General features: G+C 60.2%; 42 protein-coding genes and 1 pseudogene (1 of these 43 running past the window's edge). 38 read left to right on the plus strand and 5 right to left on the minus strand.

What is annotated here, in order from left to right:
* The coding region (gene spoIIP, locus PV407_RS15240; protein WP_332090785.1) for a stage II sporulation protein P at positions 1–881 on the plus strand (881 nt) is incomplete at its 5' end.
* A gap of 39 nt (positions 882–920) precedes the next feature.
* Complete coding sequence (locus tag PV407_RS15245; protein WP_332090786.1) at positions 921–1,328, plus strand: hypothetical protein; 408 nt, start codon at positions 921–923, stop codon at positions 1,326–1,328.
* 9 nt (positions 1,329–1,337) lie between these two features.
* Here the strand turns inward: PV407_RS15245 and PV407_RS15250 are convergent, their stop codons facing one another.
* Complete coding sequence (locus PV407_RS15250) at positions 1,338–2,186, minus strand: (2Fe-2S)-binding protein (RefSeq protein WP_332090787.1); 849 nt, start codon at positions 2,184–2,186, stop codon at positions 1,338–1,340.
* 269 nt (positions 2,187–2,455) lie between these two features.
* On the opposite strand from PV407_RS15250, the gene PV407_RS15255 reads away from it, so the two are divergent.
* Positions 2,456–2,980 (plus strand): ADP-heptose synthase, encoded by a 525-nt coding sequence (locus PV407_RS15255; RefSeq protein ID WP_332090788.1) that lies wholly within the window; start codon positions 2,456–2,458, stop codon positions 2,978–2,980.
* Between the two features lie 640 nt (positions 2,981–3,620).
* Here the strand turns inward: PV407_RS15255 and PV407_RS15260 are convergent.
* Complete coding sequence (locus PV407_RS15260) at positions 3,621–4,817, minus strand: ROK family transcriptional regulator (RefSeq protein ID WP_332090933.1); 1,197 nt, start codon at positions 4,815–4,817, stop codon at positions 3,621–3,623.
* 311 nt (positions 4,818–5,128) lie between these two features.
* On the opposite strand from PV407_RS15260, the gene hepB reads away from it, so the two are divergent.
* The 10 genes from hepB to PV407_RS15310 all read left to right on the plus strand — a co-directional run bounded on the left by hepB (position 5,129) and on the right by PV407_RS15310 (position 22,458).
* Positions 5,129–7,429 carry a heparin/heparin-sulfate lyase HepB gene (hepB, locus tag PV407_RS15265; RefSeq protein ID WP_332090789.1) on the plus strand — a complete coding sequence of 767 codons (2,301 nt, stop codon included), beginning with the start codon at positions 5,129–5,131 and terminating at the stop codon, positions 7,427–7,429.
* Positions 7,426–8,883, plus strand: a complete 1,458-nt coding sequence (locus PV407_RS15270) for a sulfatase family protein (protein WP_332090790.1) — start codon at positions 7,426–7,428, stop codon at positions 8,881–8,883. Before hepB ends, PV407_RS15270 begins: the two co-directional genes overlap by 4 nt.
* A 22-nt stretch (positions 8,884–8,905) precedes the next feature.
* Positions 8,906–10,918 carry a heparinase II/III domain-containing protein gene (locus PV407_RS15275; RefSeq protein WP_332090791.1) on the plus strand — a complete coding sequence of 671 codons (2,013 nt, stop codon included), beginning with the start codon at positions 8,906–8,908 and terminating at the stop codon, positions 10,916–10,918.
* Positions 10,919–10,942: 24 nt separating this feature from the next.
* The gene (locus PV407_RS15280; protein ID WP_332090792.1) at positions 10,943–12,838 is read left to right on the plus strand and encodes a heparinase II/III domain-containing protein; all 1,896 of its coding nucleotides are present in this window, start codon (positions 10,943–10,945) and stop codon (positions 12,836–12,838) included.
* Positions 12,839–12,885: 47 nt separating this feature from the next.
* On the plus strand, positions 12,886–14,394 hold the full coding sequence (locus PV407_RS15285) for a DUF3604 domain-containing protein (RefSeq protein ID WP_332090793.1): 1,509 nt from the start codon (positions 12,886–12,888) through the stop codon (positions 14,392–14,394).
* A gap of 67 nt (positions 14,395–14,461) precedes the next feature.
* Positions 14,462–15,790 carry an extracellular solute-binding protein gene (locus PV407_RS15290; protein ID WP_332090794.1) on the plus strand — a complete coding sequence of 443 codons (1,329 nt, stop codon included), beginning with the start codon at positions 14,462–14,464 and terminating at the stop codon, positions 15,788–15,790.
* A 42-nt stretch (positions 15,791–15,832) separates the two neighbouring features.
* Entirely contained in the window at positions 15,833–19,009 is a 3,177-nt protein-coding gene (locus PV407_RS15295) for a chondroitinase family polysaccharide lyase (RefSeq protein WP_332090795.1), read from the plus strand.
* The gene (locus tag PV407_RS15300; RefSeq protein ID WP_332090796.1) at positions 19,006–20,316 is read left to right on the plus strand and encodes an ABC transporter substrate-binding protein; all 1,311 of its coding nucleotides are present in this window, start codon (positions 19,006–19,008) and stop codon (positions 20,314–20,316) included. Before PV407_RS15295 ends, PV407_RS15300 begins: the two co-directional genes overlap by 4 nt.
* A 238-nt stretch (positions 20,317–20,554) precedes the next feature.
* A complete protein-coding gene (locus PV407_RS15305) occupies positions 20,555–20,881 on the plus strand; it encodes a hypothetical protein (protein WP_332090797.1) in 327 nt (108 codons plus the stop codon).
* Between the two features lie 299 nt (positions 20,882–21,180).
* Entirely contained in the window at positions 21,181–22,458 is a 1,278-nt protein-coding gene (locus PV407_RS15310) for an ABC transporter substrate-binding protein (protein WP_332090798.1), read from the plus strand.
* Between the two features lie 144 nt (positions 22,459–22,602).
* Here PV407_RS15310 and PV407_RS29575 read toward each other — a convergent pair.
* Positions 22,603–22,893 (minus strand): annotated as a pseudogene (locus PV407_RS29575) (M14 family zinc carboxypeptidase); the annotation flags it as partial.
* Between PV407_RS29575 and PV407_RS15315 the strand changes: the two are divergent.
* The 18 genes from PV407_RS15315 (at position 22,832) to PV407_RS15400 (ending at position 43,906) form a co-directional block, all read left to right on the plus strand.
* On the plus strand, positions 22,832–23,242 hold the full coding sequence (locus PV407_RS15315; RefSeq protein ID WP_332090799.1) for a hypothetical protein: 411 nt from the start codon (positions 22,832–22,834) through the stop codon (positions 23,240–23,242). The pseudogene PV407_RS29575 and the gene PV407_RS15315 overlap by 62 nt on opposite strands.
* A 193-nt stretch (positions 23,243–23,435) precedes the next feature.
* The gene (gene lepA, locus PV407_RS15320) at positions 23,436–25,250 is read left to right on the plus strand and encodes a translation elongation factor 4 (protein WP_332090800.1); all 1,815 of its coding nucleotides are present in this window, start codon (positions 23,436–23,438) and stop codon (positions 25,248–25,250) included.
* A gap of 318 nt (positions 25,251–25,568) precedes the next feature.
* Positions 25,569–26,765 carry a radical SAM family heme chaperone HemW gene (gene hemW / locus PV407_RS15325; RefSeq protein ID WP_332090801.1) on the plus strand — a complete coding sequence of 399 codons (1,197 nt, stop codon included), beginning with the start codon at positions 25,569–25,571 and terminating at the stop codon, positions 26,763–26,765.
* A 141-nt stretch (positions 26,766–26,906) separates the two neighbouring features.
* Entirely contained in the window at positions 26,907–27,368 is a 462-nt protein-coding gene (locus tag PV407_RS15330; protein WP_332090802.1) for an N-acetyltransferase, read from the plus strand.
* Between the two features lie 109 nt (positions 27,369–27,477).
* Complete coding sequence (gene hrcA, locus PV407_RS15335; RefSeq protein ID WP_332090803.1) at positions 27,478–28,503, plus strand: heat-inducible transcriptional repressor HrcA; 1,026 nt, start codon at positions 27,478–27,480, stop codon at positions 28,501–28,503.
* A gap of 40 nt (positions 28,504–28,543) precedes the next feature.
* Positions 28,544–30,070: a TCP-1/cpn60 chaperonin family protein gene (locus PV407_RS15340; RefSeq protein ID WP_332090804.1), complete on the plus strand. Its 1,527-nt coding sequence runs from the start codon at positions 28,544–28,546 to the stop codon at positions 30,068–30,070.
* A 43-nt stretch (positions 30,071–30,113) separates the two neighbouring features.
* Positions 30,114–30,713, plus strand: coding sequence for a nucleotide exchange factor GrpE (gene grpE / locus PV407_RS15345; protein ID WP_332090805.1), 600 nt, complete (start codon positions 30,114–30,116; stop codon positions 30,711–30,713).
* Positions 30,714–30,763: 50 nt separating this feature from the next.
* Positions 30,764–32,611: a molecular chaperone DnaK gene (gene dnaK, locus PV407_RS15350; protein ID WP_332090806.1), complete on the plus strand. Its 1,848-nt coding sequence runs from the start codon at positions 30,764–30,766 to the stop codon at positions 32,609–32,611.
* Between the two features lie 557 nt (positions 32,612–33,168).
* Positions 33,169–34,287 (plus strand): molecular chaperone DnaJ, encoded by a 1,119-nt coding sequence (dnaJ, locus tag PV407_RS15355; RefSeq protein ID WP_332090807.1) that lies wholly within the window; start codon positions 33,169–33,171, stop codon positions 34,285–34,287.
* Positions 34,288–34,513: 226 nt separating this feature from the next.
* The gene (locus PV407_RS15360) at positions 34,514–34,672 is read left to right on the plus strand and encodes a YfhD family protein (RefSeq protein WP_442951667.1); all 159 of its coding nucleotides are present in this window, start codon (positions 34,514–34,516) and stop codon (positions 34,670–34,672) included.
* Between the two features lie 38 nt (positions 34,673–34,710).
* Positions 34,711–35,082: a hypothetical protein gene (locus PV407_RS15365; RefSeq protein WP_332090808.1), complete on the plus strand. Its 372-nt coding sequence runs from the start codon at positions 34,711–34,713 to the stop codon at positions 35,080–35,082.
* Between the two features lie 255 nt (positions 35,083–35,337).
* On the plus strand, positions 35,338–35,970 hold the full coding sequence (locus tag PV407_RS15370) for an SGNH/GDSL hydrolase family protein (protein WP_332090809.1): 633 nt from the start codon (positions 35,338–35,340) through the stop codon (positions 35,968–35,970).
* Between the two features lie 778 nt (positions 35,971–36,748).
* Positions 36,749–37,519 carry a DeoR/GlpR family DNA-binding transcription regulator gene (locus tag PV407_RS15375; RefSeq protein ID WP_332090810.1) on the plus strand — a complete coding sequence of 257 codons (771 nt, stop codon included), beginning with the start codon at positions 36,749–36,751 and terminating at the stop codon, positions 37,517–37,519.
* 305 nt (positions 37,520–37,824) lie between these two features.
* Complete coding sequence (locus PV407_RS15380) at positions 37,825–38,787, plus strand: metallophosphoesterase family protein (protein WP_332090811.1); 963 nt, start codon at positions 37,825–37,827, stop codon at positions 38,785–38,787.
* Positions 38,788–39,002: 215 nt separating this feature from the next.
* The gene (locus tag PV407_RS15385) at positions 39,003–40,490 is read left to right on the plus strand and encodes a tagaturonate epimerase family protein (protein WP_332090812.1); all 1,488 of its coding nucleotides are present in this window, start codon (positions 39,003–39,005) and stop codon (positions 40,488–40,490) included.
* An 85-nt stretch (positions 40,491–40,575) separates the two neighbouring features.
* Entirely contained in the window at positions 40,576–41,856 is a 1,281-nt protein-coding gene (locus PV407_RS15390) for a glucuronate isomerase (RefSeq protein ID WP_332090813.1), read from the plus strand.
* A 113-nt stretch (positions 41,857–41,969) separates the two neighbouring features.
* On the plus strand, positions 41,970–42,893 hold the full coding sequence (locus PV407_RS15395) for a dipeptidase (RefSeq protein ID WP_332090814.1): 924 nt from the start codon (positions 41,970–41,972) through the stop codon (positions 42,891–42,893).
* A 95-nt stretch (positions 42,894–42,988) separates the two neighbouring features.
* Positions 42,989–43,906, plus strand: a complete 918-nt coding sequence (locus PV407_RS15400) for a VanW family protein (RefSeq protein ID WP_332090815.1) — start codon at positions 42,989–42,991, stop codon at positions 43,904–43,906.
* On the opposite strand, the gene PV407_RS15405 is transcribed toward PV407_RS15400, so the two are convergent.
* The gene (locus PV407_RS15405; protein WP_332090935.1) at positions 43,903–44,775 is read right to left on the minus strand and encodes a cation diffusion facilitator family transporter; all 873 of its coding nucleotides are present in this window, start codon (positions 44,773–44,775) and stop codon (positions 43,903–43,905) included. The two genes, PV407_RS15400 and PV407_RS15405, sit on opposite strands and share 4 nt — an antisense overlap.
* A gap of 322 nt (positions 44,776–45,097) precedes the next feature.
* On the opposite strand from PV407_RS15405, the gene PV407_RS15410 reads away from it, so the two are divergent.
* Positions 45,098–46,735 (plus strand): RNA polymerase sigma factor, encoded by a 1,638-nt coding sequence (locus PV407_RS15410; protein WP_332090816.1) that lies wholly within the window; start codon positions 45,098–45,100, stop codon positions 46,733–46,735.
* Positions 46,736–46,850: 115 nt separating this feature from the next.
* Here PV407_RS15410 and PV407_RS15415 read toward each other — a convergent pair whose 3' ends face one another.
* A complete protein-coding gene (locus tag PV407_RS15415) occupies positions 46,851–48,191 on the minus strand; it encodes an LLM class flavin-dependent oxidoreductase (protein WP_332090817.1) in 1,341 nt (446 codons plus the stop codon).
* 525 nt (positions 48,192–48,716) lie between these two features.
* On the opposite strand from PV407_RS15415, the gene PV407_RS15420 reads away from it, so the two are divergent.
* From PV407_RS15420 to PV407_RS15445, 6 genes are all read left to right on the plus strand, one after another.
* Positions 48,717–49,721: an aldo/keto reductase gene (locus PV407_RS15420; protein ID WP_332090818.1), complete on the plus strand. Its 1,005-nt coding sequence runs from the start codon at positions 48,717–48,719 to the stop codon at positions 49,719–49,721.
* Positions 49,722–49,843: 122 nt separating this feature from the next.
* Positions 49,844–50,953, plus strand: coding sequence for an ABC transporter ATP-binding protein (locus tag PV407_RS15425; protein WP_332090819.1), 1,110 nt, complete (start codon positions 49,844–49,846; stop codon positions 50,951–50,953).
* A gap of 34 nt (positions 50,954–50,987) precedes the next feature.
* Positions 50,988–53,948, plus strand: coding sequence for an extracellular solute-binding protein (locus tag PV407_RS15430; protein WP_332090820.1), 2,961 nt, complete (start codon positions 50,988–50,990; stop codon positions 53,946–53,948).
* Positions 53,938–54,834, plus strand: a complete 897-nt coding sequence (locus PV407_RS15435; protein WP_332090821.1) for a carbohydrate ABC transporter permease — start codon at positions 53,938–53,940, stop codon at positions 54,832–54,834. Before PV407_RS15430 ends, PV407_RS15435 begins: the two co-directional genes overlap by 11 nt.
* Positions 54,835–54,836: 2 nt before the next feature.
* On the plus strand, positions 54,837–55,685 hold the full coding sequence (locus PV407_RS15440; RefSeq protein WP_332090822.1) for a carbohydrate ABC transporter permease: 849 nt from the start codon (positions 54,837–54,839) through the stop codon (positions 55,683–55,685).
* A 13-nt stretch (positions 55,686–55,698) separates the two neighbouring features.
* Positions 55,699–57,671, plus strand: partial view of an SMP-30/gluconolactonase/LRE family protein gene (locus PV407_RS15445; protein WP_332090823.1) — the 5' portion only. The gene runs 196 nt beyond the window's last position; the window shows 1,973 of its 2,169 coding nt (coding positions 1–1,973); it begins with the start codon at positions 55,699–55,701; its stop codon lies off the right edge, out of view.

Raw genomic sequence — 57,671 nt, forward strand, 5'->3', positions numbered from 1 at the left:
CCGGGGGGCCGGCCGGACAGGAGGCCGGCGCTGCAGCCGGCGCGAACGGGCCGCCGGCGGAGCAGGGCGGCGTCGTCCCGACCCCGACGGGCGGAGCTCCGGCCGCCGACCCGCAGACGAAGCCGGTTGCAACCGCGGGCGCGGGCACCGGCGGGGACGTTCAGCCGGACGCGGTCGCCGCGAAGCCGACGACCGGGGGGAGGAAAGTCGTTTTCGTCTACCATTCCCATCCGCGGGAATCGTGGGTGCCGGAGCTGAACGTCAAAAACGCGAACGAAGCGGAAGACTCGCAAAAAAACGTGACGCTCGTCGGCAAGAGGCTGGCGGACAAGCTCGAGGAACGCGGCATCGGCGCCCTTCATTCGGCGACCGATTATCCGACGAAGGTGCAGGGCTACAACTGGAACTATTCCTATAAATATTCGCAGCAAACGGTCAAGGAGGCCGTCGCGCAAAACAAAGACATTACGTTTTTGTTCGACATTCACCGCGATTCGGCGGCGCGCGAAGTGACGACGGCTAAAATCGGCGGGACGGACTATGCCAAAGTGTACTTTATCGTCGGCAAGAAGAACGAGCGCTGGGAGCAAAACGAAGCGTTCGCCGAACGCATCCACGAAAAGCTGGAGGCGGCGTATCCGGGACTGTCGAGGGGCATCTGGGATAAAGGAAGCGGGGGGCACGCGGAATACAACCAGTCGCTGTCGCCGAACAGCATCCTGATCGAAGTCGGCGGACCTTACAATTCGCTGGAAGAAACGTACCGGACGGCGGACGTGCTGGCCGGAGCGATCGCGGATCTGTATTGGGAGGCGGAACGAGCGAACGCCTCCGCGAAGACGGACGGCAAAGCCGCCGGGCTGCTGGCGGCAAACCGATAATCGTACCGGCCGGACGCCGGTCAGAAGGAGTGAAGCGGGATGGCACGCCATTCGGTAACGTTGATCGCGGTCATATTGATGCTGTGCTTCGGCATATTTTTCGGGATCGAGCTCGCCACCAAAGGAATGGAGCGCATTCAAGGTTCTGCCGCGGGCTATGCGCCGCAGGGGCAGCCGGCGGCGGGCGGCGTGCCGTACGCGAACGCGGCGGCCGGACAGCAAAGCAGGGGGGCGGCGACGGGCGAGCTCCCCGCGAACGCGGACAAGTCGTCTCCGTCCCCGCAGGCGGGCGCGCAGGCACCGGCCGCGGCGAAGCCGCAGCCGCAGCCGATTGTGGCCGACTCCGGCATGAACCGGGTCGGCAACCAAATCGGCGACATGCTGCAGACGGTCGCCCACGGCACGATCCGGACGATCGTCTCGCTGCTGGACAGCATCGTCAATTGACCGGCGCGGTCACTTTGCCCGCTCCCGGGACTTTTCCCGAAGCTTGAGCTTCATCTCTTCGCGCTTCGCGTCGTTCAATATCGGACACGTGTAGCATTTGACCCCGTTTTCCCGCCGGTACCACATGCAGCACGAGGAGCGGACGATGACCTTTTTGTCCGGGTCGTACGGGCTTTCCACATAGACGGGTTCGTGGACGTACGGATTTTTGCGGCGGTTGAACACTTCCGGGCCGAGGCCGTCGACGAGCAGCTCGAGGTGCTTCCGATAGTTCTGCCGCGCTTCCTCGTCCGGAGCGAACTGGATGACGAAATCGGAGACCGTCACCATGCGGGCGCCGAACTGGTTCCAGATCAAATCCGGCTTGAAGCCTCCGCGCGCCGCGGCGAATTCGACGACCGGATTGACCGTGCGGCGGAACAGCCGCGTCAGCTCCTGCACGACGGCATCGTCCCGCCCTTGCTCGGGAAGCGGGGACCAGCGGACCTCGTTTATGTTCAGGATGAGGTGCGGATGGTCGCCGTGCCGCTCGAGCTGCACCGTCAAATTGTCGATCGACAAGTCGAGCACGCGGCCGTACAGCCACATATACGTATGAACGGCGGCGGGAATGCCGAAAAAGGCGAGACCGACGAACGAAACGGCGATGTCGAGTCCGAGGCCGTTCAGCATGTCGCGGCCGCGGCGCAGCAGGTCGTCCATCGTTTCCGGGCGGAGCAGATCGGCGGCGGGCGTCGAATAAACCGGATCGTCCGAGCCCGACGGCGATATATGGAAATATTTCTCGGCCAGCGAAAGGTCGAGCGCGGGCTGAGCCTGCGCGGAATGGCCGGAACTCGATGATGGTGCGGATGACATGGGCCGTATCCTCCTGTTCGGCACGCGTCGCGCCTAAGTAAATGAGAACGATTATCATTATTATACAACAAACTTTGGAAATCGAAAAGCGGCAAATTCGCCGGAATCGTACCGTCCCGCAGGCGGGCGACGCCTTTCGACGAATCGGTCAAACACCCGCTGGTTTGTCCGCGCAGCAAATGGTATGATATAGGGGTGAATTGTCGAACGCTTACGAGGTCAGCTTTGCGCATGCAAAGCTAGTAGTAAGCTCTTAAGGAGGAATTAAGATGAGCCGGCGCTTTGTCATCGAAGCCGTGCTGGTTGCCGTATACGGTCAACTGCTGGTGCCGGGCCGTCCCGTGGAATATTTGGTACCGTATTCCACCATCCAGGAGCTGTACGAAATGAGAGACAGCGACGAACCCGTCATGCCTGATCAAGACGACGACACCCATGTAAAGCAAAAAATCGGCGAACTGATCGCGTTTTTCGAGGAATCGTTCAATCGCAAAAAGATTGAGCGGGCGCTGCAAATGCCTTGGAAAAAAAGTCCGCCGCTGCTCGTAAACGACGAAGTGACGTTTACGATCGTCTATGCGATCGACAACGCCCATTACGGCGAAACGTTCGATCCCGTAGAGACGGAGCTGATTTTGACGGCGCTGCACGAAAAAGCTCCGATCGTAACGGATCAGCTTGAATTTCTTGACAAAGTGATCGACGGGGAAGTGCCCGTTCAAACATACGACGTCGAGGATTTCGAATTCGCTTTGGAGGAACAGCTTACGGAAGAAGATTGGAAGACGCTTTAAGGAACCGTCGCGCCGGCAAACGCCGCATACCGCCCGCATAACGTCTCGAAAAGGCGCACCGCCGGGCGGACCGTCCCGGCGGCCGAACGCGTTCGGACGGAAAAGACGCCCATCCACCGCATGCCGCGGTTCCAGGGCGTCTTTTTAATTGTTAAAGGATTTACATCTTTTCGGGTTCCTTTTTGATAATCTCGTGGTATGCACAATGAGACCGATAGCGTCGCCTCACATTTTTTGAAAACGAAAAGAACGCTGAGCATGAAGCGAGTGGCCTTTCGTTTCCACGTACGGCGTATCCTTAGGCTGCCGGGCCACTGGAATAAACGAACTGGAAAACCTTCCAGTTAATCCGCTCTCCTATAGGCATCGTTTCGGATGACCGGGAAAAGCTCCAGTTAAAATGTCACCGTATCGACGAAAAGCACGGTATGGACGAATTTATCGGGACGATTTCCCGTTGTTTTGCCCTGAAACGGGAAACTACCGCAAATAGCGGGAACATGTCCATCCCGTTTCCCGTGCCGCCGCCGTTTCGGCGTAATCCCCGTTCCCTCCCCATGATTAAGCGTATCGGTTTGCACGCCAAAGAACCGTCCGGACGTTTTCCCGGACGGGTTTTCTTATTTGCGCGGACTTCGGCTTACGGGGCGAAATACGAGAACGACATATGGCGGTCGAGCGCCATATTGGCCGCCCCCAATGCGCCGCCGATTTCGTCGAATTGCCCAACGTGGACGACGGTCGAGGCGGACAGCTGGCTCATCGCCCGCTGACGCATCACTTTGACGGCGGTTTCCACGTATAAGGGGGAGGCTTGCGGAATCGCGCCGCCGAGTATGAACGCCTCCGGATTGAGCAAATTGACCAGGTTCGCCATCGTAATGCCCAAATAAGTCGCGGCACTGCGGACGACTTCGCCGGCCAGCTCGTCTCCCTGCTCCGCCGCCCGGCAAACGTCTTCGGCCTTAAGCGTCTGCAGGTCGAAATCGCGATGCTGGAGGAGCGACGAATGTCCGCCCAGGCGAAGCAGCCTTCGCGCCTCGAGCTCCATCGCGGGGGCCGCGGACACCATCTGCAGGCAGCCGTTGTTGCCGCACGGGCAAAGCGGCCCGCCCGCATCGACGGTCGTATGGCCGATTTCGCCCGCTCCGCCTATTGCGCCGTGGATCAGCTCGCGGTTGACATAAATACCGGCCCCGATGCCGGAATCGATGCCGATATAGACCATATGCCTGTACGCTTTTCCCGCGCCGTACCGGCATTCGGACAACCCGCGGGCGCGGCTGCGGTTGAGCACGACCGTCGGCCAGCCGACGGCTTTCTCGAGCATCGGGCCGATTTCGACGTGCTTCCATCCCATGGCGGCGGAGCTGCGAAGGAAGCCGCTGTGCGTATCGACGAGTCCCGGGATGCCGATTCCGATCAGCGGAAGCGGGCTTTTGTCAATTTTTTTATAAAAGTTCGGAAGTTCGTCCGCCAGCGCCCGAACGGCGTTCTCCGGCGAGAGCGGGTTGAACGTTACGCGGCTTTTCTCCACCACGTTGCCGAGCAGGTCGAACGCGCCGATCGTCCACGTCTGATGGCTCAAATCGGCGCCGATAATGACACGGGAATGCGGGACGAGCTCCAGGCTGGTCGCCGGCCGGCCTCCCGTCGATTGGCGGACGACGGTTTCATGAACGAGCCCGAGTTCTATCAATTCGCCGATCGCGACCGATATCGTCGCCCGGCTTAAATCGGTCAATCGAGTCAGCTCGATTCGGGACAACGGGCCGTGTACCCGGAGCATTTGCAAAATGGCCGTCTTGCTGCCTTTCTGATCCCATACTTTGCGCATTTGTTCCAAAACGATACCCTCGCAATTTTTACAAGTCGCTTCGTAGCGTTCCTTTTACGATATCAAAAACGGGATTCGTTCGCAACGGGGAACGGACGACTAATATAAATTTTTATACATAAATTCGAACGAATTTAACGAATTCAAAGTAATATCGCCGAATTTTTTCGTGACTAAGTTTAGATATTGACATAAGTGGAGAGCTGCCGTATGATCAAGAAAAGCGCTCGCAAGGCGCGACGCGCTCGGGCAGAGAGCGCTTCCATTTCGGGGGCGCATCTGCGGCACTATGATCGAATGGAGGACCGCGAATGTTTCCGAAACCGCCGATCACTCCCCCGCCGGAGCATCCCCGGCTGTTTTTCCGCAAACGGCATTTGCCGGAGCTGAAGGCGAAGACGACGCACCCCGAACTGAAGCAGGCATGGGAACGGCTGATCGGGTACAGCCGGTTCGGCGTCGAAGAAGCGAATGCCGAACATTGTCCGGGCGACGTGTACGTCATCGAAGCGAATGCGCTTCTGTACGCGCTGCTGGACGACAGGGGCGCCGGCCTGAAGGCGAAGCGGCTCGCCTTGTCCGCGATTACGAAGCCGTTCAATCCGAATTATCAGGACATTTCGCGGGAGATCGGCCGGCTTATGCTGGCGGGCGCCGTCGTTTACGATTGGTGCCACGATCTCGTTACCGCCGAGGAGAAGACGTTTTTGATCCGGCATTTCAAAAGGCTTGCGGGCTTGCTCGAATGCGGATACCCTCCGGTCAAGGAAGGCGCCTTCGTGGGCCACAGCTGCGAGTGGATGATTCAGCGAGACATGCTCGGGACCGGCATCGCGATTTACGACGAAGACCCGGAAATGTACGATTTGGCGGCGGGCCGTTTTTTCGACCAGATGGTTCCCGCGCGCAATTTTTTTTATCCGTCCGGCTGGCACCATCAGGGGGACGCTTACGGCGGCGTGCGCTTCCAGGGAGAATTGTTTCCGACGTGGATGTTCGACCGGATGGGCTTCGGCAACGTCTACGATCCGTCGCAGCGCGAGGTCGGCTACCAATGGATTTATACGCGGCGTCCGGACGGCAAGCTGCTGCGGGACGGCGATACGCCGCCGCCGATGCCGAACCAGACGAAGTACACGAGACTTCATTTCCTTTATTTGATGCTCGGCAGCTATTACAAAGATCCGTATTTCGTATGCCAGCGGCGCAAGGACGAAGGGCGGCTGCACGATAAAGACGTGCTGTTCGCGTTCCTGTTTGCCGATCCGGACGCGGCGGCGAAGCCGCTGGACGAACTGCCGCTGACCCGCTATTTCGGCGCTCCGACCGGCGCGATGGTGGCGCGGACGGGCTGGGACGAAGGAATCGACGCCAAAACGGTCGTCGCGGAAATGAAGGTGGGCATGTATCAGTACAACAACCATCAGCATTTGGACGCCGGCGCGTTCCAGCTGTATTACAAAGGCAACCTGGCGATCGATTCGGGATCGTACAAAGGATCGTCGGGGAAATACCATTCCCCGCACAACAAATATTATTTCAAGCGGTCGATCGCGCACAATACGATACTCGTGTACGATCCCGACGAGCTGACCAAGCACCCGTACGTCAAGGACGGTGGACTCGTTTGGCCGAACGTGAACGACGGCGGGCAGCGATGGCCGAACGAGGGAAGGCCGCCGCTTACGCTTCACGATTTATTGAACAAAGATTTCAGGCGGGGCGACGTGCTGGCCTACGACTTCGGGCCCGACAAATTTAAACCCGACTACTCCTATATGAAAGGTGATATTACAGCCGCCTATTCGGATAAAATGAAGCAGTTTCAGCGCTCGTTTCTGTTTCTGAACTTCAAAAACGACGATCATCCCGCGGCGCTGATCGTTTTCGACCGCGTCGTGTCGGCGAATCCGGATTTCCGCAAATATTGGCTGCTGCACAGCATCGAAGAGCCTCGCATCGAAGACGGACGAACGATCGTGTCGCGCGGGGAGGACGGCTACAACGGGCAATTGGTGAACGACACGCTTTTGCCGGAGCGGAGCAACCGGCATATCGAGAAGGTCGGCGGCCCGGACAAACCGTATTGGGTGTTCGGCACGAATTTCGTCAACGATTATCCCGGAACGAAGGAGCAGGGAGAATGGCGCATCGAGCTTAGTCCGCGCGAGCCTTCGGCGCTCGATTTGTTTCTGAACGTCATGCAGGTGAAAGATATCGACGGTCCGGCGGCGCTGGATACATACAAAGTGGAGGGGCGAACGTTCGTCGGCGCGGCGATCGGCGATTGGGTCGTTTTGTTCGCCAAAAGCGGCGAGCGTCTGGCGGAGGATACGGAACTTCCGAACGTTCCGAACGCGGCGTACCGCGCAGGACGCACGCTGAACGTTATTGTGACCGATCTCGCGGCCGGCGTATGGACGGCGGAGGAGCGATCGGGCGGTGCGGATCAAGCGGGAGCGTCACGGCAGCCGCGGCATGCGGGCGATTTCGAGGCGAGCGCCGAAGGCGGTCTGATCTGCCTGCGCGGAGCGGACCCGGCCGCAACGATCGTGCTGCGCTATAAAGGCGCCGCGGACGAGAGACGAGCGGAACGGGAGGGCGCGAGATGAAAGGCAAACCGAACGTCGTGATCGTAATGGCGGATCAGCTTCGCCGGGACGCGCTCGGCAAGCATACGCCGAATATAAACCGGCTGCGGGCGGAAAGCTTCGCGTTCGAGCGGGCTTACTGCGCCTCTCCGCTCTGCGTTCCGGCCCGAGGCGCATTTTTCACGGGCAAATACCCGAACGTGACCGGCTCGCTCATCAATCCGTGGACGGAGCAGGAGAAGGCGCACGGGACGGTGCGGGCGGGGCATGCGAATTTGTACGGGCTGCTGGAAGCCGAATGGGACAGCTGGCATACCGGGAAGCAGCATCTGTTCGCCGAGCCGAAACCGGAGTTTGACGCGGGCAGCAAGACACATTGGCTGCAGCTGGAAGGGCGGTACGAATCGTTCATGAAGGCGAGCGGCAAACAAAAGCCGGGCGGACCGGCTTACAAAGGCATCGTTCCCGAGCTCGCCTTCGGCAAAGTTACGCGGAAGCGCACCTATTCGATTCCGGCGACGGGCCGGTTCGAGGAAAGCCTCGACTACTTTTACGACGGCTTCATATTGAACGATTCGCTGGAGGCGATTCGCCGCAGAGACCCGGGCAAGCCGTTCGCGCTGAACGCGATGTTCGTCGCGCCGCACCCTCCGCTGCAGCTTCCGGAGCCGTGGTATTCGATGGTGGACGACGTCGAGCTGCCGGACAACGTCGGGGTATGGGCCGACAACCAGTCCCCGCTCCAGCTGTACAATTTGCCCGGCATGCTGGGAAGCTCGTACACGCGGGACGAATGGCGCGTCGTATGGAAAGCGTACCTCGGCCTTGTCGCCCTGCTCGACCATTGCGTCGGGCGGCTATTGGACGAACTGAAGCGGCACCGTCTATACGACGATACGTTGATCGTCTTCGCCAGCGATCACGGGGAAATGCTCGGTTCCCATCGGTTATGGCAAAAAATGTGCATGTACGAAGAAGCGGTCCGTACGCCGCTGTTCATGAAGTTTCCCGCCGGCTTCGGGATCGGGGCCGGCCGCTCGGAGGAGCCGGTCAGCGGCGTGGACGTCCTTCCGACGCTGTGCGAGGCGCTGGGCGTCGAACCGCCCGAAGGAATGTCCGGCGTGTCGCTCATGCCGCTGGCGCGCGGAGAGCGGAAGCGGCTTGCGCGCGAGGCGATTTTCATCCAGTTCGACGGCAACGGCGCCCGCGGCAACTTCCAGAGGTGCGTCGTCGAAGGACATCATAAGCTGATCGTCGACCTGTTCAAGGATGAGCTGTTCATCGAACTGTACGATCTCGCGTCCGATCCGCAGGAAATGAACAATTTGGCGTTTCGGGCGGAAACGTACGGCGGCCGCGTCGAAAGCATGCTCGGCAGGCTGCGGGAGCATATGCGCGCGACGAACGATTTGCTCGAAGTTCCGGACGGGGCGTACGAGCGGTTTCTGGCCGATTATTCGCCGTTCGAAAGCTGACCGGGACGGAGGCGAAGGAATCATGGCGGCAAAGCGACATTGGAATCGATTGCCGGCGCTCTGCCTGGCGCTCTGCCTGGCGGCATTGCCGGCTTGCTCCGAAGGGACGGACGACGCCGTGCCGGTGAAAACGGACAAAGCCGAGGCGCGAACGAAAGCCGAGGCGGAATTCGCTCCCTATACCGGCGCGCCGCCCGATGCCGCGCGGATTATCGCCGATCTGGAGGAGCGCAATCCGGAGCGGCGGCATCCGCGTCTGTACGCATCCGCGGATACGTTCGAAAGGCTGAAGGAGCAGGCGAAAAGCGACCCGCTGCTGCGCAAATGGTACGGCGACCTTCGGAAAGCGGCCGACAAAACGTTGTCGAAGCCGGTCGGCGTCTACGAGACGCCCGACGGCCGCCGTATGCTGTCCGCCCGCGACGCGCGCCCCGTCATCGAGCAAAACGCGATGATGTACCGGCTGAGCGGGGAAGCGAAGTACGCGGAACGGGCGGTGCGGGAAATGACCGCGCTGGCGGCTTTTCCCGACTGGAATCATGCGAAGGAGTTTCTCAATACCGCGGAAATCGCGGCAGGGATGGGCATCGGCTACGACTGGCTGTACGACTATTTGACTCCGGAGCAGCGGGACGCCGTTCGCGGCGCGATCGTGGAGAAAGGGCTGCGGAAAGCGCTCGACGCCCATAACGGCAAAGCGTGGTGGACCGTCAGAACCGAACCGGCGAGCAACTGGAGCGCCGTCTGCAACGGCGGCATCATTGTCGGCGCGCTCGCGATCGGCGACGAAGAGAAAGGGCTGGCGGGGGAAATCATCGCCAGGTCGCTGCGATCGGCGGACAGCATCATCTTGAAGCGTTGGGAGCCGGACGGAGGCTGGAGCGAAGGGCCCGGCTACTGGAGGTATATGATGGAGTACGCCGTCAGCTACATGGCGGCCATGCAGACGGCGCTCGGCACGACGTACGGCCATGCGCAGACGCCGGGCCTGCATAAGACGGCATACTTTCCGGTCTATGCGACCGGTCCGCAGGGCACGTTCAACTTCGGCGACAACGACAGCGGCAAGATGAAAATACCGGAGCTGTTTTGGCTGGCCAAAGCGACGAACGATCCGCAGCTGTCCGCTTTCCGCATCGCCATGATGGAAGACGCGAAACAGGCCGGCGGCGTATACGATATGCTCTGGTACGATCCGAAATGGCGCGAAGCGGCCGTTTCGCTACCGACCGACCGATATTTCCGCAGCGCCGAGCTCGTCACGATGCGCGGCCGATGGAACGACGCCTCGACCGCATTCGTCGGCTTCAAGGCGGGTACCGCCGTCGCCAGCCATTCGCATTCCGATATCGGGCAGTTCGTGTTTCATGCCGGCGGCGAGCAGTGGGCGATCGATCCGGGCAAAGAAAACTATAACTTGCCGGGCTATTTCAACTATGACAAGGAACGGTACACGTATTACCGGCTGAGGCCGGAAGGCCACAATACGCTCGTCATCGGCCCCGACAAGCAGTTTCAGCAAAATCCGGCCTCCATGAGCAAAATCGCGAGCTTCGTTTCGAAGCCGAACGAAGCGTTCGCGATCGCCGACATGCTGCCCGCCTATTCCCGCACTGCCGACGCCGCGTGGCGAGGCGTGAAGTTCGCGGATCGCAAACGGCTTATCGTCGAAGACGAAATCCGGGCGAAGGCGCCGTCCGACGTCTGGTGGTTTATGCACACGAAGGCGAGCATCGAATTGTCCGCGGACGGCAAATCGGCGCTGCTGACGCAGAACGGCAAGCGGCTGTGGGTCGGCATGGCGTTTCCGAAGCAAGCGTCATTGCCGGCCGCCTTTCAAGTGACGGAAGCGAAGCCGCTGCCGGAATCCCCGAACCCGAAAGGGCAGACGGACAACACCGGCATACGGAAGCTGTCCGTCAAGCTCGAAGGCGTTGCGGACGCGCGCATCGCCGTCGAGCTCGTGCCGCTCGCAAACGGCGAACCGGCGCCCGCGGCCGCGAGCGAATACGTGCCGTTATCGGAATGGAAATGAGCGAAGAAAGGAGCCGATGTCGAGATGAACGCGTTATCCGATCTGCTGTCTCCCGATGAGATTGCGGCCAGCCTGCCGTCCAAAGCGGACTTCCGCCCGTTCCCGACGATCGAGCGAAGAGACGCATGGGAACAACTTCCCGCGGACCTTCGGACGTCGATCATAGCCGAGGGCGAAGCTTATTTGGGCTTCGAGTGGCCGCGGCTGACGGCGGCGATGTACATGGAATTTTTGCGAAACGGCAACCGGACGCGATACGACGGACCGTACCATAAGCGTAGAAGAGCCGTAACGAGCCTCGCGCTGGCCGAATGCATCGAGAACGAAGGCCGTTTTCTGGACGATCTCGTCGACGGCGTTTGGCTTATCGCCGAAGAAACGAGCTGGGTCATTTCGGCCCATAACCGGATGTTCCAGCGCCGCCGCCCGGACTTGCCGGACGTCTCCGCCGTTCCCGGCATCGACCTGTTCGCCCTCGAGACCGGCGGTCTGTTCGCCTGGCTCCATTACTTGCTGCGCCCCGCGCTGAACCGGATTCATCCGCTGATCGACGAACGAATCGTGCATGAGGTGCGACGCCGCATTTTGGAGCCGTATTTGCTCCGGGACGATTGCTGGTGGATGGGCATCGCCGGGCGGGAGAAGCGGCTGAACAACTGGACGCCGTGGTGCACCTCCAACTGTCTGGCCGCGTTTCTGCTCGTGGAAGAAGACGCCGGGCGGCGGCTGCAAGCCGTCCGCAAGTCGCTCGCGAGTCTCGACCGCTTCCTCGCGGAGCATCCGGCCGACGGCGGGTGCGACGAAGGGCCGGGCTACTGGAACAAGTCCGGCGGTTCGCTGTTCGATTGCCTGGAGCTGCTTTACGGGGCGACGGGCGGACGGTTCGATCCGTTCGCGGAGCCGCTCGTGCGAAACATCGGAGCGTATATTCACAAAGCCCATATCCACGGCGATTTCTTTCTCAATTTCGCCGACGGTCCGCCGCGAATCGCGGTCGAGGGCGACCTCGCATACCGATACGGCAAGCGAATCGGCGACGGGAATTTGACGGCGCTCGGATCGGCGTTCCACCGTGCGCTCGGCCCCGAGGGCTGGAAGAAGATGAAGTTTCTTTCCTTCCTTCGGGTGCTGCCCGCTTTGTTCAACTATGCGGCGATCGACGGAGATCCGGCTGCGCCGGCGTTTTCCCGCGACGTCTGGATGGACGGCATCCAGGTGATGGCGGCGCGCGAGTCCGAAGCGCCCGACCGCGGCCTGTACGTCGCCATGAAGGGCGGTCACAACGAAGAAAGCCACAACCATAACGACGTCGGTCATTTCGTCCTTTATGCGGACGGCTTGCCGGTGCTCGTCGACGTCGGCGTGGAGGAATATACGGCCAGGACGTTCGGCGCGGAGCGGTACGACATATGGACGATGCAGTCCGCCTATCACAGCGTCCCGACGATCAACGGCGTCATGCAGCGGAACGGAAGCCGGTTTCGGGCGGCGCATGCGAGCTACGAAGCCGCCCCGGACGCATCCCGTCTGACGCTCGAGCTCGCTTCCGCTTATCCTCCCGAAGCGGGAATCGCTTCGTGGAGCCGAACTTGCCGTCTGGTCCGCTGTCCGCAGGCGGCCGTCGAGCTGGCGGAGAGGTTCGCGTTCGCCGATCCGTCCGCTTGCCGGTTCACGCTGAACTACGTCGCTTGCTGCCGGCCCGACGCCGATCCGGCCGGGGCGATCGTGTTCCGCCGCGACGGCCGGCCGGCGCTGCGGATGGAGTACGATGCCGGACAATTCGCGGCGAACGTCGAGACGATCGAGCTGGAGGACCGAAAGCTGAAACACTCGTGGGGCGAACGTTTGTACCGGATCGTCTTGACGCCCCGCAATGCCGTGCCGCAGGGCGGTTTTACGATTCGCTTCCTAAAAGCGTGACCGGTTCGACCCGGCTTCGACCATACCAATTGGAGAGGAACTTAGATATGCCGATATATTGGGGAGATTTGCACAACCATTGCGGAATCAGCTACGGATTCGGAGGATTGGAAAACGCGCTGCTGGCGGCCAAAGGCCAGCTCGACTTTTGCGCGATCATCGGCCACGCCTCGTGGTACGACATTCCGGCGCGCACGGAAGGTCTCGAATATTTGGTCGATTTTCACAAGGAAGGCTTCGCCAAGCTGCGCGGCCACTGGGACCGGGTGCGCGAAACGGTCCGGCGCTTCAACGTTCCCGGCGAGTTCGTCACGTTCCAGGGTTACGAAGCGCATTCGAGCCGTTACGGCGATCACCATTTTTTGTCGCCGGACGACGATCTGCCGATTGTCGAAGGCGAATCGCCCGCCGAAATCGTCCGGAAGCTGGCTCCCCGCCGCGTCATCGCGGTGCCTCATCATGTCGGTTATACGCCGGGATACCGCGGCGGCAATTGGGACAGCTTCAACGCCGGGATCAGCCCGATCGTCGAAGTGTACTCGAAGCACGGCTGCGGCATGTCCGATCAGAGCCCGTATCCGTACTATCACGACATGGGGCCGCGGGACTCCCGCAGCAGCGTTTACGGAGCGCTGGCGCGCAAGCACCGGTTCGGCTTCGTCGGCTCGACCGACCATCACGCCGGCTATCCCGGTTCGTACGGAGACGGCCGTTTGGCCGTATGGGCGGACGAGAAGACGCGCGAATCGATTTGGGAAGCGATATTGGCCCGCCGGACGTATGCGGTGACCGGAGACAAAATCGTCTGCCGGTTTACGATGAACGGGCTGCCGATGGGCAGCGAAACGAGGGCTCCGCAGCGGCATTTCGAGTTGGATGTTACGGCTTGCGACCGGATCGACAAAGTGATCGTGTACAAAAATTCGCGTCCGTGGAAAGTCGTTAACGGCGAATCGCTCGCCGCCGGACATGAAGCGGCGTCCGCCGCGGCAAAAGGCGTCTATAAAGTGAGAGCGGAAATGGGATGGGGGAACAACAAAAACGGCTATTTCTGGAACGGAGCCGCGGATGTGCGCGGCGGAAGGCTCGTTTCGGTCGAATCGTGCTTCCGCGGCCGCAGCGTGCTTGCGCCTACGCCCGAGATGAAGGACGATCCCGCGATGAACGCGCTTGGCAACAGGATCGCCCGCCAAACGGATTCGTCCGTGGAATGGAGCTGCACGACGTTCAAAAATCCGACGACGCTTCATCCGCATACGGCCGCCGTCATTTTGGAGATCGAAGGGGACGCGAACACCGAAATTCGTTTCCGGGCGAACGGCGCCGAACTGACGGCGACCGTCGGACAGCTGCTGGACGGCAATGCGACGCGGCATTTGCGCGCCTACAACTCCGAAGCGATCGTTCTGCACCGCGCGGCTCCTCGGCACGCATACACCGTTAAGGAAGCGTGGACGGATACGTCCGCGGAATCCGAATGCGACGTGTACCATGCGGAGGTCCGGCAAGCAAACGGACAGTGCGCCTGGATTTCGCCCATTTACGCGTTGGCGTAACGTATGCGGAACGACGCACGCGTTTCAAATCGGCGAAACATCGACTATAAAAAGAGGGGGGACGCCAATGAAAGTTCGGGTACGTCAAACGGGAAAAATCGCCGCGGCGTCGCTGCTGGCGGCCGTCGCATCGGCAGGCTGCGGCGACGGGGCGCAGGAAGGAGCGGGAGCCGCCGAGGGCGGCGGCAAAAAGCCGGTCGAGCTCGTTTTCTACCAAACCGGCAACGCCGACTGGACGGAAGCGGACTTCATGAACCATTACGGAACCTACATCCAGCGAAAATTGCCGCACATTACGCCGAAATTCGTTCCGGTGCCGCCCGCGAAATCGATGGACGGACTGATCGCCGCCGGACAGCAGTTCGACGTGCTGCTGTTGTCCGTCGGCCATACGCACCTGAACTTGATACGCAACGGGTTCCAGTACGACATATCCGAGCTGGTCAAGCAGAAAAACGTCGATTTGACCCGGTTCGAGCCGTTCGCGATCGACCAGCAAAGGGAAATCGCCGGGGGAGGCCTGTACGGGCTGCCGCTGTCGAACACTTCGCCGGTCATCATGTACTACAAAGACCTGTTCGACAAGTTCGGAGCGCCGTATCCGAAGGACGGGATGACATGGGATCAAACGTACGAGCTGGCCAAGCAGTTGACGCGCAGCGATGGCGGCATCTCCTATTACGGCTTGCTCGCGTCGCCCGAGCATGTGCTGAAGACGAACCCGTTTTCGGCGCCGTTCGTCGATCCGAAAAGCTCGAAGCCGATGTTCGACGATCCGAAGATGATGACGTTCATCGAAAACTTGAAGCGGTTTTACATGCTGATTCCGCCGCCGGGAGGAAAGCCGCTGGAAGGAAGCTTTTTCTCCTCGACGGGGCAGTCCAAAATGTTCGCCAAAGAGAGAAATTTGGCGATGTGGGTTCATTTCTCCAACGCGGCCGTCAACTTTCCGGGCGATCTGAACTGGGACTACGCGTCGTTTCCCTATTTCAAGGAGCTCGGCCCGGTCGGACCGCAGGCGTACCCCGGCTATATTTACGTCAGCAGCACGAGCAAGCACAAGGAAGACGCGATGGATGCGCTGCTGGCGCTGACGTCCGACGAATTCCAAACGATTCGCTCCAAAGCGGGGATCGAAACCGCGCTGAAACATCCGGACGTCAAAAAAACGTTCGCGCAAGATTTGCCGACATACGCCGGCAAAAACATCGGAGCGATTTTTCCGCAAACGTACGCGCCCCCGGCTCCGCTTACCGAATACAACGATTTGGCGTGGAAGCGGATGAACGAAGCGTTCGGCGACATCGGCCGGGGCAAAAAAGACAGCGCGACGGCAATCCGGGAAGCTTCGGAGCTGCTCGCCAGAGATATAGCGGCGGAACGATCGAAGAAGTGACGGCGATGAAATCGAATCCGCAATCCGGGGAGGAATGCAGCCGTGTGGAATGAAAGGGAAGGGCGGACCGGGGAACCGGGCCGTTTCGGGGGTGTCGATGCGTTGTCGGCGCCGCCGCCGGACGACGGCACGTTCGGGAATGCCGAATCGTTCGAGGGCGACGGCGTACCGGGCGAATGGACCTTTGAAGGGGAGGGCTGCCTGCGGCTGTCGGGGAAGCACTACAAGCACGGCCGCCGGTCGCTCGAGTGGCAGTGGGGCCGGGGCGGGAAGCTCGTCGTGCGAAGCCCGGACCATTTGCGGGAAGCCGGAGAAAGCCGCGGCGGCGGCATCCGGATATGGATATACAACGAAAAGGCGATCGACGGCGCATTGACGTTCCGCTTCGGCTCCGAAGCGGAGCTTGCGCTCGGGCGGCCGCGCTACGTCTTCGATGTGCGGATTCGGTTTACCGGCTGGCGCGGCGTCAACGTGCATTTTCGCGAAGACGCCGCCGCCTCGGGCGATCGGACGCAAGCCGACGAAACGCCGCTTGCGGCGATGGAAATCGTGCCGCCCGCAAACGCGGAAAGCGGCGCCGTCTTTTTCGACGTCGTGGAATTCGTGGAGCATATTCCGGCGTCGCGCTCGTCCGACGATCAAATACCGTTTCTCCGGCAAAAAACGAACGGAGGAAAGGGCGGCTCCTGGGACCGTTCCTTTTATTACAGCCGCAGGCAGCCGCGGCTTCCGCTCCCCGATTCGATAACGCCGGAGCAGATTCGGGCTTTCGCTACGATCGCAAGGCGAATGGAGGAATGGGTGTACGGCCGGGACCCGGATTTGTCGAGAGAGCCTCTGCGGATTCGCCATGAAGCTTTGCAACAGTTTATTCGCCGGGGCGTCGGGAAGTTCGACGAGCTTCGGCTGCGGCGGGATGACAACGGTTACATGACCGGCGTTCCCCTGTTTTCGAGCCGCTCCGCGCACGGTCCGGAGTTCGGGACGGCCGTTTCCCGCAAAATCTTTTTGCCGCTCGTTCTGGACTGCAAAATGAACGGAAACGCGGAAAGCGGGAAGAAGGCGCTCGATTTGTTCGACCATTTTCACGATCAGGGGTGGGCGGCCGGAAGCGGGCTGGAAACGCTCGATCATGAGACGAACCGGAATTGCGGCTATTTTCACGCCTTTTTCCTGATGCGCGAGGAGCTGCGCGCGAGCGGACGTCTGGAACGGGAGATGGCGGCCGTCCACTGGTTTTTGAACGTCGGCAAAACGTACGGCGTACCGGGCGTCGACTATACGGAAACGACCGCGGACGAAGTGCGAACCCGGTTCGTGTACAAGCTGCAATACGTGCTGGCGATGGACGATACGCCTGAAAAAGTAAGGCATATGGAAGGGCTGCTCGCCTGGATGAACCATGCTCTGGCCGTCGCCCCGGGCTATGCGGGAACGATCAAGCGCGACTATATGGGCTTTCACCATCGCGGAGTCTATATGAGCGCTTATGCGCCGAACGCTTATCATACCGCCGCCTTGATCGCCTATTTGCTGCACGGCACGCCGTTCGCTTTGGCCTCCGAGTCGGTCGGGAACGTGAAACAGGCGCTGCTCACGCTGAGGACGGTCACGAACAAATACGACGTTCCTGTCGGCATTAGCGGCCGCTTCCCGACCCAGGGAGGCATTACGAACGAAATCCTTCCCGCCTACGCGTACATGGCTATCGCCGGCGACCCGGTCGATACGGAAATGGCGGGGGCGTTCATGCGGCTGTGGGAGCCCGAATCCGTTTATTTGAAAGAGAAGCTGTTTCCCGAAGCAAGCTCGGACGGCGTGCAGTACATCGATACGATCGGAGGGCTGCAGCTGATGCTCGAGCTGGCGGACCGGGGATTCGCAGCCGAGAAGAGCCCGGAAGGATTTTGGGTGAAGCCGTCGTCCGCCCTCGCCGTCCTTCGCCGCGGCGATTGGATGGTATCGACGAAAGGCTGGAGCCAATACGTATTCGATTTCGAAGCGCACGGGCCGAGACAAGCCGGTTCGGTTCACAAATTCACCGAAGGGGAAAACGTATACGGCCGCTATATCAGCTACGGCGCCATGCAAATATTCGCGTCGGGCTCGCCGGTAAACGCGCCGGATAGCGGATATGCGCCGGACGAAGGGTGGGACTGGCGCCGCTGGCCGGGAACGACCGCGAAGCGGGTGCCTCTGGAGGAGATGAAGGTTGGCCGCGGCGGATCGGCGAGCGGCATGTTCAACGAGCATACGCGCTCGTTCAGCGACGAAACGTTCGCGGGCGGCGTTTCGTGCGAGGACCGGGACGGCCTGTTCGCGATGAAGCTGCACGATACCGTCTTCGATCGGAGCTTCCGCGCGATCAAATCGTACTTTTACTTCGGCGACGAAATCGTGGCGCTCGGCTCGAACATTCGCTGCGCGGACGCGGAACGCCGCGTCGAAACGACGCTGTTCCAATGCCGCTTGCCGGACCCGCATACGCCTGTCGTCGTGCAATCCGAGCGGATCGCGCAGCTTCCTTATATATGGCCGAACGCTTCGGGCGGACCGGTCCGGTTTACGGACCCTTGCGGAAACGGCTACGTCGTGGCGGACGCGAGCAAGCTGCATATCGAGCGGGACGTCCAGCATTCGATCGATCACCGCGGGGTCGAAGCGACATCGGGCGAGTACGCCGTTGCATGGATCGATCACGGTCCGGTGCCCGAGGACGGCGAATACGAATACGCGGTGCTCGTCCAAACGACGCCGGAGCGGCTGGCCGCCTATGCAAACGATGTCCCGTACCGCGTCGTTCGCAAGGACGAAGCGGCGCACATCGTCGAGCATACGGTCATGCAGGCGTTCGGCTACGCCGTATTCGACGAAACCGTCCGGCTGCCGGACGGACCGCTGCGGATGGCGAGCGCGCCGATCGCGGCATTCGTGAAAAGGAGCGGCGGCGGGCTGATCGTGAGCGTGGCCGATCCCGATTTGCGGCTGCCGAAATTGGCGAATCAGCGGATGGACGATCGCACGGCTTGGACGGAAAGCGAGCCCGCCAAAGTCGCCGTCGAGCTGCGGGGCCGGTGGAGCATCGTACGGCAAACGAAAGGAGAGCACCCGGCCGAAATCGCGGAACGCGGCGGCGACTTCACCCGCATCGAACTCGTATGCGTCGGCGGCGGCGCGGTGGAACTGATCTTGAACGAAATCGGGGGGAATGCGGTATGAGAGCGCGATGGAGGCAGGCTGCGATGTCCGTATCGGCTATGGCGCTGCTGGCAAGCTGCTCGGGGGAAAAGGGCGGCGGCGCCGGTTCGGAGGAAACGGCTCGGGAGCCCGTGAAGCTGGTTTTGTACACGTACAGCGCGAGCTTGACCGACGACGAGTTCCGGCAAACGATCGTCGAACCGGTGCAGCGAAAGTACCCGAACGTTTCGTTCGAGCTGATTAACCGCAGCGGCGACGCGAATACGCCGGAAAAGCTGATGGCATCGGGGACGTATCCGGACATTTTGCTCGTCAGCAACATTTATATCGGCATGTTCAACCAGCTCGGCATGAACATGGATCTGAGCGAGCTCGTTCGGAAAAGCGGGATGAACGCGAACCGGTTCGATGCCGGAGCGATGGAAGCGATCCGGCAGTTCGGAACGAACAATCAATTGTTCGCGATTCCGTTTTCGATGAATTACGGAATGACCGTTTACAACAAAGACATTTTCGATCAATTCGGGGTATCGTATCCGAAGGACAAGATGACGTGGAACGACATGCTCGAATTGGGCAAAAAATTGACCCGCACGGAGCGCGGAATATCGTATGTCGGCATCGATCCGGGCCCCGTCGATCAAATGAAGGAACAGTATTCGCTGCCGTACGTCGACGAGAAGCGGGAGAAGCCGGTTTTGAATTCGGACGGGTACCAGAAGCTGTTCTCCCTGCTCAAGCGATTTTATGAAATCCCCGGGTTTATCGGCGAGAAAGGCAAGTACGACTATGGGAGAAACGCCTTTTTGAAGGATAAAACGTTAGCCATGATGCCGACGTGGGGCAACGGAGTCGTCGGCCAGCTCGAGGACGCCGCCCGGCAGGGACAGCAGCTGAATTGGGATCTCGTGACGCAGCCCGTCTTCGCGGATCGGCCGGACTTGGGCAGACCGGCGAATATGCCCGTCTTCATGATTTTTCCGAAAAGTCCGCATAAAGAAACCGCGTTTCGCGCAATCGAGACGCTCGTTTCGGACGAGGTGCAGTCGGCTCTGAACAAGAAGGGGCGCCTGACCGTGCTGAACGACGACGCGATCAAGAAGCAGTTCGCTTCCGAGCTGAAAAGCTTTCAGGGCAAAAACGTTCAGGCGGTTTTTATGCTGAAGCAGGCGCCCGGCACCGTTTTGACCGATTACGACGTCGAACTCAAAAAAATAATCGGCGAGGCGGCCAAGGAGATGGCCCAAACCGGCAAAGACGTCAATACGGCGCTGCGCGACGCGCAAAACAAAGCCGAGAAAAAAATGGCGGAATTGAAAGCGAAGTAGGAGAAGTTTCCGAATAGAAGAAGCGAGCAAAATAATCTGGGGATGCCGTTAAGCCGGTTTCCCCGATTTGCTTTTTAAACAGCTGGAAAGGGCGCTTTGTGAAAGCACATTCCCGCTCCGCCGCCTTTTCGGCATGCAAAACGGTTCGGTTTGCACTGCGAAGACCGTCAGGTGTCAGTTCCGGCGATCTTTTCTTAGGGATCGTCCGGCAACCGGGCTCCGTGTCGGTTGATGCGGGATGGAACGAATCGTAGTATGCTTATCGGCGGAAAAAGCGATCGTTTTTCAGGCTAACGAATCCGGATATCGCTATAAGCCAAAAATGGAAGAAAACGATCCACCGTCGACGGCGCTTCGTCATCCGGCGGCCTGCGGCTGCCCGAACAGATGGCCGAGCACGATCGTGACGGTGCCGATGGCGGTCGCCCGGCTGCCGAGCCGGGGAATGGCGATTAAGGCGAATCATCGACCGGCCGCCTTAGAAGTCGTCGTTGCGGTCCTAAGACTGAATCAAGACAACGCGAATTCACCGGCGGCTGAGTCGATCCCCGTCCCCTACTCATGAACAAGCGTATCGGTTTGCACGTCAAAAAAACGTCCGGGCATTTTCCCCGGACTGGTTTTCTTTTCACCGCGAAAACTTCGGTTAGAAGGCTGCATAGTTTTGTCGACGAAAATATTGTTGACAATATTACATTCCTGTTTTAATCTGTTTAAAAGAAAATGAAAGCGCTACATTCGAATTTGATTCGTCTAATTGTCATTCTCGGTATGAGGCGGGTTACAACCGCTTTATATAAAATGAATGTTGGGGTGAGCGTAATGGGGGGTAATTGGAGGAGCGGAATAACAGCTGCTGCCGCCATGGCCGCGCTGCTGGTCATGACGGCGTGCGGAGGGAAACCGCAAGGCTCGGACAAAGAAGCGAATACGCCGGCGGAAAGCCCGAAACCGGTGAAGCTGCAAGTGCTGACGCCCGGAGGCGGCAACGAGCAATGGTTTATGGAGCGGTACGGCAAAAGCATTCAAGAGAAATATCCGCACTTCTCCTTCGAGATCATGGAGAACACCGGTACGACGATTCAAAACATTGTAACGGAGAAGCGAAAAATCGATCTGATCATTACTTCTTTCGCCGGATACCGCGGCCAAATCAAGCCGGTCGAGCTCAGCTCCGACATGACGGATTTGATTAAAAAGCACGGCTTCGATACGAATCGGGTCGAGGACGCTTATATGGACATGATCCGCAATATCGACGGCGGCAAAGTGTCGGGGCTTCCGTTGTACGATCTCAACCTGCTGCTTTATTACAACAAGGACATCTTCGACAAGTTCGGTGTGCCTTATCCGACCGATAAAATGAAATGGGAAGACCTGTATGGCATCGCCACGAGACTGACGAGAAATGACGGCGGCGTCCAGTATCGCGGATTCGTAACGTCTCCGTCGCACTTGGTCATGGTCAATCAAGCTTCGCTCGGTTATTTTGACGCGAGCGGAGAAAAGGCGGCGGTGCAAACCGACGGGTGGAAACAATATTTCGAGCTGATGAAGCCGCTTTATTCGATGCCCGGGTACAATCCGACGAAAGCGATGATCAGCGGCAACGGGATCAAGGATGCCTTCTTCAAAGAAAAGTCGTCGGCCATGTTCGTCATGTTCAACTCGGACGCGCCTAAGCCGGAAGACGGCATCAACTGGGATGCGGTCAGCCTGCCGGAATTGAAAACCGCCCCCGGCGTCGGCGCCCAGCCGTACCCGGTCTTTATAGGAGTGGCCTCCACCAGCGAGCATCGCGACGAAGCGTTTTTGAGCATCGCCCACTTGCTGTCCGATTCCGTGCAGACGAAGCTGGCGTCGGACTTTGCCAATATCAGCCCGTTAAAGAACCCGCAAGTCAAATCCGCCTTCGGCAAAAACGTAGCGCAGTGGCAAGGGAAACATATTGCGGCGATCACGTCGTTGAAGCCGGCCGGTCCGCCCGCCTATGTCGGCGAATATTTGCCCATCGGACAAACGGCCGTAACCAACGCGATGCTGTCCTTCGTCGTAGGGGAGAAAGACGCCAATACCGCGCTGAGGGAAGCGGAAGAGGAAATCAATAAAAAGGTCGCGGAAGCGAAGGCGATGAAAAAGTAACTGAAAAAAGAACGCGTATCCGCGCTTCATCGAAAGGTTCCGATGCGGACGTCGAAGGAAAGGTGCGTCGCAATGTCCAGAAAGCTTTTTTACAATATGCATATCAAGGCGGAGGATGGCGCCGTGAGCCTCTCCTTCTCTAACGGCTTGCGTCTCCGGCTCGGAGCCGGGCCCCGGACCCCGATACGTAATTTCGTCCGGATCGGACGTAACGAGGCCGTACGCATATTCGACCGTCTCCCATTCCGCCGGGAAGTTGCGGTTCAGGTCGACTCCGTTATGATTCGTTCGCAAATAACCGGGATGCCCCCGGACAAGCCTTTCCCGTTCGTCGGTCGCGACGGCGGGCAGCAGGACGACTCCGGCGCGAGCTATGGCGTTCGTTCGGGAAACGAAGCCGCGCGTTTTGTTTTCGTTCCACTGCTTGGCCAGCATATGCGGCCCTTCCTTCTTCGCGTCAAAATACGCCAGCGACGACGGGGCGTTCGCCGAGCGGAGCCGCCCGCTGTTGTCGGCTTACACCCGGGGATTTTACGCGGGAGAGGAGAAGCCGGTTCAATTGAACCACGCATGCTCGTCCGGCAGCCTGCCGACTTGGCTGTACAGGGAGCGCTCGATACCGGGCTTCGATTTGGAATGGGAAGGCGAGGAGCGCTCGAAGCTATCCCATACCGACCGAACAACGCCGGAGCTTTTGAACGAGTATCGCGATCGGCACTACTTCGGCATATTAACCCTACTGCGGGAAATGGGGGCTTCCGGCGCGACGGAGCCGGCCTTATAGAAAGGAAGCTTGAATGTCGAGGACGGGACGGCGGTTATTGCCGTCGCCGTCCTTTTGGCGCTTCTACCGGCATACGGGCGAGACGGGCGGCCCGCGGTTGCCCGGGCGCATTGCGGACGCATTGCCGCCATTGATGCGCGATGCGCTCTTTTGGTATAATGGAGCGTAATGCGCGAAAACCGGGAGGGTCAACATGCCGCAAAGTACGGACAATCAAAGCATGATTCGCAACTTTTGCATTATCGCCCATATCGATCACGGCAAATCCACGCTTGCCGACCGGATATTGGAATATACGGGCGCCTTGTCCTCGCGCGAGATGCAGGAGCAGGTGCTCGACCAGATGGACCTGGAGCGCGAGCGCGGCATCACGATCAAGCTGCAGGCCGTTCGTCTGAACTACAAGGCGGACGACGGCAACGAATATATACTGAACTTGATCGACACGCCGGGGCACGTCGACTTTACGTACGAGGTGTCCCGCAGTCTCGCCGCCTGCGAGGGCGCGCTGCTCGTCGTGGACGCGGCCCAGGGCATCGAAGCCCAAACGCTCGCCAACGTTTATTTGGCGCTCGACAACAACCTGGAAATTTTGCCGGTCGTCAACAAAATCGATCTGCCCAGCGCGGAGCCGGAACGGGTGAAGCAGGAAATCGAGGACGTCATCGGCCTCGACGCCAGCGAGGCGGTGCTCGCTTCGGCGAAGGCGGGCATCGGCATCAAAGAAATATTGGAGCAGGTCGTCCAAAAAGTGCCCGCGCCGAGCGGCAGCCGGGACAAACCGCTCAAGGCGCTCATTTTCGATTCGCACTACGATGCGTACAAAGGCGTCATCGTGTACGTGCGGGTCGTCGACGGCTCGATCCGCAAAGGGACGCCGATCAAATTTATGGCGACCGGCGCGGAGTTCGAGGTTATCGAGGTCGGCGCCTTCAAGCCGCGCATGACGATCGTGGACGAGCTGACGGTCGGCGACGTCGGCTTCGTCGTGGCCGGGATCAAAAACGTGAAGGATACCCGCGTCGGCGATACGATTACGGATTCGCGCCGTCCGGCCGCCGAGCCGCTGCCGGGATACCGCAAAATCAATCCGATGGTGTATTGCGGCCTGTATCCGATCGACACGGCCGACTACAACGACTTGCGCGAGGCGCTCGAGAAGCTCGAGCTGAACGACGCGTCGCTGAAGTACGAGCCGGAAACGTCGTCGGCGCTCGGCTTCGGGTTCCGCTGCGGCTTCCTCGGCCTGCTGCACATGGACGTCATCCAGGAGCGGATCGAACGGGAATTCAACATTCCGCTCATTACGACGGCCCCGAGCGTTATTTTCCGCGTCACGCTGACGAACGGCGAAGTCGTGCATATCGACAACCCGTCCAACTATCCGGAGACGGGGCGCATCGATTTCGTGGAGGAGCCTTACGTGAAAGCTTCGATCATCGTGCCGAAAGATTACGTCGGCCCGATTATGGAGCTGTGCCAGGGCAAGCGCGGCGAGTTCATCAATATGGAATATCTCGACACGACGCGGGTGACGCTCATTTACGACATTCCGCTGTCGGAGATCGTTTACGATTTCTTCGACCAGCTCAAGTCGAGCACGAAAGGATACGCCTCGTTCGACTACGAGCTGTCCGGCTATCGCCGCTCCAACCTGGTGAAGATGGACATTTTGCTCAACGGCGAGCAGGTCGACGCCTTGTCGTTCATCGTGCACCGCGACCGCGCCTACAACCGCGGACGGATCATTTGCGAGAAGCTGAAGGATCTCATTCCGCGGCAAATGTTCGAGGTGCCGATTCAGGCCGCCATCGGGCAAAAGGTCGTCGCGCGCGAAACGATCAAGGCGATGCGCAAAAACGTTTTGGCCAAATGCTACGGCGGCGACATATCGCGGAAACGGAAGCTGCTGGAGAAGCAGAAGGAAGGCAAAAAGCGGATGAAGCAGGTCGGCAACGTCGAGGTGCCGCAGGAAGCGTTCATGGCCGTGCTGAAAATCGACGAATGAGCCGGTCCGGTCGATGCGGCCGGAAAACGATAGAAGGCGGACGAACCGGGGAAGGCGCGGATAGCAGCGGAACGAAAGTACGTTATTCGAACGGTTCATCTATTTGGATGGAACGATAACGGAACGCGGTTCCGTTAAAAAGGCGGTCGGATCCGGTTCGGGGAGTCTGGACAGCGGAATAACGGAAGACGCTTTAAGACGCTTCCGTTATTTCCGGGAAATAACGGGAAATATCGCTCATGGCGGAACCGTCTTCCGTTATTATGAGCGTCACGAAAGCCGGGGGTCTCCCCCGGCAGAAGGAAGGAGGCGAGCGTTATGACGCACCGTGCGCCCGACGGCCGAATCGCGACGGCTTCCGGCCCGGGCTACGATCAAGCGCCGCCGCGGGCGGTTTATATCCACATTCCGTTTTGCACGAACAAATGCCATTACTGCGACTTCAACTCGTACGTCGTGCAGGGACAGCCCGTCATGGACTACTTGCGCGCGCTGGAACGGGAAATGGAACGAACCGTGAGCCGCATACCCGCGAAGTCAGTCGAATCGATCTTCGTCGGCGGCGGCACGCCGACGGTGCTGACGCCGGAGCAAATGCGGTATTTTCTCGGCACGGTAAACGCGTATTTCGGCGATCGCGCAGCGGATTGCGAAATTACGATGGAGGCGAATCCCGGGACGACCGATCCGGAGAAGCTGGCGGCGATGCGTGAAGGCGGCGTCAACCGGATCAGTTTCGGGGTGCAGTCGTTCGACAACAAGCTGCTGGAGACGATCGGCCGCATTCACAATACGGACGACGTTTACCGCAGCATCGAAAACGCCAGGGCCGCCGGGTTCGACAATTTATCGATCGACTTGATGCTCGGGCTGCCGAACCAGACGATCGGCGCGATGAACGCGACGCTGGACGCGGCGCTGGCGCTCGGTCTTGCGCATTACTCCGCCTACAGCCTCAAAATCGAAGAACATACGCTGTTCCATACGCTGTACCATAAAAACAAGCTGCCGCTGCCGGACGAGGACGAAGAGCTGGACATGTACTTGACGGTCCGGCGCCGGATGAACGAAGCCGGCCTGCGCCAGTACGAAATCAGCAACTTCGCGAAGCCGGGCATGGAAAGCCGCCACAATAAAGCGTATTGGCGCAATAAAGCCTACTACGGTTTGGGGGCGGGGGCGCACGGCTACGCGGGGGGCGTCCGGCATTTCAATATCAAAGGCGTTCAGGCCTACATCGACGCTTGCCGGACCGGTTTGCCGGTCAAGGAAACCCACGACGTCAGCCGCCAGGAGGCGATGGAAGACTTCATGATGGTCGGCCTCCGTTTGCTGGACGGCGTCCGCAACGACGATTTTCGCGGCCAGTTCGGCGTCCCGATGGAGCTTCCGTTCGGTGCGAAGCTGGAGAAAATGGTGCAAAGCGGGCTGCTCGAAGCCGTCGGGGACGGCTACCGGTTGTCGGAGCGGGGGCTTTTGTTCGGCAACGACGTGTTCGGCGAATTTTTGGAATAAAGGATGACGGCGAAAAGCTTCGGGCGACCGGAGCTTTTTCGTTTTCGGCCGGCGGAAAAAAGACGAAAAAATGTTCTTGAACGAACCGCCCGACTGTTGTATATTTATTCGTATTAATGAATGCAGCGGGTGGGGAAGCACATGACGGTAACATGCAGAAGAGCGACGCTGGACGACGTCGACTCGCTATACGACATCATTCAAAGCTATGCGGAAAAAGGCATCATGCTGCCGCGCTCGAAGGAAGCGCTCGGCCGCCATATCGATACGTTCGTGATCGCCGAGTTCGAGGGCCGGTTCGTCGGCTGCGGCTCCCTGTTCCGGCTCGGCAAGGACCTCGTCGAAATTCGTTCGCTCGGCGTAAGCGACGGCTACAAGGGCCAAGGGATCGGGCGCAAGCTCGTCACGTTTTTGACGGAGGAAGCGAAGGAGCAGGACATTCCGAAAATTATGGCGCTGACGTACGAGGTCGCCTTTTTCGAAAAAAACGGGTTTTCGGTCGTACCGAAAGAAATATTTCCGGAGAAAGTTTGGACGGATTGCATCCATTGCAAGAAGCAGCACAATTGCGACGAAATAGCAGTGTTGAAGCGCCTTGACTGACTTGACAAGGTGCTTTTCTTTTTGGTATTTTTGTTATAAGGTTTTAGCACTCCTTTGTATTGAGTGCTAACGACGCGCCGCAAGCTTGGCATATGGAGGAGGACCGCGCATGTTAACTGAACGTCAAAAACTGATTTTAAGCACCATTGTCGACGACTATATTCGTTCAGCTGAGCCTGTCGGGTCGCGTACGATATCCAAGCGGGGCGAGGTCGGATTCAGTCCGGCGACCATTCGCAACGAAATGTCGGACTTGGAAGAACTCGGATATTTGGAACAGCCGCATACGTCGGCGGGGCGCATCCCGTCCCATAAAGGGTATCGGTATTACGTGGACCATCTCGTGAAGCTCGGCAATTTGTCCGTCAAGGAACTGGACATTTTGAAGCTATTTTTCGCCGAAAAGCTGCAGGAGATGGAGCATATGATCCAGCACGTGGCGACGGCGCTGTCCAGCCTGACGAATTATACGTCGATCGTGCTCGGACCCGAGCTGCTCACCACGACGCTGAAGCATTTGCAAATCGTGCCGCTGAACGATTCGTCGGCGGTCGCCATCATCGTGACGAACACCGGGCACGTGGAAAACAAAGTGATCTCGATTCCGGACGGAATGCCGGTCGGCGAAATGGAAAGGCTCGTCAATCTGATGAACGCCCGCCTGTCCGGCGTGCCGCTGCTTCAATTCAAATCGAGACTCCACTCTCTGGTCAGCTCCGAGCTCGGCAACTACGCGAGCAAGTACGAGGAACTGATCCGGTTGATCGAAGGTACGCTGCAAAGCGACGAGGAAGACCGCATTTTCGTAAGCGGATCGACGAACATGCTCACCCAGCCCGAGTTCAAGGACGTCGACAAAGTGAAAAGCATTCTCGATCTGTTCGACGAGGCGCATACGCTCGTGAAGCTGTTCTCCTCGGCGCCGCAAGGCATCCAGGTGAAGATCGGCACGGAAAACAGCGTCGAAGCGATTAATAACTGCAGTCTGATTACGGCATCCTATTCGATAGACGGACAACTGCTCGGAACGATCGGCATTCTCGGACCTACGCGGATGGAGTACGGGAAAGTGATCAGCCTGCTTGACCATTTGTCGAAAGATATGGCCGTAGTGCTCGCCCGCTGGTACAAATAAGCGGCGCAGACAAGCGGATCGGAAGAGGAATCAAGCGGTTATGAACCAATCGAATCATGAAGAGGGCGAGCGCCACGCCGCGCTGCTGAACAACGCCGCCGCCGTTCGCGCCATCTGCTCGGCCGTCGAAGGCACGCTCGGGCCGAAAGGGCTCGATACGATGCTGGTCGGCGCTCGGGGCGACGTGCTCGTAACGAACGACGGGGCGACGATTTTGCAAAAAATGGACGTATCGCATCCCGCCGCCCGCATGCTCGTTCAGGTCGCGCGCTCGCAGCAGGAGCAGATCGGCGACGGAACGACGACGGCGACCGTGCTCGCCGGCGCGCTCGTGTCCGAAGGCGTCGCCCAGGTGACGAAAGGGGTCCCCGTGGCGAAGGTGGTGCAGGGGATCATGGACGGCGTCGGCTTCGCGTCGAAACGGATGCAGGAGCTGTCGCGCGGCGTGAGCGGACCGGACGATCCGATTTTGTACCGGATCGCTTTTGTCGCCGGACGCGAGCACGGCGACATCGCCGAGCTCGTCGTCGACGCCGCGAAGCGGCTCGGAGCCGCGCGTCTGGCGGAGGACGGCTTCCGTTTCCCGGAGCTCGTCGTCTCGCACGAGCGCCAGTCGAGCGAGGTGTGGCCCGGCCTGCTGCTCGAGCAGCAGCCGTTTCAACCGCATCAGTACGAGGCGGCGCTCGACAACCCGTCGGTGCTCGTCCTGTACGACGCGCTGGAGCCCGAAAAGCTCGGGGAAGAGGCGCTCGTCACGGAAGCGGGCTTTCAGACGTATATGCGGCTGAAGGAGCGGTTTGCGGACCATTTGCGCAAGCTGGTCCGGCTGAACGTGCGGCTCGTCGCTTTGGACCGCAGCGCGGATCCGGAAGCCGAGCAATTTTGCGCGGACAACGGCATCATGCTGCTGCAGCGCGTACCGAAGCGGGAGCTGGAGCGGCTGTGCGAGCATACCGGCGCCAGGCCGGCCCGGCGTTCGGCGCTCGGCAAGCCGGAGGCGGAGCTGGCCGCGTACGCGGGGCGATGCGGATCGCTGCGGTACGACGGCCGCATTCGCCGCGTGCGCCTGTCCGGCGGAGCCGGCAAGCCGACGGCGACGCTGCTCGTCGGGGCCAGCACGCGCGAGGTCGTCGGCGAGCGGGCGCGCATCGCCCAGGACGCGGCGGCGGCCGTGCAGGCCGCGATTCGCGGCGGCTATTTGCCCGGAGGCGGCTCCGTCGAGGTGGCGGTCGCCCGCGAGCTGGAGCGGTACCGCGAGACGATCGCCGGCCTGGAGGCGTTCGGCGTCGAAGCGGTCGCCCACGCGCTGCGCAAGCCGCTGGCGCAAATGGCGCAAAACGCCGGCTTCAACCCGCTCGAGAAGCTGGAAGCGGTGAAGGCGGCGCAGCTGGCGGAACGTTCGGACAGGCACGGCATCGACTGCGATACCGGGCAGGTGACGGATTGCCTCGCCGGCGGCATTATCGATCCGGCGCCGGTCAAGGTGCACGCGCTGCGCGCGGCCGGCGAAGTGGCGGCGGCGGTGCTGCGCATCCATACGGTAATCAAAATGAAATCCGACGATTGACGATCGAATAGAAGCGGGAAACACGACGGAGGTGCTACTTAAGGTGACGGAACAGGAGAAGCGTCAAGCGACTCTCGAGCAGGAAGAGCTCGTGAACGAGCCGGGCGGCGAAACGGCCGGGGAAGCGGCGGAAGCCGTCGAAGCGGAAGACCGGGCCGAGAACGAAGAGAAGGCTGACGAAACGGCGGCCGTTCGGCGCGAGCTGGAGGAGCAGCGGAAGCTGGCAGACGAGCATTATCAGCGCTACTTGCGCACGCAGGCGGATTTCGATAATTTCCGCCGCCGCGCGCGCCAGGAGAAGGAAGATTTTGCGAAATACGCATCCGCGAAGCTGATCGAGCAGTTGCTGCCGATCGTCGACAACTTCGAACGGGCTATCACCGTCTCGAAGGACAGCAGCGATCACGACGCGCTTCTGAAAGGCGTCGACATGATATACCGCCAGTTGGACGCGGTGCTCGTCCAGGAAGGGCTTACGCCGATCGAGTCGGTCGGGCAGCCGTTCAATCCGGAAGTTCACCAGGCGATCATGCAGGTGGAGTCGGAGGAGCACGAGGAAGGCATCGTCGTCGAAGAAGTGCAAAAAGGCTACAAGCTGAAAGATAAAGTGCTTCGGCCGGCCATGGTCAAAGTTAGCGGGTAATCGCATTTCGGCCACACGAACTTCACCCAACCATTAGGAGGTACACCATTATGAGTAAAGTAATCGGAATCGACTTGGGTACGACGAACTCTTGCGTAGCGGTTATGGAAGGCGGCGAAGCCGTCGTTATCCCTAACGTGGAAGGCAACCGGACGACCCCTTCCGTCGTCGGCTTCAAAAAAGACGGCGAGCGCATCGTCGGCGAAACGGCGAAGCGTCAGGCGATCACGAACCCGGACCGGACGGTCATTTCGATCAAGCGCCATATGGGCACGAATCATAAGGAAAAAATCGACGACAAAGAATATTCGCCGCAAGAAATTTCCGCGATGATTTTGCAAAAATTGAAGGCCGACGCCGAGGCTTATTTGGGCACGACCGTTTCCCAAGCGGTCATTACCGTTCCGGCTTACTTTAACGACAGCCAGCGTCAAGCGACGAAGGACGCGGGCAAAATCGCCGGCCTCGAAGTGCTGCGGATCGTCAACGAACCGACGGCGGCGGCGCTCGCCTACGGTCTCGACAAGCAGGACACGAACCAAACGATTCTCGTTTACGACCTTGGCGGCGGCACGTTCGACGTTTCGATTCTCGAGCTCGGCGACGGCATTTTCGAAGTAAAAGCGACCAGCGGGGACAACCGTCTCGGCGGCGACGATTTCGACCAAGTCATCATCGACTATTTGGTCGCCGAATTCAAGAAAGAGCACGGCATCGACCTGAGCAAAGACAAAGCGGCCGTACAGCGTCTGAAGGATGCCGCGGAAAAAGCGAAAAAAGAGCTTTCCAGCGTACTGACGACGACGATCTCGCTGCCGTTCATCACGGTAGTCGACGGCGTTCCGCAGCACTTGGAGCTGAACTTGACCCGCGCGAAATTCGAAGAAATTTCCGCTCATCTCGTAGAGCGTACGCTCGGACCTACGCGCCAGGCGCTGAGCGATTCGGGACTTTCGACGAGCGATATTACGAAGGTCGTTCTCGTCGGCGGATCGACGCGCATTCCGGCCGTTCAGGAAGCGATCAAGAAGCTGATCGGCAAAGAGCCTCACAAAGGCGTTAACCCGGACGAAGTCGTGGCGCTCGGAGCGGCGATCCAAGCCGGCGTTCTTACGGGCGACGTCAAGGATGTCGTTCTGCTCGACGTCACTCCGCTGTCGCTCGGCATCGAGACGGCGGGCGGCGTGTTCACGAAAATGATCGACCGCAACACGACGATCCCGACGAGCAAATCGCAAATTTTCTCGACCTACGCGGACAATCAGACGAGCGTGGAAATCCACGTGCTGCAAGGGGAGCGCTCGATGGCGGCGGACAACAAAACGCTCGGCCGCTTCATGCTCGGCGACATTCCTCCGGCTCCGCGCGGCATCCCGCAAATCGAGGTTACGTTCGACATCGACGCCAACGGCATCGTCAACGTATCCGCGCTCGATAAAGGGACGGGCAAAAGCCAAAAAATTACGATTACGTCGTCGAGCGGCTTGACCGACGAAGAGATCGACAAAATGATGAAGGACGCCGAAGCGCACGCCGAAGAAGACCGCAAGCGCAAAGAGCTCGTAGAGGCGCGCAACCAGGCCGACCAATTGATTTATACGGTCGACAAAACGGTGAAGGACCTCGGCGACAAAGTCGATCAAGGCGAAATCGACAAAGCGAACGCGGCCAAGGACGAGCTGAAGAAGGCGCTCGAAGGAAACGATCTGGAGACGATCACGAAAGCGACGGAGAAGCTGTCCGAAGTCGTGCAGCAGCTGTCCGTGAAGCTGTACGAGCAAGCGGCGCAAAACGCGCAAGGCGCGGACGGCGGAGCGGCCGGCGCGTCGGAAGGCGGCTCGGCGAAGCGCGACAACGTCGTCGACGCCGACTACGAAGTCGTGGACGACAAAAAGTAAGCGAAGCAGCGGGCGAAACGTTCGTCAAAGTCAAAGTCAAGGCTGGCCTTGGCTTTGACTTTCGTTTTGCAATCGCGCCGGTTGCGCCGGCTGTCGGTTGGGGGGATAGGCGCACGTGCGGTTTCCCCGGTCGGGGAAGCAGTTGCGCAGTTGCGGTACCCCCCGGATGGGAAGCGATGACGCATATTGCGATTGCCCCCCAGCGAAGGCGTTACGTTTCGATTGGTTCATTGAGTGGCGGCGGATCCATTAGCGGACGTTTGGGGCTCTTATTTGGTTGATTGACGGATAACGGGCTGATTAAGATGTTTTTGAGACTCTTATTATCGGTTTTTCGCTGCAATCGGGCCGTTTTGTCGGAATAAGAGTCCCGAAAGACCGGTATTTTACGCGAAAAATAGGCGATTTGGCAAAAAAATAGAAGGTCCAAAAGTCTTCTATATGCCTCCGGTTGGATAGGGCGACGATGGTTTTTTTAGGTAAAGCCCCAAAAGGACTTGGACTAAGCTTCGAAGGCATGCTACACTTTTGGGGGTAGTTTTGAGGGAGGTGGAACGGTGAGCAAACGCGATTTTTACGAAGTGCTCGGCGTAAGCAAGGACGCTTCGGAGGACGATATCAAGAAAGCGTATCGCCGGTTGGCCCGCCAGTACCATCCCGACGTCAACAAGGCGGCGGACGCGGCGGACAAATTCAAGGAAGCGAAAGAAGCGTACGAGGTGCTGAGCGACAGCCAGAAGCGGGCCAACTACGACCGTTTCGGCTCGGCCGATCCGAGCCAGGGAATGGGCGGCGGCTTCGGCGGGCAAGACTTCGGCGGCTTCGGCGACATTTTCGACATGTTTTTCGGCGGCGGCGGTCAGCGGCGCAATCCGAACGCGCCGCAGCGCGGAGCCGATCTGCAATATACGATGACGATCGAGTTCAAGGAAGCGGTGTTCGGCAAAGAAACGGACATTCAAATTCCGCGCACCGAATCGTGCGACAACTGCCACGGTACGGGCGCCAGGCCGGGAACGAAGCCGGAAACGTGTTCGACGTGCCGGGGAACCGGGCAGCAGGAGGTCGTGCAAAATACGGCGTTCGGCCGCATCGTGAACCGCCGCGTTTGTTCGACGTGCAACGGCCAGGGCACGATCGTCAAAGAAAAATGCTCGAACTGCCACGGAGCGGGCAAAGTGAAGCGCCAGCGCAAAATTCACGTGAAAATTCCGGCAGGCGTCGACGACGGCGCGCAGCTCCGCGTGTCCGGGGAAGGAGAAGGCGGTACGAGAGGCGGCCCTCCGGGGGACCTGTACATCGTCATCCGCGTGAAGGCGCACGATTTCTTCGAGCGCGAAGGGGACGACATTTTTTGCGAAGTGCCGCTGACGTTCGCTCAAGCGGCGCTCGGCGACGAAATCGAAATTCCGACGCTGTCGGAGAAGGTAAAGCTGAAAATTCCGGCCGGCACGCAAACGGGGACGTATTTCCGTTTGAAAGGCAAAGGCGTTCCGCGGCTGCGCGGCTACGGCCAAGGGGATCAGCAGGTCAAAGTCGTCGTCGTGACGCCGACCAATCTGGACGAGCAGCAGAAGGAGCTGCTTCGCGAGTTCGCCAGACAGAGCGGAGAGCATACCCACGAGCAAAACCAGTCGATTTTCGAGCGGATGAAAAAAGCGTTTTTGGGCGAATAAAGGTTGGCGAGGATCGGGCGGTTCGCCCCATCCCGCCGCGAGACCGTTACCCGGTTGCAAGCATGCCGGGTGACGGTCTTTTTTTGCGGAAGCTTGGACGTCCGTTTCGCAAACGCGCTTCCTTTGCGGGATTTGCCGCCGATCGCATAAAATTTTCCTCGGCAAGGAAACCTATGTAAGCAAGGATGGACCCATTCGACTATCGCAACCCGAAGGAGGAAGCGGCTTGAATTACTACGAAAACGAGACGGAACGGCAGGCGAACGAAGAGCTGCCGATCGGCAAAAACGAAGATGTGGAATTTTCCGAGGCGCTGGCGGATTCGGACGACCGGGAAGCGAACCGGCGGGCGGAAGCCGCGGACGAGCGTCAACAAAACGAGTAGCGGCGCGTCGCCGCGAACGGATGCGGAGGTGAACGAATATGGCGGAAAAAAACATATTGGCCTATTTCAAAAGCCGCGAGGAAGCGGAAGGCGCCGTCGCGAAGCTGAAATCGCTGCGCATTACCGATATGCGCATCGACGAAATCGGCCGGTTTCCCGGGGAAGGCAGCGATCGAATCGAAAATCCGATCAATGCGGACTTTAGCGGACTCGGCAATTTGACGTTGGGCGGAAATGTTTTGGACAGGGATGCGCGCATTTTGGCCGCAGCCGACGTGAGCGCCAGCGGAATGGCGACCGGAGGCGACGACGATACGATGGGCCGCAACTATTTGCTGACGGCGGTCATGGACGAGGAGGTCCATCATCAGGCGCTGCGCGCCGTGGAGCAAAGCGGCGGAATGCTGTAGCGATCGGGGGGAAACGGGTTCGGCCGTTTTCCCTTTTTTTCGAAGCAGGAAAGAGGTGAATTCGCCAAGCGATAAGCGAAGAGCTGCTTTCTGTACGAATAATAGGCCGCCGCTAAGCTTTTCTTATTTTCCGGCACCGAAAAAACGCGAAAAACTTGTCCGCTTAAGCTCGGATTCCCTTATAATGGGTTGTGGACTAATTACACCAAACGGAGGGAATCCATTTTGCTTATCGAACCGAAGAGCAGGCTAGTCATGATTGGAGACTCGATTACCGATTGCGGCCGCGCGAGACCGGTCGGGGAAGGCCGCGGGGAGGCGCTCGGCAAAGGGTACGTCTCTTTGGTCGATGCGCTGCTCGGAACGGTATATCCGGATCGCGAAATTCGCGTCACGAACATGGGAATCAGCGGCAATACCGTCCGCAACCTGAAAGATCGGTGGCAGACCGACGTGATCGAGCTGAAGCCGGACTGGCTGTCGATCATGATCGGCATCAACGACGTATGGCGGCAGTACGATTTGCCGACGTATACGGAGAAGCACGTGCGGATCGACGAATACGAGCGCACGCTGCGCGAGCTGATCGAGCTGACGAAGCCGGTCGTGAAAAAGCTCGTGCTCATGACGCCGTTCTACATCGAGCCGAACCGGGACGATCCGATGCGCGCCATGATGGACCGTTACGGCCGCGTCGTCGAAAAGCTGGCCGGGGAAGCCGGGGCCGTATTCGTCGATACGCAAAAAGCGTTCGACGCCGTGCTGCCGCATTATTATCCGGCCGCGCTGGCCTGGGACCGGGTGCATCCGAGCATGACCGGGCATATGGTGCTGGCGCGCGCCTTTTTGAACGAAGTCGGCTTCGACTGGAACGGCTCACAAGCTTAGTCCGTCTGGGTCGACCAGGCATAGGGTACCGGCAAGCGCCTTTTGGATCGGGATAAGCTTCCGCCGGAACGGCCAACCGTTCCGAACGCAGAAATGGACCGGCAATCTCGCAGCGCCGGAACGCGAACCCGGGCTTGCCTGGGCTCGTCTGTGCCAGACTGTCCCGACCGGAAATCGCGCTTGCCGGAATATACTTATATCGCTGAACGGGTGCATACGCTCCAACTATTGAGAAAGATCGTCCGCTGGACGGTCTTTCTTTTTTTATTGTTAAAAATTCGCTAAGCTAGAGCGAAGTGCGGCTTTCCGTACCGGAGACGGTGCCATGACCGTGCCCCACGGTCCGATGAGGGGACCTCTCTTTCTTTCGTTTCTCTGTAGAAGCGCGTCACATCGTATATGGTATTCACGGCAACCGGGCGGATCCGGATCGGTGGCTAACGAATCCATGCATCGTTATCGAGCCGAAAGAATGATGAAAACGATCCGATTTGCGGAAATAACGTTACCGGAGTTCGTTACAAATTCAAGCTGCCGCATTCGGCTGCGATAACGTTCGCTCGGTTCGTAAGACGTTGAAGCCGAATATCCGTTCCCTCTCTGCGATCAAGCGTATCGGTTTGCACGCCAAAGAACCGTCCGGTTCCGCCGGTCGGCGATCCGGGGCGATCCGCTTTTTTGTATTGACAAAAAGCACGCCCATCCCATAAAATCAACAACAAACAACATGATTGGTCATGAACGGTCATATACTGGAAGGAGGTCCGCTATCGCGATCATGTCGCTTTCGTACGAGGAACGGCGCAGGACAATATTGGAGCAGCTCGCCGAGCGCGAGAAGGTCGAGGTGCAGGCGTTGGCGGAACGGCTCGCCGTCTCGGCGGAGACGGTGCGCCGCGATTTGGAGCGGCTGGAGAAGGAAGGGCTGCTGAAAAAAGTATACGGCGGAGCGGTTCCGCCGCGGATGGAGCTTCGCGAGCCGCCGTTCGCGCAGCGGCTCGGACTGCACGAAGCCGGAAAGGCGGCGATCGGCCGGTATGCGGCGTCGCTCGTGCGCGAAGGCGAAACGATCATGGTCGACCACGGCACGACGATGCTCGGGCTCGTCCGGCATTTGCGCGACCGCGCGGACGTGACGATCGTGACGCATTCGGTGCCGGTGCTGCTGCTGGCCATGGAACGGTTCGCGGGCAAGCTGTTTTTCGCCGGCGGGGAGCTGAACGCCCGGCTGCAGTCGGTTGCGGGCGCGATGACGGAACGGACGCTCGGTCGGCTGAACGTCCATAAAGCGTTTTTGTCGGTAGGCGGCGTTTCGCTTCAGGACGGCATTACGGATTTCGACTACGGCGAAGCGAGCATATCCCGGATTATGCTCGAACGGGCGGAGGAAGCGATCGTGCTGGCCGACCATTCGAAAATCGGCAAAACGGCGTTCGCCAAAATCGCCGAGCTGGATGAGGTTCGCCTGATCGTCACGGACGGGGACTGTCCGCCGCAATGGCCGGAAAAGTTCCGGGAGCGGGGAACGGAGCTGATCGCGGTCGAATGAGACCGGACGAGTCCGGGAAGTCCGCCCGAATCCGGCAGAGGCGGCGCAGTCGGCGCAGTCGGGCCAACCCGACCGGGTTTGACCGGGAGCGACCGAGACCGCCCCTACCGGCAGAAACGAACGACAGAAACCGAACGACAGAAACCGAACGACGCAATCAGTACGGTACCGATCGATCGGCGAACGGACAGCCGGTCATAACGAGCGAGTGGCGACCGGCACCGACTTCACCCGCCGACCCGGCAGGCAACCGGCGGTCGCAGGTTCATACATACCGAAAGCAGCGTACATGGGGAGGCGCGAACATGAGCAAAAACAAACGGACATTGAAATTTCGCCCGGACGGGACGTTTACGATCGCCCAATTTACGGACGTACATTGGATCGACGGCTGCGAGGAAGATTTGCGTTCGCGGGCGCTGATGGAGACGGTCATCCGGGAGGAGAAGCCGGACGTGGTGTTTTTTACCGGCGACGTCATTTATACCGGAGGCGTCAAGGCCGGACGGCAGCCCTGCCTCGACCCGAGAGGCGCTCTCCGCGAAGCGGCGGCCTGCGCGGAGGAACGCGGCGTCCCGTGGGCGCTCGTCTTCGGCAATCACGACACGGAAAACTACATTACGCGCGAGGAGCTTGCCGCCGAGGTCGAGGCGTTCGCGCACTCCGTCTTCGAACGGGGACCGGCGGAGCTGTCCGGCTGCGGCAATTACGCGCTCGTGATCGAAGGCGCGGACGGCAAAGCCGCCGCGGCGCTGTACGGCTTCGATTCCGGCGCCTATTCCGGCCTGCCGCACGTAGAAGGCTACGACTGGATTCGCCGCGATCAAATCGACTGGTATTTGCGCGAATCGCGCCGGCTGACCGAACGGAACGGGGGCGAGCCGCTGCCCGCGCTCGCCTTCTTCCATATCCCGCTGCCGGAATACGAGCAAGTATGGCGAACGCGGACGTGCTACGGCAGCAAGCACGAGGACGTATGCGCGCCGAAGCTGAACAGCGGGCTGTTCGCCGCGCTGGCGGAAGCGGGCGATGTGATGGGGACGTTTTGCGGACACGATCACGTCAACGACTATTGGGGCGAGCTGCACGGCATCCGGCTGTGCTACGGGCGGGCGACCGGCTACAATACGTACGGGCGCGACGGGTTCCCGCGCGGGGCGCGGCTCATTCGGCTGAACGAAGGGCGGCGCGGCTTCGAATCGTGGCTGCGGCTCGACGACGGCACGGTCGTGACAAGTCAGCCGGAGCATATCCCGGAACGCGGATGAGCAAAAAATGCGGAATAAATCGTGCAATCCGCAAATTTTGAACAGAAACAAGACGGAAATTGCGCTAAGATGAGGCTAGGCGCGAGGCTGCGGTCCATCCGTCCGTCCGTTCGCCGGCGACCGGGCGTTCGGGAAAGTGCATTTTCCTTGGACCGGACCGCCGCCTCGCGGGAAACGCCGACTGACTGTCGCCACTTTCGTAAGGAGGTTCATCGATGCAAGCGATATATTCTGTCATTGAACAGTTGAAAAGCGGCGGTACGGACGCATCCGTGTACGAGCGGTCGCTGGCCGAGCACGAAGGCGTGCGGCTCGCCATGGTCAAGCTGGACGGCCGCAAAGCGCTGCTGGCCGAAGGAACGGGGCCGCTCGCGGACGCGCTGGACGGGGAGCCCGTCGCGGGCGGTCCGGCAAACGCCAAGCTATGCCCGCTGACCCATGCCAACCGGCTGGCGCTGAACCGCTTTCTCCCGTACACGGCGCCGCGCGCCTTCGGCACGAACGTCGCGACGATCGGGCTGGGCGACCGTCTCGGCATCGCTTCGCCCGGACATATCGAGACGGTGCGCGGCCGAAACATTCGCCCGATTCTCGCGCAGCAAAGCATCCGCGAGCTGAACCTGACCGGGCGCGACTACAAGGAAGTGCTCGACGCGGCTTGCTACGCGGCATTTCAAGAAGGGTACAAGGACGGCTTCGGCGCCGACGGCGACCATCTGAAGGTCGAAGCCGACATCGAAATGGCGCTCGGGCTCGGCTTCACGATGCTGACGCTCGACTGCTCGGAGCATATCGACAATACGGTGGAAGGGCTTTCCGATGCCGAAATTACGGCCAAATACGGGCAGCTGCCGTCGGACGTACGGGCGCATTACGAGAGCCGTTATTTGAACCGGACGTTCGAGGCGGCCGGAACCGTTTTCGCCTTCGACGCCGTTTCGCTCGCCAAAAACGCGCTCATCTACGCGAAGGCGATCGATTATATGGAGCACGTGTTCCGCACCTATATCCGAACGGCCGGTCGGGATATCGACTTCGAGGTGTCGATCGACGAGACGCTGACGCCGACCGACCCGGCTTCGCATTTCCTGATCGCGACGGAGCTGTACGACCGCGGGGTGACGCTGTTTTCGATGGCGCCTCGCTTTTGCGGCGAGTTTCAGAAAGGGATCGATTATATCGGCGACGTATCCCGCTTCGAGGACGAGCTGAAAATCCATGCCGCCATCGCCGACCATTTCGGCTACAAGCTGAGCATTCATTCGGGCAGCGACAAGTTTACCGTTTTCCCGATGATCGGCGTCCATACGAAGGGCCGGTTCCATCTGAAGACGGCCGGCACGAACTGGCTCGAAGCGATGCGCGTCGTCGCGAAAACGAACCCGGACCTGTACCGGCGCATGCATGCGTACGCCTATGGCCATTTCCACGTCGCGACCGCCTACTATCACGTAAAGGCGGACTTGAACGCGATCGAGCCGCTCGACAGCGTATCCGATGCCGAGCTGCCGAACTATTTGAACGACGAAGACGCCCGCCAAATGCTGCACATTACGTACGGCGTGCTGCTGCAGGCGAAGGACGAAAGCGGCCGGCCGCTGTTCCGCGACGAATTTTTCAAGACGATGGACGAAAACGAGCGGGCCTACACCGAAGCGCTTAGCGCCCATATCGGGAAACATTTGGAGCTTCTTGGCAAATAGCGCGGAGACGTGTACAATAAAGCTATGCACGCAATGCACACGTTAACAAGCCCAATCAACCATTTTCCGGGAAAGGAATCGTGACATGGCTATTCAAACCAAAGAAGAGCTTCGCGCATTCGTTCGCGAGACGGTCCGCACGACCCCGATTTCCGACATTCATACCCACCTGTTCACCGAGCATTTCGGCGATTTGCTGCTGTGGGGAATCGACGAGCTTCTTACGTACCATTACTTGGTCGCGGAGACGTTCCGGTTTCATCCGGAGCTGGAGTACGAGACGTTCTGGGCGATGTCGAAGCGCGAGCAGGCCGATCTCGTCTGGAAAACGCTGTTTCTCGACCATTCGCCGTACAGCGAAGCTTGCCGCGGCATCCTGACCGTCCTGAACCGGCTCGGTCTCGACGTGGCGTCCCGCGATTTGGAAGCGTACCGCGCCTTTTTCGCCTCCAAGACGACTTCCGAATATATCGATCTCGTCTTCGATCTGTCCGGCGTCGCCAACGTCTGCATGACGAACGATCCGTTCGTGGACGCGGAGCGCGAAGGGTGGCAGACGATCGAGAAGGTCGACCCGCGGTTCAACACGGCGCTGCGCATCGACCCGCTGCTTATGCAGTGGGAGGAGTCGACCTGGCAGCGGCTGAAAGACTGGGGCTACGACGTCGAGCGGCAGGTGTCCGATAAGACGGTCGAAGGCATCCGCGAATTTTTGCGCTTCTGGATTCGCAAAATGAATCCGCTGTACATGGCCGTCTCGCTGCCTCCGTCGTTCCGCTATCCGGAGCAGTCCGCGCGCGGCGCGATTATCGAGAAATGCATACTGCCGGTCGCCCGCGAGTTCGACATTCCGTTCGCGATGATGATCGGCGTCAACAAACGGGTCAACCCGGCGCTCGGGGACGCCGGCGACAGCGTCGGTCCGAGCGACGTCCGGTCGGTCGAGCGGATGTGCGCGCTGCACCCGGACAACAAGTTTTTGTGCACGATGCTGGCCCGGGAAAACCAGCACGGCCTCGCCGTAGCCGCCCGCAAATTCCGCAACCTGCACGTGTTCGGCTGCTGGTGGTTTTTGAACAACCCGAGCCTGATCGAAGAAATGACGCGCATGCGCTTCGAGCTGCTCGGCACGAGCGTGACGCCGCAGCATTCCGATTGCCGCGTGCTGGACCAGCTGCTGTACAAGTGGGACCACTCGCGCGACATTATCGCGAACGTGCTGATCGACAAATACAGCGACCTGCTCGATACCGGCTGGAAGCTGAAAAAGAAAGAAATCCGACGCGACGTGGCCGATCTGTTCGGCGGCTCGTTCTGGCGCTTCCTCGGCAAGCCGAATCCGGTGGAGGCGACCGTGAAGGCGTAACGGCTTAAACGCAATCATACGCAATCATCCCTGACAATTTCGCTTGTCGGGGATTTTCTTTTGTTTTATCGTGAGGAAGAGAGCAAAACGATTCGACGGGAGGACGATCAAGCATGCGAATTATCGACCTGCACTGCGACGCGCTGTACAAAATATGGAAATCGGGCGGAACGCTCGCCTACCGCGACGCCCCCGAGCTGGAGACGAGCAAAGAGCGGCTCGCCGCCGGCGGCGTCAAAGCGCAGTGCTTCGCCCTGTACGTGCCGCCCGAGGTGAAGGAGGAGCACCGGTTCCAGGCCATGCTGGACCAAATCGATTATTTTTACGACAACGTGCTCGGCCGCAATCCGGACATGAAGCAGATCGTCGAGTGGAGCGACTTCGACTCGCTCGGAGACGGGGAAATCGGCGCGATGCTGACGCTCGAAGGCGTCGACGCGATCGGGACGGATCCGGGCAAGCTTCGGCTGCTGCACCGGCTCGGCGTCCGGTCGGTCGGCCTTACGTGGAACCATGCCAATTTGGCCGCGGACGGCGTCATGGAGCCGCGAGGGGCGGGGCTGACTTCGTGGGGAAAAGAAATCGTCGCGTTCAATAACGCGAACCGGATATTGACCGACGTTTCCCATCTGAGCGAAAAAGCGTTTTGGGACGTCATCGAGCTGACGCATTATCCGATCGCCAGCCATTCGAACGCGAAGGCGGTTTGCGATCATCCGCGCAACCTGACCGACGAGCAGGCGCGGGCGCTGTTCGCCAAAGGCGCGACCGTTCACGTCATCTACAACCCGCCTTTCACGAAGAAGGGCGGAGGCGCGTCAATCGCCGATTTGATCAAGCACGTCGACCATTTTTGCGCGCTCGGCGGGGTGCGGCATATCGGTCTCGGCTCCGATCTGGACGGCATTTCGTCCCATATCGCCGGTTTGGAGCATGCCGGGCATACCGGCCGGCTGATCGAGGAGCTGCTGAAGCATTACACGGAGGACGAAGTGCGCGGGTTCGCCGCGGACAACTTTTTGCGCCGCCGGCCGTAACGTACGGCAAACGCTTAACATAAATTGAGCCTCCTTAGGAAACTGTATCTAGGAGGCTATTTTTCATTGCTGGCTGTCCGAGGAGGAACCGACACGTGAAAGCCGTATGGCTCGTTTTGCTCGCCGCGCTGCTGCAGCAGCCGGACGTTTCCGATTCGCTCGCGTTGGAGAACGACGGGCGCAACATACTGACAATAAACCGAGCGGATTTTTCGCTGCCCGGCCAGACGATGGTCGATACGGACAAGCTGAACCGGCTTCTCGACAAAGCGGAGCGGCTGACGTACGAGGCGCCGAAAAACGCGAAGTTCGGCGACGGCGGCCAAATCGTCCCCGCCCGGCCCGGCCGGAAGCTGAACCGCGAGGCGACGACCGAGCAGCTGTACGCTTATTTTTACGGCAGCGGGCCTGCTCGGGCCGGCGTCGCGCTCAGCCCCGTCTACCCGAGAGTCGACGGCGAGCTGCTGGCGAGCGTTCGCCAAAAGCAAATCGGCGCATACGCGACATATTTCAACGCGGGCAACAAAAGCCGATCGCACAATATCGGCCTCGCGTCGAAGGCGATCGACAGCACCGTCGTGTTTCCGGGCGAGACGTTTTCGTTCAACCGGACGGTCGGCAAACGGACGGAGGAAAAAGGCTATTTGCGCGCCCCGGTCATTGTGAGGGGAGAGCTTTCGGAAGGAATCGGCGGGGGCATATGCCAAGTATCGTCGACGCTGTTCAACGCGATCGACCGGGCCGGGCTGCAAATCGTTCAGCGCTATTCGCACAGCCGCCACGTGCCGTACGTGCCGCCCGGCCGCGATGCGACGGTGAGCTGGGACGGGCCGGATTTCGTTTTTCGCAACGCGTACAACCAGCCGGTGCTCATCCGCGCGTTCGCCGGAAGAGGCACGATGTTCGTCGCGGTGTATTCGACCGATGCGATCGAATACAAGCCGCGGGAAGTGCCCGGCATGTCCAAGCGGCTGCCCGAGGAAGTCCCGCTCGAAACCGGCGTCGGCCATTAACGGTCCTGCCGGTACCACGGGTTCAGATGGATGAGCACCTCGTCCACTTCTTGATGGCGATCCATGATCGCCTTTTTGATCGAGCGGGAAATGTCGTGGCCTTGCTGGATGCTCAGCTCGCCGGGAACGCTCACGCGCACGTCGACCAAGATGTAGTGGCCGTGCTCGCGCGCGCGAATCCGGTCGATCCGCTTCACCTCGGGAATGCTGCGAACGAGCGTCGTATACTCGTTCAGCTTATCGGCGCTCACCGCTTTTTCCATTAAAATATCCATCGCTTCCTGGGCCATATGCCAGGCGAGCTTCAAGACGAGAATCGATACGATAAGTCCGGCGGCCGGGTCTCCGTACGACAGCAGGTGTATGCCGTAATGGTCGCCGGCGAGCGCGAGAGCGATCCCGATAACGGCCGCGACCGAGGCGTACACGTCCGCCAAATGGTCGTAGGCGGTCGCGATCAGCCCTTTGCTGTTTTCTTTTTTGCCGATGCGCATCGTATACACATACAGCCACTGCTTCCAAATCAGCGAAACGACGGCCGCGGCGAGCGCCAGCACGCTCGCGTGACCCGGCTCCTCGAAAAAGGCGAGCACGGCATGGTAGCCGATATAGAGCGCCGCAATCACGAGAATGAAGGCCACGATCCCCGAGCCGAGCACTTCCGCCTTGCCGTGGCCGTACGGATGGTCCTCGTCGGCGGGCCGCTTCGAAATGCGCATCGAGCTGAGCGCGGCCATCGTCGCGATGACGTCTCCCGCATTATGGACGCCGTCGGCGATCAGCACCTGGCTGTTCGCCAGCAAGCCTACGATCAGCTTGAGCGCCGTCAGGACGATGTTGCTGATCAGGCTGATCCAGACGGCCAGCATCGATTTATTGTTCCCTCCGGTCACAATTGATTACCCCCTACAGTTTTTTTTCCCGAAGGAAACAAAAAACCTTGACCGTTTCCGGTCAAGGTTTTGGAATATACTTGAAGTTTATGCAATAATCGCGAATTCAATCCAATCACCGCTTTATCCAAATTCATGTCATTATACCACAGCACGGCCGCTTGTTTCAATGAGCGAGTGTAGGCGATGATAGGAACGGGGAAACGGCGGATTTTTTTTCGCAAAAATGGGGCTGCGGCCCAACCGTTCGTTCCGAACGCCTACTTGAATAGGGAGACGTCTCGCAAGGAGCTTGATCATGCTGCAGCAAAACGGGTTCGACGAATCGATGATCCGCCGCTATTCGAAACGGATATTCGGCTTTGCGCTGGCGAAGACCGGTCACCGGCAAAATGCCGAAGATTTGGCGCAAGAAATCGCGATCGCGCTGCTCCGTTCCGTACGGTCGGGCAAGCGGATCGACAATTGGGACTCCTGGGTTTATACGCTATGCTTCTACACATGGAGCAATTACGTGAACAAAGAAAAGCGGCATTGGAGACATGCCGATATCGACGACGTTCCTTGGGTCGCATCCGGCGAGCCCCCGCAATCCCGGATCGGGGAGGAGGACGGACTCGAGCGGCTGGCCATGGAAGTCGCCTGCTTGTCCAAACGGCATCGCGACATCGCGATCCGCTATTATTACGACCGCGAAAGCGTGGACCGGATCGCCGCTTCGCTGGCCATCGCCCCGGGCACGGTCAAATGGCATCTGTTCGAAGCGCGCAAAAAGCTGAGGGAGGGATTAAACATGAATGCGGAAGCGAAAAGCTTGAGCTTCAAGCCCGTTCGTCTGGGCGTCGGCCATAACGGGACACCCGGGCCGAACGGGGAGCCGAACTGCTACTTCCAGTCGCTCGTCGTATCGAACATTTTCGCGGCGGCGTACGACAAACCGTTGACCGTCGAAGAAATCGCCCGCACCATCGGTGTCGGCGCCGCTTATGTCGAAGACGAAATCGACAAATGCGAAAAGTCCGACCTGCTGCGCCGAACCGGGAACGGGAAGTACCAAACCAATTTCATCATCGAAACGCTCGCCGACAAAGCGGAGGAAAGCGCATTGCTCCGCGCGGGGGCCGAAACGATCGCCAAACCGATTTACGACGCCGTATCGTCGCGCCTGGACGACATTCGGGCGCTCGGCTTCCGCGGCAGCGACGCGAACGACGCGTTTTTACTGTGGGCGTTCGTTCCGTATGCGGTGTATCGGCATTATGGCTCGGTCAAGGACGCCGACTACTATAAACGGTACCAGCCGCCGGAACGAAAGGACGGAGGCAAATATATCGTTGCCGCGAGAATTATAGAGGAGCCGTCCGAATACGAGCGGGTCATTCCGGACTACGATATTGTGCGCAAATACGTCGCCAACGGCATCAAATCAAGATCGAGCGGCCCCTATTCCAGTCTGCAAATGGAAACGTGGTGGTCGGGCCTTCAGTGGCGGTACTTCGATGCGCCGCAATTATCCGAAATGGCGCGCATCGTCGAGCTGATCGAAAGCGGGGAGGCGCACGGCGAGTACGACAAACTGCTGATCAGCCGCATGGTCGAGGCGGGGTATGCGTCGAACGAAGGAGGCCGATTGAAATCGCTCGTCCCCTTTTTTACGAAGGAGCAGTTCCGGGAGTTCAATGCGATCGTCGACGAGGCGTTCGCGGCAATCGAAGCGAAACCGGTGCTGGAAAACGTGCACGATCAATTCGTCCGGCTGTGGAAAAAGCTGGCCCCCGCGCACATTGCGGAAACGGAAATCGTCAATAAGGCGATGAACAGCGGGGGTATGATTATCTTCGCGATTATGGAAGTTTTGGAGCGCCGCGGACTCCTTCCTTTGCCCGCCGAAGAGGAGAAGAAGCGGTTAACGACGATCCTGTGGAGCCGGAAGTAGGGCGGAAGCCGCAGGCAAGCGCGGCGGCCGCAGGACGGACCGCCATATAAAACGTTGACGAGGGAAAGCTCCCCGGCCGATACGCATACACGGTCAAGGGAGCTTTTCGTATCGCTTAATTCGCCTCGCGGCTCAGCGCCCATACCCGTTTATGGACGTTGTCCGGACGGGCCAGCCCGAGATTTTCCCTCAGCGTCCGGCCTTCGTACTCGGTGCGGAAAATGCCGCGGTTTTGCAGCTCGGGAACGACTTTGTCGACAAACGTTTGGAGCCCGCCCGGGAACACGGCCGGCAGCAGGTTGAAGCCGTCGGCGCCGCCCTCGCGCAGCCACGTTTCGATGAAGTCGGCGACCTGAACGACCGAGCCGGTAAACGTGGCGTGGCCGTGTCCGCCGTAGCTGCGGCTCAGAAACTGGCGGATCGTCATGTTTTCGCGGCGTGCCGCGTCGATGACGACTTCATGCCGGCTCGTAATGCCGACGTCGATCGAGCCGTACGGCTTCGCCTTGTCGACCGGAACCGGCGCGTCGAGCGGATAGTCCGCCAAATCGACGTCGAAGTAGCGGGACAAATACTTGAGCGACTTTTTCGCGTCGACGAGCGAATCGAGCTCGGCTTCCAGGTCTTTCGCTTCTGCCTCCGTATCGGCGACGATCGGGCCGAGACCCGGCATGACGAGCAACTGGTCGGGGGTGCGGCCGTATTTGGCGAGCCGCGATTTGACGTCGGCGTAAAACTGTTTGGCCGCGCCTAACGTTTGCTGGGCGGTGAAGACGACTTCGCCGGTTTTGGCCGCCAGCTCCTTGCCGCCCTCGGACGAGCCGGCCTGCACGAGCACCGGGTACCCTTGCGGCGGACGCGGGATGTTCAGCGGGCCTTTGACCGAGTAGTAGCTGCCCTTGAAGTTGATTTCGTGCACCTTGTTCGAATCGATGGTCGTATCGGCAGCCCGGTCGTACACGAGCGCGTCTTCCTCCCAGCTGTCCCACAGCTGCTTCGTCACCCGCACGAATTCGTCGCCGATCTCGTACCGCTTCGCCACCTCGGGATGGCCGGGCTTGCCGAAATTGTCGGCGTCCGCCTGCGAATGGCCGGTCACGATGTTCCAGGCGGCGCGCCCGCCGCTTATGTAGTCGAGCGAAGCGAATTTTCGCGCGACGTGGTACGGATCGTTGTACGTCGTGCCGACCGTGGCGATGAGGCCGATATGCTTCGTCAAGGCGGCCAGAGCGGAGAGCAGCGTGAACGGCTCCAGCCTCCGTCCGAGGCCGGAGTAGTTGTCCGCCATGAACAGGCAGTCGAATAAGCCCCGCTCGGCGATGCGCGCCAGTTCCGCGTAATAGTCCAGCGTCAGGTCGAGCTTCGGGTTCGTCTGGGGATGCTTCCAAGCGCCGGCATGATGGCCGGCTCCGCGAATGAATACGTTCAAATGCAGCAGTTTGTTCGATTGCGCCATTTCGTTGCACCTCGCTTTTTTGTTTTGCGAACGACCGACCTTCAGATGAGCGGGAAACGCAAAAAACCGGACACAGCCGAGGCGGCATGCATCCGGTTGACCGGTTTGTTTTGTTGTCATTCTGGATCGTTTAAAATCGCGTATCCCGATGAGTTTAGTCGAAATATAGCACGGTTCCGGAGGGCTGTCAACGGTGTTTTTGCGAAATTTCAAAACTCCGGAAAGGATCGATCGCAAGGCTTGGACAATCTTTTATGTTTCCAATCGGGCGATTGTTTGCAAAATAGGACGCGCATTTTTTTTCGCGGCAACGGCAAAGATCGGCCTTCATCTATGCGCCCGTTTCGAGGGGGCGTTCCGCGGTGGGAAACGGCCGGAATTGCGCGAATTGTCCAAACAATGCGGTTGACAACGTGCCGGAACCGTTGCTATAGTAAGTGCCATCGAGAAGAAAAAAACTTAAAAACCTATCGGCTTAGTGTGATTTTATCTCGCGACGGCGAACCGAAGAGGAGGATGCGGCAAATGGCCCATTATCGGCGATTGGGAAGAACGGGGTTGAAAGTATCGGAGGTCAGCCTCGGCACGATGGCGTTCGGACGGTGGATCGACGAGCGGGCGTCGGCGAGCGTGCTCGACGCGGCGCTCGACAGCGGCATCAACTTGATCGATACGGCGGACGTGTACGGCAAAGGGGCCGATCTCGGCAATCCGGAGTCGATCGGCGAGTCGGAGCACATTCTCGGCAATTTGCTGAAGGAGCGGCGGCACCGGATCATCCTGGCGACGAAGGTGCACGGCCGCGTCGGCACCGGGGTGAACGACGCCGGGCAAAGCCGGTATCATATTTTCCGCGCGGTCGAAAACAGCTTGCGGCGGCTGCAGACGGACTATATCGATCTGTACCAGGTGCACCGGTTCGATCCGGAGACGCCGCTCGAGGAAACGCTCGGCGCGCTCGACGATCTCGTCCGCCAAGGGAAGGTGCGATACATAGGCGCCTCCAATTTCGCCGCATGGCAGTTGGCGAAGGCGCACGGCATCAGCAGCTTGCACCGGCTGCACCGGTTCGAGAGCGTTCAGCCGGAATACAGCCTCATTTCGCGCGAAATCGAGCGGGAGCTGATCCCGTTCGCCGAATCGGAGCGCGTCGGCGTCATCGTGTACAGCCCGCTCGGCCGCGGCATATTGACGGGCAAATACCGCGCCGGCGAAGCGCCGCCGGCAGATTCGCGCCTCGCGAAAGGCGAGAAGCGGCTCGAGCTGCTGCTGCAAAAAAGCCACAGCTTGACGCTGCCCGAGGCGCTGAAGCCGCTGGCCGACCGGCGCGGGCTGACGCTGGCGCAATTCGCGCTGGCGTGGGTGCTCAGCCGTCCCGGCATTACGTCGGCCATTCTCGGCGCGTCGAAGCCGGAGCAGGTGACGGCGGCGGCCGCGGCATGGCACGAGCGTCTCGGCGCGGAGGAGCTGCAGGAGGTGGACGACATTACGGCGAGCCTGGTTGCGCCGAAGCTCCCGGTTCACAGCTGATCCGAACCGGACAGCGACATCGACCGTTCAAACGGAGGCAGTCCAGCCCGTATTCCTGACGGAATGCGGCGGACGACCTCCGTTTTATTTTTGCGACAAAGGTTTTGCTTGGAGGCGGACGTATGGCGAGCATTCGCATTCATCATTTGTACAAACGGTACGGCAAAGACAAGCACGCGGTCGTGAAAGATTTCCATATGGACATCGAGGACAAAGAGTTCATCGTGTTCGTCGGTCCGTCCGGGTGCGGGAAGTCGACGACGCTGCGCATGATCGCCGGGCTGGAGGACATTACCGAGGGCGAGCTTTACATCGGCGACCGGCTCGTCAACCATGTGCCGCCGAAGGAGCGGGACATCTCGATGGTGTTCCAAAATTACGCGCTGTATCCGAACATGACCGTCTTCGAAAATATCGCTTTCGGCCTCCGCATGGCGAAAAAGCCGCGGCACGAAATCGATCAGGCGGTCAAAAACGCCGCGCGCATACTCGAGATCGATTCGTTTCTGAACCGGAAGCCGCGGCAGCTGTCCGGCGGGCAGCGCCAGCGCGTGGCGCTAGGCCGGGCGATCGTCCGCAATCCGAAGCTGTTTCTGATGGATGAGCCGCTGTCCAACCTGGACGCCAAGCTGCGGGTCGCGATGCGGATGGAAATCGGCAAGCTGCACCGCAATTTGGAGACGACGTTCATCTACGTGACGCACGACCAGGTCGAGGCGATGACGATGGCCGACCGGATCGTCGTCATGAAGGACGGCGTCATCCAGCAGATCGATACGCCGGAGCGCATTTACGGGGCGCCCCGCAATACGTTCGTGGCCGGCTTTATCGGCTCGCCGCAAATCAATTTGCTGCACGGACGCATTTTGGAAAACAAGCCGGGGACGCTCGAATTTCATACGTCGCGGTTCGCCCTGCCGATTCACGAGGCGCACGCGGCGGCGCTGCGTAAGCACAGGCAAGTCGGGCGGGGCGTCATTCTCGGACTGCGGCCGGAGCATATCGGCCTGGAGGCGCTGTTTTCCGACACGGTCCTCGCCGGATCGCACCGCTTTTCGGAGCTGATGGGGGCAGACCGGTATTTGTACGCGGACGTCGGCCAGGACAGCCTGCTGATCGCCCGCGTCGACCCTTCCGTCCTTTACCGGGAAAACGAGCCGGTCCGGCTCGGAGTCGATATGATGAAGGCCCATTATTTTTATCCGGAATCCGGCGAACGGATCGCGGAATAGACCGGGCCGGGAGAGCGAAAGGAGCGTGATTCGAATGAGGCCGGGCGCTCGCAGCACGAAAGCGGTACTCATCCTCGCGGCAGCCGGATGGCTGGCCGCCTCGCAGCCGATTCCCGCGCCGTCCGCCGCGGCGGCGGAGTCCGCGCCGGCCGCGGCGACGGCCGATCGCGGGACGGAACGGGAGCTTGCCGCAGCGGACGGCGAGCCGCGCTTCGCCGAAGCGGCGGCGGAATGGGAGCGGCAGAGCGCGGGCAACGCGACCGTATCCGCAGCCGCAGGCGCGGCTCAGCTGACCGCCGTCTCCGACGCGGCGCGGATCGCGATCGGCGATTATGCGGGCAAGACGGGCGTGCTCGTCTGGAAGACGGCCGGCGCCGGCTGGTTCGAGCTGCGCGTCGACGTGCCGGAAACCGCCCTGTACGAAATCGCCGTATCGTACCGCCCCTTGACCGAGGACGGCGGCGCCGGCCCGATCCTGTGGGACGTTACGGTCGACGGAAAGCGGCAGTTCGCCGAATCGTCCCGGACGGCGCTGTACCGGACGTGGCGGGACGTCCGGCCGATCGTGACGAACGAAGACGGGGACCAAATACGTCCGCGGTCGAAAGACGTCTCGGACTGGTCCGAAAAAGCGCTCGTCGATTCGTCCGGCGCGTACGCCGAGCCGCTGCAGTGGCATTTCGCCAAAGGGAGCCATGTCGTCCGGTTCGCCGGAGCCGAGCCGGTCGCGGTCGAACATATCCGGCTACGGCCGAAGACGATCGTCGCGCCATACGCGGAAGTATCCGCCGCCTATCCGGACGATCCGCCGGCGAAGGCGCCCGCCGTGACGATTCAGGCCGAGCAGCTGGACGGCAAAAACGATACGGCGATCAAGCTGTACTCCGACCGCAACCCGCGCACCGTGCCGCGCGCCAAAGGGCGCATTACGTACAATACCGTCGGCGGCGTTCGCTGGGTCGAGCAAAACCAGGAAATTACGTGGACGTTCGAAGCGCCGGAGGACGGCAACTATCGGATCGGCTTCCGCACGCTGCAAAACGCGGTATCGCAAAAAACGTCGTTCCGCACCGTCCGCATCGACGGCCAAGTGCCGTTCCGCGAATGGCTCGCCTACGGCTTCCCTTATGCCGCCGGCTGGAAGGGCCGGGTGCTCGGCGAGCCGGACGGCAAGCCGCACCTCGTCCGGTTAAGCAAAGGGACGCATACGCTGTCGCTCGCCGTCACGCACGCCCCCGTCGAGCCGTTGATCGCCGGCATCGAGTCGCTCATCCGCACGCTCGACGCGATCGACTGGGAGCTGCGGTCGCTGGCGGGGCCCGTCGTCGACCGGAACCGGACGTGGACCATGGAGCGCGATTTTCCCGGACTGACGGAGAAGCTGGAGCGGACGGCGGTCGCCATGGAGGAGCTGTCGGCGCAGGCGATCCGCGTAAACGGAAGCAAAGATTCGATCAGCCAAGGGCTGCTCGCGACGGCGAAAGATATCCGGACGCTGCTCCGCAAGCCGGAGGACATTCCGTACAACGTCAAAGAAATCGGTGCGATGCGGGACAAGTTCGGCACGTTTATCGAAACGCTGCTGAAGCAGCCGCTTCAGCTCGACGAAATTTATATCGTGCCGGAAAGCGCGCCGATGCCGGCGGCGGAGGCGTCGCTGTGGAGCCGCATCCGGGGCGGTCTCGCCAACTTCGTCTATTCGTTCGACGGCCGGGACAGCATGACGAAGCTGGACGACGGCAAGCTGAACGTCTGGGTGCAGCGGGGCAGAGATTACGTCGATCAGCTGCAGCAGCTAGCCGACGAGAAGTTTACGCCGGATACCGGCATCCGGGTGAAGGTGAACCTGATGGCGAATCCGGAGCTGCTGCTCATGTCGAACGCGGCCGGCGTGCAGCCGGATATCGCGCTCGGGCTGGCGCAGGATTTGCCCGTCGATTTGGCGATTCGCGGCAGCTTGACCGATTTGACGCGGTTTGCCGATTTTCGTTCGTTCTACGACCGGTTCAGCCCCGGCTCTTGGCTGCCGCTCGCGTACGACGGAGGGTACTACGGCGTGCCGGAGACGCAATCGTTTCAGGTGCTGTTTTACCGCGACGATATCATGAAAAAGCTCGGTCTGGCCGTACCGCAAACGTGGGAAGACGTGTACGACCTGCTGCCGACGCTGCAGCAAAACGACATGAATTTTTACGTCAATCCGAGCCAATTTTCCCACTTTTTCTATCAGAATAATGTGGAATTTTACGAGCCGAACGGCTTGAAAACGGCGCTCGACAAGCCGGAATCGTTCCGCGCGTTCAAGCAGTGGACCGATCTGTTCAACACGTACGCCGTCGAGCGCGAAGTGCCGAGCTTTTACCAGCATTTCCGCGACGGAACGATGCCGATCGGCATATCCGACTACAACATGTACGTGCAGCTGGCCGCCGCCGCGCCGGAGCTGTCCGGCCGATGGAGCATCGCACTCATGCCCGGCGTGAGGCAGAAGGACGGCACGATCAGCCGCTGGGCGGGCGGAGGGCAGCGAACGGGCGTCATATTCGCGAAATCGCGCAAGCAGGAGCAGGCGTGGCGGTTTTTGACCTGGTGGCTGTCGGCCGACATTCAGCGGCAGTACGGCGCCGATTTGGAGGCGGTGAACGGGGTCGCCTTCCGCTGGAACACGTCCAACGTGGAGGCGTTCGCCCGGCTTCCCTGGAAAAGAGAGGATGCGCAGGTGATACTCGGTCAATGGAAATGGTACAAGGACATTCCGAACGTGCCGGGAGGCTACTTCCTGGAACGGGAGACGAACAACGCCTGGGTTCGGACGGTCGTCGGCACGACGAACTACCGGGCTTCGCTGGAGCAGACGGTGCGGGACATCAACCGCGAGCTGCGCCGGAAGCAGGAGGAGTTCGGCTTTATCGACCGCGACGGCAACCGGGTGAAGCCGCTGGACATTCCGGTCGTCTCGCAGCCGTGGGAAGGAACGGACCGCTATGTGGAGTAAGCTGTGGGCGTCGCGAATGTCGTATTTGTTTATCGCGCCGTTCATGCTGGTCTTCGTCGCCTTCATCGTCGTCCCGGTCGTTACGGCGATCGGTCTCAGCCTTACGTATTACAACGCGGTTTCGTCCCCCGTTTTTATCGGCTGGAGCAATTTTCAATACTTGATATCGCAAGATTTGCTGTTTCTGAAATACGCGCTGCCGAACACGTTCAAGTTCGCCGTCATCGTCGGCCCCGGCGGCTATGCCGCGGCGTTCGCGCTCGCCTGGCTCATCTCGATGCTCGGCCCGGGGCTGCGCAAATGGGTCGCGCTGGCGATGTATACGCCGTCGCTGACGGTCGGCATCGCGATGACGATCATTTGGCTGCCGATGCTTTCCGGAGACCGGATCGGCTATTTGAACAGCTTCCTGCTGAACCAGGGATGGATCGACGTGCCGAAGCTGTGGGTGACCGATCCGAAGCTGCTGATGAACTCGATGATCGGCGTCACGCTCTGGTCGAGCATGGGCGTCGGCTTTCTCGCCATGCTGGCCGGCATTCTGAACGTCGATCCGATCTTGTACGAGGCCGGCAAAATCGACGGCATCCGCAGCCGGCTGCAGGAGGTGTGGTACATCACGATTCCGTCGATGAAGCCGCAAATGCTGTTCGGCGCCGTCATGGCGATCGTCACGACGTTCAAGACGGGAGCGATCGGCGTCGAGCTGTCCGGCAAAAATCCGACGCCGGAATACGCCGGCCACCTGATCGTGAACCATATTCACGACTACGGCTTCATCCGGTTCGAGATGGGCTACGCGGCCGCCGTTTCCGTCTTTTTGCTGGCGCTGATGTACGTCTCGAACCGACTGAGCTGGCGGTTGTTCGGGACGAAGGAGGGATAAGCGTGAAACGAAAATGGCGTCCGTCCCGGCTCGCGCTCGTCGTCTTTTTGCTGCTGTTTTCCGCCTTCATGCTGCTGCCGATCGCGTACATGTTCAATCACGCGTTCAAGCCGCACCACGAGCTGTTCGTCTATCCACCGAACTTTTTCGTGCGGGAGCCGACCGTTCAAAACGTTATCGAGCTGGCTTGGGTGACGTCGAATTCGATCGTGCCGCTGTCGCGCTATTTGTTCAACAGCGCGATCGTCTCGCTCGCCACGGTCGCGCTGGCGACGGCGACGAGCGCCCTGTGCGCGTACGCGCTCGCCAAGCACGTGTTTCCGGGCCGCGCGTTCATCTTCGCGTCGATCGTGCTCATGCTCATGTTCGCGCCGGAGGTGGTGCAAATTCCGCGCTACCTTGTCGTCAGCGGCCTCGGCCTGATGAATTCGTACTTCGGGCATATTCTGCCGATGCTCGCCATGCCGGTCGGCGTCTTCCTGCTCAAGCAGTTTATGGAGCAAATTCCGAACGCGCTGCTCGAATCGGTGCGGCTGGACGGAGGGAACGAATGGACGGTTTTTACGCGCATCGTCGTTCCGATCTGCATGCCGGCCGTCGCAACGGTCGCGATTCTCGCGTTCCAAGGCTCGTGGAGCAACGTGGAAACGTCGTCGTTTTTCATGCAGGACGACGAGATGAAGACGTTCCCGTTCTTCCTGTCGACGCTAACGAACAACCTCGCGAACAACGTCGCGCGCCAAGGGGCGGCCGCGGTGGCGGCGCTCGTCATCCTCGTGCCGAACTTGATCTTTTTCGTCGTCCTGCAGCGAAGAGTCATCGATACGATGGCGCATTCCGGCATCAAATGAGGAGGTGGACAGCGTGCATCAGTTCGTTCGGCGGACGGCGCGCGCGGCGGCCGCCGCATCGCTGGCGGCGCTGCTGGCGTCCGCGGCGTGCCCGGCGTCCGCGGGCGCGTTTACGCCGTATACGACGTACTACGAGGACGGCTACGGCAAGCCGGCGCAAATCCAGCCCGCCTACAAGCCGGCGGGCGTCGTCGGCCGCGGCCCGGCTTCGGAGGAGGCGGCGAAGCCGGAAACGGCGGGGGCCGAAACCGCGCCGGCGTTCCCCTCCGCCGGGCTGAACCAGCCGCAAGATTTGTTCGTCGACGGCCGCGACCATCTGTATATCGCCGATACCGGCAATAACCGGATCGTCCATTTGGACGACGCCGGGCGGCTCGTCGCCGTCCTGGAGCCGAAGGAAAGTCCGCTGAGCCGCCCGAGCGGGCTGTTCGTCGACAAGGACGGGGCCGTCTACGTCGCCGACACCGGCAACGGGCGCGTCGCGAAGCTGGACGCGTCCGGCAAGCTGCTGCGCGAATACAGGCGGCCGGAAACGAGCCAACTGCCTGCCTCGTTCAAATACGAGCCGACGAAGCTCGTCGTCGACAAGCGCGGTTTTTTGTACATCGTGACGCTCGGCGCCGTCGAAGGGCTGCTGCAGCTCGATCCGGACGGCCGGTTCCAACGTTTTTTCGGCTCGAACAAGGTCGCCTTCTCGCTGTTCGATTCGTTCAAGCGGCTCGTCTACACGCGCGAAATGTACCGGCGGGAGCTCGCCAAGCTGCCGGGAGCGACCGTGAACGCGGCGATCGACCGCGACGGGTTCGTCTATACGGTGACGAAGGATATCAAGACGGATCAGGTGAAAAAGCTGAACATCGCCGGCTTGAACCAGCTCGAATCGAGAGGGGAGTTCGCTTCGGCGAAGCGCGATTCGTTCGGCGAAGCCGGCTGGTGGGCCGATCGCCAGACGCCGCCGCAGCTGCAGGATATCGCCGTCGACCCGGACGGGAACATGTCCGTCGTCGATGCGGTGACCGGCACGATCAGTCAATACGACGCGAACGGCAGCCTGCTGTTTTATTGGGGCGGACCGGAAATCGCGGCGACGTCGAAGCTCGGCGTCGTGAAATCGGCGGCGGCGATCGCGGCCACGTCGAAGGGCGAGCTGCTTGTTCTGGACGGCGCCAACGGCCTCGTCCAAGCGTTCCGCCCGACCGAATTCGGCTCGCTCGTTCATCGCGCGAGCAAGCTGACCCGGGAAGGGCGCTACGCGGAAAGCGAGCCGCTGTGGCGGGAGGCGGTGCGGCTGGACGCCTACTATACGCCGGCGCTGATCGGGTTGGCGAAGGCGGCCTACAACGGGGAGCGGTACAAGGAGGCGCAGGCGCTGTTTTTCCGGGCGGGCGTCCGCGAAGGCTATTCCGACGCCTTCTGGCAAACGCGGCTCGTCTGGTTCCAGCGGCATTTCGCGCCGCTCATGAATGCAGCGGCCGCCGCCCTGCTCGTCCTCTTCCTCGCCGACAGACTGACGCGGCGGTCGCCGTTCCGCGAACGCGTGCGGAGGCGGCTGCGCGACCGGTCCGGCTTCGCGGGGCAGCTGCGCCATGCGGGGGATTTGCTCCGCCATCCGATCGACGGCTTCCGCGCGATCCGCCACGACGGCAAGGCGGGGCTCGCAAGCAGCGCGCTCGCCCTGGGGCTCGCGCTCGCCTCCTTTTCGTTCATGAAGGCGGAAACCGGCTTCGCGTTCAACCCGGCCGTCTATACGGGCGTGAAGCTCGGACCGCTGCTCGCGCAATTCGTCGCCGTCTGGACCGGCTGGGTCGTCTCGAACTTTCTCGTCAGCTCGCTGATGCGGGGGGAAGGGCGGCTGCGGGACGTATGCTTCGGCAGCGCGTACGCGCTCCTTCCGCTCATCGTCGTCGGCGTTCCGCTCACGCTGCTGTCGCGGGCGTTCACGCTGAGCGAGCAGGCGATATTCGGCTTCGCGCAAATCGCCCTGAT

Origin of the sequence: Paenibacillus sp. GYB003, from assembly GCF_036577625.1 — a bacterium.
GTDB lineage: Bacteria > Bacillota > Bacilli > Paenibacillales > NBRC-103111 > Paenibacillus_AB.

Coding starts and splice junctions, on each gene's coding strand:
- PV407_RS15245 (WP_332090786.1), top strand. CDS start 921: ATGGCACGCCATTCGGTAACGTTGATCGCGGTCATATTGATGCTGTGC.
- PV407_RS15250 (WP_332090787.1), bottom strand. CDS start 2,186: ATGTCATCCGCACCATCATCGAGTTCCGGCCATTCCGCGCAGGCTCAG.
- PV407_RS15255 (WP_332090788.1), top strand. CDS start 2,456: ATGAGCCGGCGCTTTGTCATCGAAGCCGTGCTGGTTGCCGTATACGGT.
- PV407_RS15260 (WP_332090933.1), bottom strand. CDS start 4,817: ATGCGCAAAGTATGGGATCAGAAAGGCAGCAAGACGGCCATTTTGCAA.
- hepB (WP_332090789.1), top strand. CDS start 5,129: ATGTTTCCGAAACCGCCGATCACTCCCCCGCCGGAGCATCCCCGGCTG.
- PV407_RS15270 (WP_332090790.1), top strand. CDS start 7,426: ATGAAAGGCAAACCGAACGTCGTGATCGTAATGGCGGATCAGCTTCGC.
- PV407_RS15275 (WP_332090791.1), top strand. CDS start 8,906: ATGGCGGCAAAGCGACATTGGAATCGATTGCCGGCGCTCTGCCTGGCG.
- PV407_RS15280 (WP_332090792.1), top strand. CDS start 10,943: ATGAACGCGTTATCCGATCTGCTGTCTCCCGATGAGATTGCGGCCAGC.
- PV407_RS15285 (WP_332090793.1), top strand. CDS start 12,886: ATGCCGATATATTGGGGAGATTTGCACAACCATTGCGGAATCAGCTAC.
- PV407_RS15290 (WP_332090794.1), top strand. CDS start 14,462: ATGAAAGTTCGGGTACGTCAAACGGGAAAAATCGCCGCGGCGTCGCTG.
- PV407_RS15300 (WP_332090796.1), top strand. CDS start 19,006: ATGAGAGCGCGATGGAGGCAGGCTGCGATGTCCGTATCGGCTATGGCG.
- PV407_RS15305 (WP_332090797.1), top strand. CDS start 20,555: ATGGAACGAATCGTAGTATGCTTATCGGCGGAAAAAGCGATCGTTTTT.
- PV407_RS15310 (WP_332090798.1), top strand. CDS start 21,181: ATGGCCGCGCTGCTGGTCATGACGGCGTGCGGAGGGAAACCGCAAGGC.
- PV407_RS15315 (WP_332090799.1), top strand. CDS start 22,832: ATGGCGTTCGTTCGGGAAACGAAGCCGCGCGTTTTGTTTTCGTTCCAC.
- lepA (WP_332090800.1), top strand. CDS start 23,436: ATGCCGCAAAGTACGGACAATCAAAGCATGATTCGCAACTTTTGCATT.
- hemW (WP_332090801.1), top strand. CDS start 25,569: ATGACGCACCGTGCGCCCGACGGCCGAATCGCGACGGCTTCCGGCCCG.
- PV407_RS15330 (WP_332090802.1), top strand. CDS start 26,907: ATGACGGTAACATGCAGAAGAGCGACGCTGGACGACGTCGACTCGCTA.
- hrcA (WP_332090803.1), top strand. CDS start 27,478: ATGTTAACTGAACGTCAAAAACTGATTTTAAGCACCATTGTCGACGAC.
- PV407_RS15340 (WP_332090804.1), top strand. CDS start 28,544: ATGAACCAATCGAATCATGAAGAGGGCGAGCGCCACGCCGCGCTGCTG.
- dnaK (WP_332090806.1), top strand. CDS start 30,764: ATGAGTAAAGTAATCGGAATCGACTTGGGTACGACGAACTCTTGCGTA.
- PV407_RS15365 (WP_332090808.1), top strand. CDS start 34,711: ATGGCGGAAAAAAACATATTGGCCTATTTCAAAAGCCGCGAGGAAGCG.
- PV407_RS15370 (WP_332090809.1), top strand. CDS start 35,338: ATGATTGGAGACTCGATTACCGATTGCGGCCGCGCGAGACCGGTCGGG.
- PV407_RS15375 (WP_332090810.1), top strand. CDS start 36,749: ATGTCGCTTTCGTACGAGGAACGGCGCAGGACAATATTGGAGCAGCTC.
- PV407_RS15380 (WP_332090811.1), top strand. CDS start 37,825: ATGAGCAAAAACAAACGGACATTGAAATTTCGCCCGGACGGGACGTTT.
- PV407_RS15385 (WP_332090812.1), top strand. CDS start 39,003: ATGCAAGCGATATATTCTGTCATTGAACAGTTGAAAAGCGGCGGTACG.
- PV407_RS15390 (WP_332090813.1), top strand. CDS start 40,576: ATGGCTATTCAAACCAAAGAAGAGCTTCGCGCATTCGTTCGCGAGACG.
- PV407_RS15395 (WP_332090814.1), top strand. CDS start 41,970: ATGCGAATTATCGACCTGCACTGCGACGCGCTGTACAAAATATGGAAA.
- PV407_RS15405 (WP_332090935.1), bottom strand. CDS start 44,775: ATGCTGGCCGTCTGGATCAGCCTGATCAGCAACATCGTCCTGACGGCG.
- PV407_RS15410 (WP_332090816.1), top strand. CDS start 45,098: ATGCTGCAGCAAAACGGGTTCGACGAATCGATGATCCGCCGCTATTCG.
- PV407_RS15415 (WP_332090817.1), bottom strand. CDS start 48,191: ATGGCGCAATCGAACAAACTGCTGCATTTGAACGTATTCATTCGCGGA.
- PV407_RS15420 (WP_332090818.1), top strand. CDS start 48,717: ATGGCCCATTATCGGCGATTGGGAAGAACGGGGTTGAAAGTATCGGAG.
- PV407_RS15425 (WP_332090819.1), top strand. CDS start 49,844: ATGGCGAGCATTCGCATTCATCATTTGTACAAACGGTACGGCAAAGAC.
- PV407_RS15430 (WP_332090820.1), top strand. CDS start 50,988: ATGAGGCCGGGCGCTCGCAGCACGAAAGCGGTACTCATCCTCGCGGCA.
- PV407_RS15435 (WP_332090821.1), top strand. CDS start 53,938: ATGTGGAGTAAGCTGTGGGCGTCGCGAATGTCGTATTTGTTTATCGCG.